The 55,886-nt window shown below is 72.7% G+C and carries 50 protein-coding genes, 1 tRNA gene and 5 pseudogenes (1 of these 56 running past the window's edge); 32 read left to right on the top strand and 24 right to left on the bottom strand.

The window, feature by feature from the left end:
* The 4 genes and pseudogenes from ACY34K_RS29505 to ACY34K_RS29490 form a co-directional block, all read left to right on the top strand.
* Window positions 1-364 carry the end of a glutaminase gene (locus ACY34K_RS29505; RefSeq protein WP_462752523.1) on the top strand. Its footprint begins 560 nt before the window's first position, so only the last 364 of its 924 coding nucleotides appear in the window; its start codon lies off the left edge, out of view; it ends in the stop codon at window positions 362-364.
* Window positions 365-502: 138 nt separating this feature from the next.
* A pseudogene (locus tag ACY34K_RS29500) lies at window positions 503-550 on the top strand (hypothetical protein); the annotation flags it as partial.
* A gap of 37 nt (window positions 551-587) precedes the next feature.
* A pseudogene (locus tag ACY34K_RS29495) lies at window positions 588-950 on the top strand (FAD-dependent monooxygenase); the annotation flags it as partial.
* Window positions 951-1,092: 142 nt separating this feature from the next.
* The gene (locus tag ACY34K_RS29490) at window positions 1,093-2,631 is read left to right on the top strand and encodes an SDR family oxidoreductase (RefSeq protein WP_462752515.1); all 1,539 of its coding nucleotides are present in this window, start codon (window positions 1,093-1,095) and stop codon (window positions 2,629-2,631) included.
* A gap of 233 nt (window positions 2,632-2,864) precedes the next feature.
* On the opposite strand, the gene ACY34K_RS29485 is transcribed toward ACY34K_RS29490, so the two are convergent.
* Genes ACY34K_RS29485 through ACY34K_RS29465 form a run of 5 tightly spaced genes read right to left on the bottom strand, consistent with a single transcriptional unit; the run spans window position 2,865 to window position 9,417 of the window.
* Window positions 2,865-3,527 (bottom strand): GNAT family N-acetyltransferase, encoded by a 663-nt coding sequence (locus tag ACY34K_RS29485; RefSeq protein ID WP_462752521.1) that lies wholly within the window; start codon window positions 3,525-3,527, stop codon window positions 2,865-2,867.
* Window positions 3,413-5,161: an IucA/IucC family protein gene (locus tag ACY34K_RS29480; protein WP_462752514.1), complete on the bottom strand. Its 1,749-nt coding sequence runs from the start codon at window positions 5,159-5,161 to the stop codon at window positions 3,413-3,415. The genes ACY34K_RS29485 and ACY34K_RS29480 overlap by 115 nt, the downstream gene beginning before the upstream one ends.
* Window positions 5,162-5,219: 58 nt before the next feature.
* Window positions 5,220-6,623 (bottom strand): lysine N(6)-hydroxylase/L-ornithine N(5)-oxygenase family protein, encoded by a 1,404-nt coding sequence (locus ACY34K_RS29475; protein WP_462752512.1) that lies wholly within the window; start codon window positions 6,621-6,623, stop codon window positions 5,220-5,222.
* Window positions 6,620-8,080, bottom strand: coding sequence for a pyridoxal phosphate-dependent decarboxylase family protein (locus ACY34K_RS29470; protein ID WP_462752510.1), 1,461 nt, complete (start codon window positions 8,078-8,080; stop codon window positions 6,620-6,622). Before ACY34K_RS29470 ends, ACY34K_RS29475 begins: the two co-directional genes overlap by 4 nt.
* Window positions 8,077-9,417, bottom strand: a complete 1,341-nt coding sequence (locus ACY34K_RS29465; RefSeq protein WP_462752508.1) for a diaminobutyrate--2-oxoglutarate transaminase family protein — start codon at window positions 9,415-9,417, stop codon at window positions 8,077-8,079. Before ACY34K_RS29465 ends, ACY34K_RS29470 begins: the two co-directional genes overlap by 4 nt.
* 415 nt (window positions 9,418-9,832) lie before the next feature.
* On the opposite strand from ACY34K_RS29465, the gene ctaD reads away from it, so the two are divergent.
* Window positions 9,833-11,563: an aa3-type cytochrome oxidase subunit I gene (ctaD, locus tag ACY34K_RS29460; RefSeq protein WP_462752506.1), complete on the top strand. Its 1,731-nt coding sequence runs from the start codon at window positions 9,833-9,835 to the stop codon at window positions 11,561-11,563.
* 235 nt (window positions 11,564-11,798) lie between these two features.
* Window positions 11,799-12,521: a helix-turn-helix domain-containing protein gene (locus ACY34K_RS29455; RefSeq protein ID WP_462752504.1), complete on the top strand. Its 723-nt coding sequence runs from the start codon at window positions 11,799-11,801 to the stop codon at window positions 12,519-12,521.
* Between the two features lie 883 nt (window positions 12,522-13,404).
* Here the strand turns inward: ACY34K_RS29455 and ACY34K_RS29450 are convergent.
* Window positions 13,405-14,148, bottom strand: a complete 744-nt coding sequence (locus tag ACY34K_RS29450; RefSeq protein ID WP_462752502.1) for an HAD family hydrolase — start codon at window positions 14,146-14,148, stop codon at window positions 13,405-13,407.
* Window positions 14,149-14,339: 191 nt separating this feature from the next.
* Here ACY34K_RS29450 and ACY34K_RS29445 point away from each other — a divergent pair, with 191 nt between their 5' ends.
* The 8 genes from ACY34K_RS29445 to ACY34K_RS29410 all read left to right on the top strand — a co-directional run bounded on the left by ACY34K_RS29445 (window position 14,340) and on the right by ACY34K_RS29410 (window position 21,652).
* Window positions 14,340-15,398, top strand: coding sequence for a tetratricopeptide repeat protein (locus ACY34K_RS29445; protein WP_462752501.1), 1,059 nt, complete (start codon window positions 14,340-14,342; stop codon window positions 15,396-15,398).
* On the top strand, window positions 15,398-16,519 hold the full coding sequence (locus tag ACY34K_RS29440; RefSeq protein WP_462752499.1) for a polyprenyl synthetase family protein: 1,122 nt from the start codon (window positions 15,398-15,400) through the stop codon (window positions 16,517-16,519). The genes ACY34K_RS29445 and ACY34K_RS29440 overlap by 1 nt, the downstream gene beginning before the upstream one ends.
* A gap of 229 nt (window positions 16,520-16,748) precedes the next feature.
* Window positions 16,749-18,236, top strand: a complete 1,488-nt coding sequence (locus tag ACY34K_RS29435) for a sensor histidine kinase (protein WP_462752519.1) — start codon at window positions 16,749-16,751, stop codon at window positions 18,234-18,236.
* Window positions 18,233-18,652, top strand: a complete 420-nt coding sequence (locus tag ACY34K_RS29430) for a roadblock/LC7 domain-containing protein (RefSeq protein ID WP_462752497.1) — start codon at window positions 18,233-18,235, stop codon at window positions 18,650-18,652. Before ACY34K_RS29435 ends, ACY34K_RS29430 begins: the two co-directional genes overlap by 4 nt.
* Window positions 18,649-19,011, top strand: coding sequence for a DUF742 domain-containing protein (locus ACY34K_RS29425; RefSeq protein WP_462752495.1), 363 nt, complete (start codon window positions 18,649-18,651; stop codon window positions 19,009-19,011). Before ACY34K_RS29430 ends, ACY34K_RS29425 begins: the two co-directional genes overlap by 4 nt.
* Complete coding sequence (locus tag ACY34K_RS29420; RefSeq protein ID WP_462752494.1) at window positions 18,992-19,624, top strand: GTP-binding protein; 633 nt, start codon at window positions 18,992-18,994, stop codon at window positions 19,622-19,624. The genes ACY34K_RS29425 and ACY34K_RS29420 overlap by 20 nt, the downstream gene beginning before the upstream one ends.
* A 402-nt stretch (window positions 19,625-20,026) precedes the next feature.
* A complete protein-coding gene (locus ACY34K_RS29415; protein WP_462752492.1) occupies window positions 20,027-21,130 on the top strand; it encodes a selina-4(15),7(11)-diene synthase in 1,104 nt (367 codons plus the stop codon).
* 57 nt (window positions 21,131-21,187) lie between these two features.
* Window positions 21,188-21,652 (top strand): TetR/AcrR family transcriptional regulator, encoded by a 465-nt coding sequence (locus tag ACY34K_RS29410; RefSeq protein WP_462752490.1) that lies wholly within the window; start codon window positions 21,188-21,190, stop codon window positions 21,650-21,652.
* A gap of 9 nt (window positions 21,653-21,661) precedes the next feature.
* On the opposite strand, the gene ACY34K_RS29405 is transcribed toward ACY34K_RS29410, so the two are convergent.
* The 3 genes from ACY34K_RS29405 to ppk2 form a co-directional block, all read right to left on the bottom strand.
* Window positions 21,662-22,315 (bottom strand): phosphoribosyltransferase, encoded by a 654-nt coding sequence (locus ACY34K_RS29405; protein WP_462752488.1) that lies wholly within the window; start codon window positions 22,313-22,315, stop codon window positions 21,662-21,664.
* Between the two features lie 10 nt (window positions 22,316-22,325).
* On the bottom strand, window positions 22,326-22,982 hold the full coding sequence (locus tag ACY34K_RS29400) for a dienelactone hydrolase family protein (protein ID WP_462752486.1): 657 nt from the start codon (window positions 22,980-22,982) through the stop codon (window positions 22,326-22,328).
* A gap of 81 nt (window positions 22,983-23,063) precedes the next feature.
* Window positions 23,064-24,053: a polyphosphate kinase 2 gene (ppk2, locus tag ACY34K_RS29395; RefSeq protein WP_462752484.1), complete on the bottom strand. Its 990-nt coding sequence runs from the start codon at window positions 24,051-24,053 to the stop codon at window positions 23,064-23,066.
* A 206-nt stretch (window positions 24,054-24,259) separates the two neighbouring features.
* Here ppk2 and ACY34K_RS29390 point away from each other — a divergent pair, with 206 nt between their 5' ends.
* The 3 genes from ACY34K_RS29390 to ACY34K_RS29380 all read left to right on the top strand — a co-directional run bounded on the left by ACY34K_RS29390 (window position 24,260) and on the right by ACY34K_RS29380 (window position 29,076).
* Entirely contained in the window at window positions 24,260-25,540 is a 1,281-nt protein-coding gene (locus ACY34K_RS29390; RefSeq protein ID WP_462752482.1) for an ATP-binding protein, read from the top strand.
* Window positions 25,541-25,869: 329 nt separating this feature from the next.
* The gene (locus ACY34K_RS29385; protein WP_462752480.1) at window positions 25,870-27,696 is read left to right on the top strand and encodes a glycoside hydrolase family 15 protein; all 1,827 of its coding nucleotides are present in this window, start codon (window positions 25,870-25,872) and stop codon (window positions 27,694-27,696) included.
* Window positions 27,697-27,714: 18 nt separating this feature from the next.
* Window positions 27,715-29,076 (top strand): PP2C family protein-serine/threonine phosphatase, encoded by a 1,362-nt coding sequence (locus tag ACY34K_RS29380; protein ID WP_462752478.1) that lies wholly within the window; start codon window positions 27,715-27,717, stop codon window positions 29,074-29,076.
* A 16-nt stretch (window positions 29,077-29,092) separates the two neighbouring features.
* Here ACY34K_RS29380 and ACY34K_RS29375 read toward each other — a convergent pair whose 3' ends face one another.
* Window positions 29,093-29,479, bottom strand: coding sequence for a hypothetical protein (locus ACY34K_RS29375; RefSeq protein WP_462752476.1), 387 nt, complete (start codon window positions 29,477-29,479; stop codon window positions 29,093-29,095).
* 122 nt (window positions 29,480-29,601) lie between these two features.
* The gene (locus ACY34K_RS29370; protein ID WP_462752474.1) at window positions 29,602-30,123 is read right to left on the bottom strand and encodes a hypothetical protein; all 522 of its coding nucleotides are present in this window, start codon (window positions 30,121-30,123) and stop codon (window positions 29,602-29,604) included.
* Between the two features lie 176 nt (window positions 30,124-30,299).
* Here ACY34K_RS29370 and ACY34K_RS29365 point away from each other — a divergent pair, with 176 nt between their 5' ends.
* The gene (locus tag ACY34K_RS29365) at window positions 30,300-30,725 is read left to right on the top strand and encodes a VOC family protein (protein ID WP_462752472.1); all 426 of its coding nucleotides are present in this window, start codon (window positions 30,300-30,302) and stop codon (window positions 30,723-30,725) included.
* A 16-nt stretch (window positions 30,726-30,741) separates the two neighbouring features.
* Window positions 30,742-31,497: a hypothetical protein gene (locus tag ACY34K_RS29360; protein ID WP_462752470.1), complete on the top strand. Its 756-nt coding sequence runs from the start codon at window positions 30,742-30,744 to the stop codon at window positions 31,495-31,497.
* An 8-nt stretch (window positions 31,498-31,505) separates the two neighbouring features.
* On the opposite strand, the gene ACY34K_RS29355 is transcribed toward ACY34K_RS29360, so the two are convergent.
* Window positions 31,506-32,417 carry a LysR family transcriptional regulator gene (locus ACY34K_RS29355; RefSeq protein WP_462752468.1) on the bottom strand — a complete coding sequence of 304 codons (912 nt, stop codon included), beginning with the start codon at window positions 32,415-32,417 and terminating at the stop codon, window positions 31,506-31,508.
* A gap of 222 nt (window positions 32,418-32,639) precedes the next feature.
* Between ACY34K_RS29355 and ACY34K_RS29350 the strand changes: the two are divergent.
* Both ACY34K_RS29350 and ACY34K_RS29345 read left to right on the top strand, forming a co-directional pair.
* Window positions 32,640-32,903 (top strand): annotated as a pseudogene (locus tag ACY34K_RS29350) (DUF6817 domain-containing protein); the annotation flags it as partial.
* A 267-nt stretch (window positions 32,904-33,170) separates the two neighbouring features.
* On the top strand, window positions 33,171-34,094 hold the full coding sequence (locus ACY34K_RS29345) for a ketopantoate reductase family protein (RefSeq protein ID WP_462752517.1): 924 nt from the start codon (window positions 33,171-33,173) through the stop codon (window positions 34,092-34,094).
* A gap of 34 nt (window positions 34,095-34,128) precedes the next feature.
* Here the strand turns inward: ACY34K_RS29345 and ACY34K_RS29340 are convergent, their stop codons facing one another.
* The 3 genes from ACY34K_RS29340 to ACY34K_RS29330 form a co-directional block, all read right to left on the bottom strand.
* Window positions 34,129-34,470, bottom strand: coding sequence for a hypothetical protein (locus ACY34K_RS29340; protein WP_462752466.1), 342 nt, complete (start codon window positions 34,468-34,470; stop codon window positions 34,129-34,131).
* Window positions 34,471-34,554: 84 nt separating this feature from the next.
* Window positions 34,555-34,839, bottom strand: a complete 285-nt coding sequence (locus ACY34K_RS29335; RefSeq protein ID WP_462752464.1) for an antibiotic biosynthesis monooxygenase — start codon at window positions 34,837-34,839, stop codon at window positions 34,555-34,557.
* A gap of 123 nt (window positions 34,840-34,962) precedes the next feature.
* Window positions 34,963-35,118 carry a hypothetical protein gene (locus tag ACY34K_RS29330; RefSeq protein ID WP_462752462.1) on the bottom strand — a complete coding sequence of 52 codons (156 nt, stop codon included), beginning with the start codon at window positions 35,116-35,118 and terminating at the stop codon, window positions 34,963-34,965.
* A 1,028-nt stretch (window positions 35,119-36,146) separates the two neighbouring features.
* Here ACY34K_RS29330 and ACY34K_RS29325 point away from each other — a divergent pair.
* The 4 genes from ACY34K_RS29325 (at window position 36,147) to ACY34K_RS29310 (ending at window position 39,986) form a co-directional block, all read left to right on the top strand.
* Window positions 36,147-36,632: a hypothetical protein gene (locus ACY34K_RS29325; protein ID WP_462752460.1), complete on the top strand. Its 486-nt coding sequence runs from the start codon at window positions 36,147-36,149 to the stop codon at window positions 36,630-36,632.
* A gap of 137 nt (window positions 36,633-36,769) precedes the next feature.
* Window positions 36,770-37,429: a DUF5819 family protein gene (locus ACY34K_RS29320; RefSeq protein WP_462752458.1), complete on the top strand. Its 660-nt coding sequence runs from the start codon at window positions 36,770-36,772 to the stop codon at window positions 37,427-37,429.
* Between the two features lie 2 nt (window positions 37,430-37,431).
* On the top strand, window positions 37,432-38,424 hold the full coding sequence (locus ACY34K_RS29315) for an HTTM domain-containing protein (protein WP_462752456.1): 993 nt from the start codon (window positions 37,432-37,434) through the stop codon (window positions 38,422-38,424).
* Window positions 38,425-38,447: 23 nt separating this feature from the next.
* Window positions 38,448-39,986, top strand: coding sequence for a serine hydrolase domain-containing protein (locus ACY34K_RS29310; protein ID WP_462752454.1), 1,539 nt, complete (start codon window positions 38,448-38,450; stop codon window positions 39,984-39,986).
* 175 nt (window positions 39,987-40,161) lie between these two features.
* Here the strand turns inward: ACY34K_RS29310 and ACY34K_RS29305 are convergent.
* The 3 genes and pseudogenes from ACY34K_RS29305 to ACY34K_RS29295 form a co-directional block, all read right to left on the bottom strand.
* Window positions 40,162-40,588, bottom strand: a pseudogene (locus ACY34K_RS29305) (zinc-dependent alcohol dehydrogenase); the annotation flags it as partial.
* A pseudogene (locus ACY34K_RS29300) lies at window positions 40,540-40,698 on the bottom strand (tautomerase family protein); the annotation flags it as partial. The pseudogenes ACY34K_RS29305 and ACY34K_RS29300, both read right to left, overlap by 49 nt.
* Window positions 40,699-40,812: 114 nt before the next feature.
* Window positions 40,813-41,922 carry a magnesium and cobalt transport protein CorA gene (locus ACY34K_RS29295; RefSeq protein ID WP_462752452.1) on the bottom strand — a complete coding sequence of 370 codons (1,110 nt, stop codon included), beginning with the start codon at window positions 41,920-41,922 and terminating at the stop codon, window positions 40,813-40,815.
* 163 nt (window positions 41,923-42,085) lie between these two features.
* On the opposite strand from ACY34K_RS29295, the gene ACY34K_RS29290 reads away from it, so the two are divergent.
* Window positions 42,086-43,207, top strand: a complete 1,122-nt coding sequence (locus ACY34K_RS29290; protein WP_462752450.1) for a winged helix DNA-binding domain-containing protein — start codon at window positions 42,086-42,088, stop codon at window positions 43,205-43,207.
* A gap of 283 nt (window positions 43,208-43,490) precedes the next feature.
* Here ACY34K_RS29290 and ACY34K_RS29285 read toward each other — a convergent pair whose 3' ends face one another.
* Window positions 43,491-44,411: a helix-turn-helix transcriptional regulator gene (locus ACY34K_RS29285; protein ID WP_462752449.1), complete on the bottom strand. Its 921-nt coding sequence runs from the start codon at window positions 44,409-44,411 to the stop codon at window positions 43,491-43,493.
* Between the two features lie 91 nt (window positions 44,412-44,502).
* Here ACY34K_RS29285 and ACY34K_RS29280 point away from each other — a divergent pair, with 91 nt between their 5' ends.
* Complete coding sequence (locus tag ACY34K_RS29280) at window positions 44,503-46,179, top strand: AMP-binding protein (RefSeq protein WP_462752447.1); 1,677 nt, start codon at window positions 44,503-44,505, stop codon at window positions 46,177-46,179.
* A complete protein-coding gene (locus ACY34K_RS29275) occupies window positions 46,176-47,846 on the top strand; it encodes an AMP-binding protein (protein WP_462752445.1) in 1,671 nt (556 codons plus the stop codon). Before ACY34K_RS29280 ends, ACY34K_RS29275 begins: the two co-directional genes overlap by 4 nt.
* Window positions 47,847-47,913: 67 nt before the next feature.
* Here ACY34K_RS29275 and ACY34K_RS29270 read toward each other — a convergent pair whose 3' ends face one another.
* Window positions 47,914-48,540, bottom strand: coding sequence for a TIGR04222 domain-containing membrane protein (locus tag ACY34K_RS29270; RefSeq protein ID WP_462752442.1), 627 nt, complete (start codon window positions 48,538-48,540; stop codon window positions 47,914-47,916).
* Window positions 48,541-48,811: 271 nt separating this feature from the next.
* On the bottom strand, window positions 48,812-49,576 hold the full coding sequence (locus ACY34K_RS29265; protein ID WP_462752441.1) for a hypothetical protein: 765 nt from the start codon (window positions 49,574-49,576) through the stop codon (window positions 48,812-48,814).
* Window positions 49,577-49,806: 230 nt separating this feature from the next.
* Here ACY34K_RS29265 and gcl point away from each other — a divergent pair, with 230 nt between their 5' ends.
* Complete coding sequence (gene gcl, locus ACY34K_RS29260) at window positions 49,807-51,594, top strand: glyoxylate carboligase (protein ID WP_462752439.1); 1,788 nt, start codon at window positions 49,807-49,809, stop codon at window positions 51,592-51,594.
* Window positions 51,595-51,721: 127 nt separating this feature from the next.
* On the opposite strand, the gene ACY34K_RS29255 is transcribed toward gcl, so the two are convergent.
* Window positions 51,722-52,618 carry a peptidoglycan recognition protein family protein gene (locus ACY34K_RS29255; protein WP_462752438.1) on the bottom strand — a complete coding sequence of 299 codons (897 nt, stop codon included), beginning with the start codon at window positions 52,616-52,618 and terminating at the stop codon, window positions 51,722-51,724.
* Window positions 52,619-52,857: 239 nt separating this feature from the next.
* On the opposite strand from ACY34K_RS29255, the gene ACY34K_RS29250 reads away from it, so the two are divergent.
* The 3 genes from ACY34K_RS29250 (at window position 52,858) to ACY34K_RS29240 (ending at window position 54,136) form a co-directional block, all read left to right on the top strand.
* Complete coding sequence (locus ACY34K_RS29250; protein WP_462752436.1) at window positions 52,858-53,361, top strand: FBP domain-containing protein; 504 nt, start codon at window positions 52,858-52,860, stop codon at window positions 53,359-53,361.
* Between the two features lie 85 nt (window positions 53,362-53,446).
* Window positions 53,447-53,521 (top strand) — tRNA-Met (locus ACY34K_RS29245).
* Window positions 53,522-53,587: 66 nt separating this feature from the next.
* The gene (locus ACY34K_RS29240) at window positions 53,588-54,136 is read left to right on the top strand and encodes a flavoprotein (RefSeq protein ID WP_462752434.1); all 549 of its coding nucleotides are present in this window, start codon (window positions 53,588-53,590) and stop codon (window positions 54,134-54,136) included.
* A gap of 147 nt (window positions 54,137-54,283) precedes the next feature.
* On the opposite strand, the gene ACY34K_RS29235 is transcribed toward ACY34K_RS29240, so the two are convergent.
* Window positions 54,284-54,826, bottom strand: coding sequence for a GNAT family N-acetyltransferase (locus ACY34K_RS29235; RefSeq protein ID WP_462752432.1), 543 nt, complete (start codon window positions 54,824-54,826; stop codon window positions 54,284-54,286).
* A gap of 64 nt (window positions 54,827-54,890) precedes the next feature.
* Window positions 54,891-55,265, bottom strand: a complete 375-nt coding sequence (locus ACY34K_RS29230; protein WP_462752430.1) for a VOC family protein — start codon at window positions 55,263-55,265, stop codon at window positions 54,891-54,893.
* Window positions 55,266-55,886 lie beyond the last annotated feature (621 nt).

Below are 55,886 nucleotides of genomic sequence, written 5' to 3'. Positions count from 1 at the left end.
TCTCCTCGACCAGTACTTCCGCCAGTGCTCGGTGGAGGCGTCCTGCGCCGACCTGGCGCGCGCCGCCGGCTTCCTGGCACGGCACGGCATAAGGGCCGACGGCTCCCTGCTGCTCACCCGCAGCGAGGCCAAACAGATCAACGCGGTCATGCTCACCTGCGGCACCTACGACGCCGCGGGCGACTTCGCCTACCGGGTGGGACTGCCCGGCAAGAGCGGCGTGGGCGGCGGCATCATCGCCGTCGTCCCGGGCCGCTGCACGCTCTGCGTCTGGAGCCCTGGACTCGACCAGCGCGGCAACTCGGTGGCGGGCGTGGCCGCCCTGGACCGCTTCACCACGCTGACCGGCCTGTCCGTCTTCTGACACGGGCCGGGCCGTACCGTCCGCGGCGGCGGGCCCGTTGACAGCGCCACGGGCCCGGCGCAGACTCGGGCCGCCCACCCGGTGAAGGTCACTTCACTTCCCGAACAGCCGTCGTGCTGCGGAGAGCGAGGAGACGGCATGCACACCACCGTCGGCATCATCGGCGCCGGGCCCGCCGGGCTGCTGCTGGCCCGGCTGCTGGACCGGTTCGGCATCGACAGTGGTCACCGAACCGCTGCGGCACGGCCGGCTGTTCCTGGCCGGGGACGCCGCCCACATCGTGCCCCCGACCGGCGCGAAGGGGCTCAACCTCGCGGCCGCCGACGCCGTCGTGCTGGCCCGCGCCCTCGCCCACCGGTACGCCACCGGATCACCGGAGCTGCTGGACGCCTACTCCGACACCTGCCTGCGCCGGGTGTGGCGGGCCGAGCACTTCTCCCACGCCATGACCACGACGCTGCACACCGACCCCGGCCACTCGCCGTTCGACACCCGCCTCCAGCTCGCCCAGCTGCACCGGATCGCCGCCTCGCCGCACGCCGCGGCCGAACTTGCGGAGAACTACACCGGTCTCCCCATCGGCTGACCCGGCCGCTCCCCGGCAGCGACGCGCCGCCCGGTGAAATTCGTGCCCCCCGCCCGTGTTGCCGACCCGGAACCCGGGCGGGGAAGGAGACGGTGGAGACCCACGCACCACCGACCTCCACCGACACACGGAACGGAGCTCCATGACCCCGCACGGAGCCGACGGCGAAGCCCCCCTCCTCTGCCTGGTGACCGGTGCCACCGGCTACATCGGCGGCCGCCTGGTGCCCGCACTGCTCGACGCCGGCCACCGGGTCCGCTGCCTGGCCCGTTCGCCCGGCAAACTCCACGGCCACCCCTGGGCGGACCGCGTCGAGGTGACGGCCGGCGACGTCACCGACGAGGAGTCCGTGCGCGAGGCGATGAGCGGAGTCGACGTCGCCTACTACCTCGTCCATGCCCTCGGCACCGGACCGGGTTTCGAGGAGACCGACCGCCGCGCCGCCGAGATCTTCGGTCGCAGCGCCCGGGCCGCCGGGGTCCGCCGGATCGTCTACCTCGGCGGCCTCGCCCCGGCCGGGGTGCCCGCCCACCGGCTCTCCCCCCACCTGCGTTCGCGCGCCGAGGTCGGCCGCATCCTGCTCGACTCCGGGGTTCCCACCGCCGTGCTGCGCGCCGCCGTCATCATCGGTTCCGGCTCCGCCTCCTTCGAGATGCTGCGCTACCTCACCGAGCGGCTCCCCGTCATGATCACCCCCAGCTGGGTGCGGACCCGCATCCAGCCCATCGCCGTCCGCGACGTCCTGCGCTACCTCGTGGGCTGCGCCGGCCTGCCCCCCGACGTCAACCGCACCTTCGACATCGGCGGCCCCGACGTCCTCACCTACCGCGACATGATGCGCCGGTACGCGGCCGTCGCCGGACTGCCCCGGCGGATCATCCTCCCCGTCCCCGTACTGACCCCGAGGCTCTCCAGCCTCTGGGTCGGTCTCGTCACCCCCGTACCGCACGCCATCGCCCGCCCGCTCGCCGAGTCCCTGCGCCACGAAGTGGTCTGCGGCGAACACGACATCGCCCGGTACGTCCCCGATTCTCCGGGCCGGCCGATCGGGTGCGACCAGGCGCTGGCGCTCGCCCTGCGGCGGGTCCGGGAAGCACAGGTGACCACCCGCTGGTCCTCCGCCTCCGTGTCGGGCGCGCCCAGCGACCCGCTGCCCACCGACCCCGACTGGGCGGGCGGCAGCCTCTACACCGACCGGCGCGTCCGGTCCGTCGACGCCTCGGCCGAAGCGCTCTGGCGGGTGATCGAAGGCATCGGCGGCGACAACGGCTGGTACTCCTTCCCCCTCGCCTGGGCCGTACGCGGCTGGCTCGACCGGCTCGTCGGAGGTGTCGGGCTGCGCCGCGGCCGCCGCGACGCCCACCGGCTGCGCGTCGGCGACTCCCTGGACTTCTGGCGGGTCGAGGCCATCGACCCCGGCCGGCTGCTGCGGCTGCGGGCGGAGATGCGGCTGCCGGGCCTCGCGTGGCTGGAGATGTACGCGGAACCCGACGGCGAGGGCCGCAGCCGCTACCGGCAGCGCGCCCTGTTCCATCCGCACGGCCTGCTCGGACACGCCTACTGGTGGAGCGTCTCACCGTTCCACGCCCTCGTCTTCGGCGGCATGGCACGCAACATCACCCGGGCCGCGGCACGGGCGGCCGCCACCCCACCGCGCCGCCCGGCCACCCCCCGGAGCTGAACCACGTCGACCCGCGGTCATACCAATGGCGAGTGCGCGTCATCCCGTAGGAGCGGTACGCCCCCGCCCGGCACTCTGGGAAAGGTACGGGCGGGGTGGCGGACTCGCCCGCATCCAAGGGCCGGGGCACCGGGTGGATTCAGGCCGCCCGGCACCCCGGCCTCAACGGCTCCCGCCGCGAGACCCGTCCCGCCTCCCCCGCGCCATGACACCGGCCGACGGCGGGTTCGCGCTCACTCCCCGCGCTCGCGGACCATGAGCGCCGCGCGTTTGTCCGGCAGATCGATCTGCCCCACCATCCGGAACCCCGCGCGCTCGAAGGCACGGACCGAGCGGACGTTGCGGACGTCGGGCTCGGCGACGACCCGCTGTGCGTACGGATCACGGCGCAGCGACCAGTCGGAGACGGCACCCAGCAGGGCGGCGCCCAGACCACGGCCCCGGTACGCGGACGGCCCGAGCAGCAGATGCAGGCCCGCGTCGCGCGGCCGGGCGTCGTAGTGGTGCGCGAGCGGGTCCAGGTCGGCGCGGTACAGCTCCCAGTAACTCATCGGAGTGCCGTCGAGACAGCCGACGAAAGGCGTCGAGTGGCCGCTGGCGACCTGCCCGCGCAGATAGGCGGCGATACGTTCGGGCGGCTGCGCCAGCTCCCAGTACCGCGCCACGTCGGGGTCGTTCATCCAGCCGTGGACGAGCCGCGCGTCCCCGTGCGGGTCGACGGCCCGCAGGGTGAACGTGCCCTGCGCCAGCTCCGTCTCGGCCACGACGTCTGCGGCGGGTGTCACCGGCGCACCCCAGCGATCGGGTTGGCGATGTCCACGTACACCGACTGGGCCTCCAGCGGGCCGGTCAGCTCGTCCATGCCGTGGACGCGCGTGAGGAGGTTCGCCTTGCAGCGCAGGGTCGGCTCCTCGCGCAACACCGTCGCGAGACGCAGCCGGTCACCGTGCTCGGAGGCGAGGGCGGCGAGCATCCCGTCCGCGTGACGCAGCAGGTCCCGCTCGTCGGCGAGACCCTGGGACCCGAGCGCACCGGCGAGCCCCAGCAGGTTGTTGATACCGACGTAGTAGGCGAGCCGCTCGTCGATGACCGCGTCGTCCACATAAGTGCCGAGATCCCGGCCGACTCCGGGCACCCAGCGGTAGAGGGCCTCGCTGCGTTCCGGCGAGAAGTAATAGCCCTGGTTGTCGCGGTAGCGGCCACCGGCCGGCCAGCCGTCGGCGTCGAGGACGACGAGGGTGTTCTGCTGGTGGGCCTCCAGACCGAGCCCGTGGACGGCGTACAGCCACAGAACGGGTGTGACCACGTGCTCGGTGTACCGGGCGAACCACTCGCGGGCGACGTCGCCGACGGGACGGCCGGTGCGCCCGGCGAGGGAGTGGACGAGGGACGCGAGCCGGGAGCGGCCGTCCGGCAGGTCGGGGCGTTCGGTGACCAGCCCGGCGACGCACACGCCCTGTTCGGCGGCGTGCGGGCCGAACGGGTTGTCGCGCACGACGACGTCGAGCCCGGTGGGGGAGCCGTCCGGCGAGTCCACGGCGAGCCACGCCGGGTCGCCGACGATGCCGAAGCCGGGGTGCGCGGCCCGCAGCGCCCCGCCCAGGCCGGCCGTGAGCAGCCGGTGCACGGCGAGCCCCCGGTGCAGCTCCGCACGCATGTTCTCGCGGCGGGAGTTGGTGATCCGCAGGCCCAGCGAGAACTTCAGCATGACGGGCGCCTCGGCGCGGTAGAGCGTGCGCAGGGACGACGTGGCCGACCAGTCGGGGCCCGCGGGCCCCAGGTCGTGCAGGAGTCCGGCGTCCAGCAGTGCCCGCACGGCGGGCCGGCTCACCACGTCCCGCGCCTGCCACGGATGGGCCGGTACCAGGACGGTTCCGGCCGGCCGGCCCGCAAGTCCGTCCGCGAACCGCGCCAGCAGCTCCTGCGCGGTCGTGTCCAGGGCGGAGTCGGCGCGGACCAGGGACGGGTCGGCGGCGAACCAGTGGAGCGGGAACGCGCCGCGTACCTCGGGGGAGTAGCGGGCCGCCTCCGCCTCGGTGAGCCCCTCGCGGCTCTTGGGCGTGGGATGCAGCGGATGGCCGGTGATCAGGGCCTGTTCCCCCGCGAGGAAGGCGGTGGTGCCCGCGGGGTCGCCGGGCTCGCCGCGGCGGGTGCGGACGAACCCCTCGACGCGGCGTACCGAGTCGGTGACCCGGCCGGTCAGATCGGTGACGGCGGAGGGTGTGCCGTCGGCCGCCTCGGCGCCGAGCAGTGCGGCGACCAGCGAGGCCGGTGCCGGGGTGCCGGTGCCCAGCCGGGCCGGGCCGAACCGGTGCAGTCCGACCGCCGACCAGTACCGTACCGGCGCCTCGACAACGGCTCCGGTCGCGGGCAGCTCCAGGCGCAGGACGCCGTCGGCCGGCCGGGGCACTCCGGTCTCGCGCACCCAGCAGCGCAGCAGGTTGCCGGTGGCCGCGTGATCGGCGACGGCCGTCGGGTCACCGTCGTGGAGGCTGTCCGCAGGGGAGGAGATCGCCGGCGTCGGGCTCATGAGCACTCTTTCTGTCCGGCGGCCGGCCGGCCGCCTCGGGTGGCGCGGGGGAGGGGCCTCAGAGGTGGCGGGAGCCGGCCGGCAGCGGCGGCTCGCGGTCGTCGTCGCCACGGGCGCCGGCCAGGCCGAACGTGGTGAACGCGGTACGCCGCGGCAGCGGGTACACCTCTCGGCCGGCCAGCGCGTTGAGGATCACCGCGGAACGCCATGCGGCCAGCCCCAGGTCGGGCGTGCCCACTCCGTGCGTATGCCGTTCCGCGTTCTGCACGAACACCGAACCGCCGACCCCGTCGTCGAGGACGAGGCGCTGTTCGCCGTCGATCAGGGGGCGGCCGGAGTCGTCACGGGCGATGCGCGGCCGCAGGGGTGCCAGCAGCCCGTCCACGGGACGCTCGGCGTACCCGGTGGCGAGCACCACCGCGTCGGTCGTCAGCCGGGCCCGGGTGCCCTGCTCGCCGTGGGTGACGCGCAGCGCCAGGCGTCCGGCGTCCGCCTCGGCCGCGGTGACGGTGACACCGGGGGTGAGCGTGACGTCCGGCCAGCCGCCGTTGCCCGCGCGGCGGTACAGCTCGTCGTGGATCTCGCCCAGGGTGTCCCCGCTGACGCCCTTGTACAGCTGCCACTGACGGGGCAGCAGTTCGTCGCGGGTCCGCTCCGGCAGACCGTGGAAGTAGCGGGTGTAGTCGGGGGTGAAGTGTTCCAGCCCCAGCTTGCTGTACTCCATGGGCGCGAACGCGGGCGTGCGGGCCAGCCAGGCCAGCGCCTCCCGCCCGGCGGGCCGGGCCCGCAGCAGGTCGAGCAGCACCTCGGCGCCCGACTGCCCGGAACCGACGACGGTGACGTGCCCCGCCGCGAGCAGCCGCTCCCGGTGGGCGAGGTAGTCGGCGGAGTGCAGGACCAGGGCGTCCGGGTCTTCGGCGAGTGCCCGCAGCGGGGCCGGTACGTGCGGTGCCGTACCGACGCCGAGGGCGAGGTGGCGGGCGAGGACGCGGCCCACGCCCTCCGCGTCGCCGTTCTCGTCCAGCCGGGTGAAGCCCACCTCGAACGCCTCGCGCGACGGGTCCCAGCGGACGGAGTCGACCTGGTGGCCGAAGCGGCAGGACGGCAGTTGGCCGCTGACCCAGCGGCAGTACGCGTCGTACTCCGCGCGGTCTATGTGGAACCGCTCCGCGAAGTAGAAGGGGAACAGCCGCTCGCGGTGGCGGATGTGATTGAGGAACGACCACGGACTGGTCGGATCGACCAGACTCACCAGGTCGGCCAGGAACGGCACCTGGAGCGTCGCCCCGTCGATCAGGAGGCCGGGGTGCCAGTGGAACGCGCCGCGCCGTTCCAGGAACAGGGCGTCGAGGCCGGGCACGCCGTCGGCGAGCGCCGCCAGCGACAGGTTGAACGGGCCGATGCCCACACCGAGCAGATCGACGGTGTTCTCCTCGGAACGAGGGGGCGGTGCGGAGGTCATCGGGGTCCTTCCGTGGAGCGTGTGCGGGTGGCGGTGGCGGCGACGAGGGCGAGCAGCCCCTCGAGGTCGTCGGCCGCCGTGCGCGGGTGGAGCAGTGTGGCCTTGAGCCACAGCCGGCGGGCGCCGTCGCCGTCCTCGGCGTGGGCCCGGCCGACGACGGCGAGCCCCCGGGCGAGGAGGTCCCGCCGGATCGCGGCGACAAGCGCGTCGCCCTCGGCGGGCGGCAGCCCGTCGGCCGCGACGGGCCGGAACAGTACGGTGCTGATGCCGAGGTCGCCGGGACGGCGGCGTACCCGCGGATGGGCGTCGACGAGCCGGGCGAACTCCTCCGCGGCGCGGACGCAGTGCTCGACCAGGGCGCCGATCCCGGTGCGGCCCAGTGCCCGCAGGGTGGCGGCGATCTTCAGTACGTCGGGGCGGCGGGAGGTGCGCACGGACCGCCCGAGCAGATCGGGCAGTCCGGCCTCGGTGTCGTCGTCGGCGTTGAGGTAGTCGGCCTGGAAGCCCAGCGGCCGCAGGGCGGCGGCGTCGGCGACCGCGAGCAGCCCGGCCGCGACCGGCTGCCAGCCCAGTTTGTGCAGGTCGAAGGTGACCGAGACGGCGGACTCCAGCCCGTCGAGCCGGGGCGCCAGCCGGTCGCTGAACAGCAGCGGACCGCCGTACGCGGCGTCGACGTGGAGTTCCGCGCCGTGGGCCGCGGCGACCCGGGCGATCTCGGGCAGCGGGTCGATCAGACCCTCGTCGGTGGTGCCCGCGGTGGCCACCACCAGAGCCGGGCCGGCCGGCCCCGCGAGCGCCCGGTCGAGCGCCGAGGGCACCATCCGCCCGGCCCGGCACTCCACCGGCACCGGGGCCGGCAGGCCCAGCAGCCAGGCGGCACGGGCCACACTGTGGTGCGCGTTCGTGCCGCAGAGCACGCGCGGACCCGGCGCGCCGACGGCGCGGGCCCGCTCCCGGGCGAGCAGCAGCGCCACCTGGTTGGACTCGGTGCCGCCGCTGGTGACGATGGCGTCGGGTGCCGCACGGCCCGGGTAGACCAGCGCGGCCAGCGCGGCGGTGACCTCGGCCTCCAGCGCGGCGGCCGCCGGTGCCTGGTCCCAGGAGTCCATCGAGGGGTTCAGCGCGGACGCCGCCAGGTCGGCCGCGGCCGCCACGGCCAGCGGCGGGCAGTGCAGGTGGGCCACGCACGACGGGTCCGACGGGTCGGCGGCACCCTCGGCCACCGCCCGTACGACGGTGCGCAGCGCCTCCTCGGCACCGGTGCCGTGCTCCGGCAGGACCGGAGCGCAGGTGGCCCGCAGCCGCTCGGTGACGGTTTCAGGACCGCCGGCGGGCAGCGGGCCGCCCCGGTCGGCGGCTCCCTCGGCGAGGGCGTCGAGGACGACGGCGGTCAACTTGCCCAGTTCGTCGGGGCCGTTGACCCCGCCCGCCACGGGCACCGCGGGCCGGCCGCTCATGAGACGGCCTCCAGCGCGTCCGCGATGCGCTCCACGGCCGAGTCGGCCTGGTCGTCGGTGAGGACCAGCGGCGGCAGCAGCCGCAGCACCGTGTCGTCCCGGCCACCGAGCTCCAGCATCAGCCCGCGCTCCAGACAGGCCGTGCGCAGGGCGGCCGCGAGGGCCGGATCACCGGGCGGCGCGCCGTCGCGGCCGGGGCCGGCCGTGGGGTCGACCAGCTCGACGCCGATCATCAGGCCGCGGCCGCGCACCTCGCCGAAGACGGGGTGGGCGGCGGCGATCTCGCGCAGCCCCCGGCGCATCCGTTCGCCCAACTTGCCCGCCCGTTCGTCGAGTTTCTCCTCCGCGACGGTCCTCAGGGCGATGAGCCCGGCGACCATGGCGAGGGTGTTGCCGCGGAACGTACCGGTGTGGTGGCCCGGGCGCCAAGTGTCCAGGTCGGGCCGGTAGGCGATGACGGCCAGCGGCAGCCCGCCGCCCACCGCCTTGGACATGACGAGGACGTCCGGGGTCACCCCGGCGCGCTCGCAGGCCCAGAAGTGCCCGGTGCGGCCGATGCCCGTCTGGACCTCGTCGACGACGAGCACGATGCCGTGTTCGGTGGTGATCCGGCGGATGTCGCGCAGCCAGCCGTCCGGGGCCTCGACCACCCCGCCCTCGCCCTGCACCACTTCGAGGATGACCGCGGCCGGCAGTTCGACACCGCTGCTGGGATCGGTGATCAGGCTCTCCAGGAGCCGCGCCGACAGCTGCCCCGACCGCTCCGCGTCGCCGGACCCGAACGGGCAGCGCAGTCCGGACGGGTAGGGCACGCGGATCACCGGGATCCCGTCCGCGCCGATCGCGCCGCTCATCCGCGCCGGCCCCGACACGGCGGACGCGCCGAGCGTCATCCCGTGGTAGGCGCCGGTGAAGGCCACGACGCCGCGCCGCCCCGTGGTGTGCCGGGCCAGTTTCAGCGCGGCCTCGACCGCGTCCGTACCGGCCGGGCTGCAGAAGTGCAGCCGCGCGTCGCCGCGCAGGCCGCCCGGGAGCCGGTCCAGCAACTCGCCGCAGAAGGCGTCCTTCTGAGGTGTGATCATGTCCAGGGTGTGCAGGGGCGCACCGGACGCGAGGACCGCCTGCAGCGCGGCGACGGTCCCGGGATGGTTGTGCCCCAGCGCGAGGGTGCCCGCGCCGGACAGGCAGTCGAGGTAACTGCGGCCGTCCGCGCCGGTGATGACCGCGCCCGAGGCGTGGACGGGTGCGACGGGCAGGGTGCGGGCGTAGGTACGGGCGGAGGATTCGCGTCGCTCCTGGCGCTCCAGAAGCTCGGCGCGCAGCGCACCGTGCGGCATGGCAGATGCCCCTTCGTCGTGTTGCGGAGGTGCGGAGGGATCGCGCGCGGGGCGCACGCACACGAGGCCCGTGGTGAGGAGTACCCACCGCCGCCCCATAGGAAGTTAGGCTAGCCTAACTTTCAACAAGATCAAATGTCCGTCGCGCCCGGCACGCGCCGCGCCCCCTCTACAACTGCACATTGTGCTCGGGGTTTTGGGGTGGCCGTGCCGACATGGTGAAGCCATGACCCGGTGTTGACAGGGGCCGTCCCGCACGCACCCGGTGGCCGGCCCGGGCCCCGGATGCCGGCCGGTACGGGTGACGTCATACGAGTGACGTCTTTGGAGCGCGCGGACTCAAAGCCGTCCCGCACGCCGCCCTGTGCGTAGCGTTCTGGCGTCTCTGCCCGTGCGTGCGCTTCCGAGGATTCGTATGGTGACATCGACCGAGCCCGACGCTCCCGCACCGGCGAAGGAGCGGCGGCTGAGCCGCGTCCTGGTGGCCTGGGCGACCACCACCGACCACAAGACGATCGGCACCCTCTACCTCGTCACCTCGTTCGTGTTCTTCCTGTTCGCCGGCGTGCTCGCGCTCGTGATGCGCGCCGAACTGGCACGGCCCGGCCTGCAGTTGATCTCCAGTGAGCAGTACAACCAGGCGTTCACCATGCACGGCACCGTCATGCTGCTGCTCTTCGCCACGCCCACCTTCGTCGGTTTCACCAACGCCGTCATGCCGCTCCAGATCGGCTCGCCGGACGTCGCGTTCCCGCGACTGAACATGTTCTCGTACTGGCTCTTCCTGTTCGGCGGCATCATGGTCGCCGTCAGCCTGATGCTCCCCGGCGGCGGGGCCGACTTCGGCTGGACGGCCTACGCCCCGCTCAACAGCCAGGCGCGCACCCCCAACATCGGGGCCGACCTGTGGATCATGGGCCTCGCGCTCTCCGGGTTCGGCACCATCCTCGGCGCGGTCAACTTCATCACCACCATCGTCTGCATGCGCGCCCCCGGCATGACGATGTTCCGCATGCCGATCTTCACCTGGAACGTGCTGCTGACCTCCGTCCTGGTGCTGATGGCCTTCCCGGTCCTCGCCGCCGCCCTCCTCGTACTGGAGGCCGACCGCCAGTTCGGCGCGCACGTCTTCGACGCGGCCAACGGGGGCGCGCTGCTCTGGCAGCACCTGTTCTGGTTCTTCGGCCATCCCGAGGTGTACATCATCGCCCTGCCGTTCTTCGGCGTGGTCACCGAGATCCTGCCGGTCTTCTCCCGCAAACCGCTCTTCGGCTACATCGGGCTCGTCGGCGCCACCATCGCCATCACCGGACTGTCCGCGGTGGTGTGGGCCCACCACATGTTCGCCACGGGAGCCGTGCTGCTGCCGTTCTTCTCCTTCATGAGCTTCCTCATCGCCGTGCCGACCGGGGTGAAGTTCTTCAACTGGATCGGCACGACGTGGAAGGGCTCGATCTCCTTCGAAACGCCGATGCTGTGGTCGGTGGGGTTCCTCGTCACCTTCCTCTTCGGCGGCCTGACCGGCGTCATCCTCGCCTCGCCGCCGATGGACTTCCACGTCACCGACAGCTACTTCGTCGTGGGCCACTTCCACTACGTCGTCTTCGGCACCGTGGTCTTCGCGATGTTCGCGGGCTTCCATTTCTGGTGGCCCAAGATGACCGGCAGGATGCTCGACGAACGGCTCGGCAGGATCCACTTCTGGACCCTGTTCACCGGCTTCCACCTCACCTTCCTCGTCCAGCACTGGCTGGGCGCCGAAGGAATGCCCCGCCGGTACGCCGACTACCTGAGCGCCGACGGCTTCACCGCGCTGAACACGCTGTCCACGCTCGGGTCCTTCCTCCTCGGCCTGTCGACCCTGCCGTTCCTCTACAACGTGTGGAAGACGGCCCGGCACGGTACACCCGTGGAGACCGACGACCCCTGGGGGTACGGGCGCTCCCTGGAGTGGGCCACCTCCTGTCCGCCGCCCCGCCACAACTTCACCGCCCTGCCGCGCATCCGCTCCGAGTCACCCGCCTTCGCCCTCCACCACCCGGAGATCACGGCGGTCGACAGGGCACAGCACGCCGGCCGCCGCGACGTCGTCGAACCGGGGAAGGGAGTGGCCCCCATGTCCGGCGACGACGAGGGAGAGCGCTGACGAACACCCGCGGGTGCCCGTGCGGACACGAGCGGTCACCGGCGGTCCGCGGGCCGGGGAGGAGGCGTGCGGACCGCGGGCCGGGTGGCTACCGTGGAGAAAGACCCCGCCTGCCGCAGTGCGGCACCGCACGCCGCAATGCGCCGCAGCGCACCGCCGCCCCGCGGTGCACCGTGACGTCGTCCGGGACGGGCCCGCCGGCAGGCGCCGTCTCGACGGGAAGGACGGTGCCCTCATGTCGGACAAACGGCTCCTCGAAGGCCCCGGCGCCCCCGCGCACGAGGTACTGCGGGGCGACATCGGCCGCCGGGTGGCCGCCCGCCGGGAGCAGCTCGGCCTGACCCGGGAGGAAGTCGCCGTACGGGCCGGCTCGGCCCCGGGATACATCCAGTACCTGGAGGAACAGACCGCCACCCCCGGCATAGGGTTCCTGCTGCGGCTCGCCGACGCCCTGGAGACCAGCGTCATCGAACTCACCGGCGGCACCGCGGACCTGCCCGCGGGGGCCGGCCAGGCCGCGTACCACCCGGAGCTGGCCGACCTCGGCCTCGACGAATGCCGCACCCTGCTCGGCACGCACGGGGTGGGCCGGGTCGCGGTGACCACGCACGACGGACCGGCGATCCTCCCGGTCGACTACCTCCTCGACCACGGCGAGGTCGCGTTCCGCACCTCGGCCGACGCCCTGCCGTCCCGCGGGCCGGGCGGCGAGGTCGCGTTCGAGGTGGACCACATCGACGACGCGCTCTGCCGGGGCTGGAGCGTGCTGGTCGTCGGTACGGCGCGCATCGTCACCGACCCCGACACCGTTCGCGACCTCGACGCACACGCCTACAGCACCGCCTGGTGCGGCGGGGACGGCGACCACGTCTGGGTGATGATCACCCCCACGCGGGTCACCGGCCGCAAGATCACCGCGCGCCAGACCCATCAACCGGCCCCGGGCCACCCCCGCTGACGCGACCCCGCGGCGGCCGCCCCCGTGCCGTGGACCGCCTGCTGCCGTGGACCCGCCCGCCGACGTCGAGCCGCCCCAGTGACCCCGTACCCGCCCGCTGTCCCGGACGGTCTGCCCGTCGGACTCGCCCGCGGACCGGGTCTGCCGCCGACCGGATGCCCGTCGGCCCGGACTCAAGTTCCGACGGCTGCCCCTGCCGCCCCGACGCCTGCCGACCCGGCCCGCCCGCCCATCGGACCCGCCCACCGAGCGGATGCCCGCCGACCCCGTGCCCGCCCGCTGACGGGCCCCGTCCCGCCCGGGACACACCCTGTCCAGCGGAGTCGCCGCTGACCCGACCCACGTCGACGGGACGCCCTGCCGCCCCGGCCCGCCACCTGACGCGGAGGCGCCGCCGCCCGGACGCCCCGGGCGGCTGCCGGCTCGGACCGTCCGCCCAGCCCGCCCGTCGACCGGGCACCCGCTGTCCCGGAGGTGGCTGCGGTCCCGGGGGCGCCCGCCGACGCGGCCAATCCACCGACCGAAGTCGCCGCTCACCTGTCCCACGTCGACGGGGCGCCCTGCAGGCCCGGCCCGCCTGACGCGGAGGCGCCCGCTGACACGGACCGCCTGTGGGCCCGGCCCGCCGGTCGGCCCGGTAGTCGCCCGCTGCCGCGGCTCGGCCGTCGACCGGGCGCCTGCCGACCCGGACCGCCTGCCCAGCGGACGCGCCTGCCGACCGGGCACGCGCTGTCCCGGAGGTGGCTGCGGTCCCGGGGGCGTCCGGTGACCCGGGCCGTCCGCCGACCGAAGTCGCCCGCGGAACCGGCCCGCGTAGACCGGGCGCCCGCCGGCCCGGACCGCCGCCTGACGCGGACCGGCCGACGGTCCGGGGGCGGTGTGTTCAGGAGGGTGCGGCGAGCAGCTCGCCCGGGTCTTGGACGACCAGGTCGGCGCCGTGGTGCAGGAGTGCCTGACGGGTGGGCGGGGTCGCCGCGCGGTCGATTCCCACCACCAGCCCGAAGCCACCGCGACGGCCCGCCTCGACGCCCGGCAGTGCGTCCTCCATGACCGCGCACCGCCCGGCGGGCACCCCCAGCCGGCGGGCCGCCTCCAGGAACAGTGCCGGATCGGGCTTGCCCGGCAGGCCGAGCCGCGCCGCCTCGACGCCGTCCACCAGCACATCGAACAGCTCCAGCACCTCCGCGCGAGCGAGGGTCTCCCCGGCGTGCCGGGAGGCCGAGGCCGCGGCCAGCGGCGTACCCGCGAGGCGCAGCGCCCGCAGCAGCCGCACCGTCCCCGGGAAGGCGTCCACGCCCTCTCCCCGCAGCCGCTCGGTGAACAGCCGCTCCTTGTCCGCGGCGACCCTCTCGACCTCGGCCGGCGACGGCCGGAGGCCCCGCGAGGCGAGGAAAGAGGCGGCACCGTCGAGCCGGGACCTGCCGTCCACGTACCTCCGGTAGTCCTCCCGGACGTCGAACGGCCGCCGCGCCGCCGGGTCGGCGGGCGGACGGGACCGCAGATACGCGTCGAACACCGCCCGCCACGCCGCGGCGTGCACCCGGGCGGAGTCGACGATCACCCCGTCGGTGTCGAACACCACCGCGTCCACCGCCCGCAGCGCGGGCGCGACGCCGGCCGCCGTCATCCGGGCACCTCCCGCCGGGTGATCCTGACGCCGGAACTCCGTCTGCCGAAAAGTGGAACCTGCCCCATCCGATGATCCTCTTCCCTGCCGCAGCGCGCGCAGTCAGCCGATGGAGACGAACGAGAAGGGGGCACCGCGATGAAGGCCCGCACGCCGTACGGACCGCGGCCGCCCCTGGGGGAAAGGCACTTATGTTCAGCAAGGCTCTCGCGCCCGAGTACCAGGGGGCGCTCAGCGCGCTGTCGGTGAACTCCTCGCTCACCGACGTCCTCGCCGCGGCGACCGAGCAGATGGCAGCCGCGGAGCGGGCCGGTGACGCGGGCGAGACGGCACGCGCCGCCCTGGCGCTCGCCGAGGCGCACCGCAGGCTCGGGCACGTTCAGGAGGCCGACCGGGCGTGGAAGTCGAGCTACCGCACGGCCCGGTCGGCCGGGGACATGCCCGCCATGGCCTGGGCGCTGTGGAGCGGAGGCACCCTCGCCCGGCAGCGCGGCTCCCTCGCCCTGGCCTTCCGGCTGCTGCGGTACGCGGCCGACATGGGAAAACGGGGCGGTGACATCGTTGCCCACGGCTACTCCCTGGCCGGGCTCGCCGAGACCGGCCGTATCCAGGGGGACTACCGCGCCGTGGGCGCGCTGCACGACGAACTGCTCGCCGAGGCACGCAAGCGCGGCGAGGCCCGCCACACCGTGTGGGCGCTCGAAGGCATCGCCCAGATGCACCGCAACAGTGGCCGCTACGACACGGCGTACGAGCTGTTCGAGGAGGCCGCGGAGATAGCCGCCGGGGCCGACGACCGCCGCGGCCACGCGTGGGCCCTGCGCGGCCTCGCCGACATCGTCTCGGTGCGCGACGGGGACACCGCCCGCGCCCTCGACCTCCTCGGCCGCGCCGAGGCCGGCTGCCGCGACATGAACCTGTCGAGCGCCCTCGCCTACAACCACAAGATGCGGGCCAACGTGCTCTACCGGGCCGGCCGGTACGCCGAGGCCCTGGAGACGTACGAACAGGCCCTGGCCGAGTTCCGGGAGATGGACGAGCCCCGCGGCACGGCGCTGTCCCGGCTCGGCGCGGTGAAGGCGCGCGCCCACCTCGGTGAGGACCCGGCACGCACCGCCGCCGAACTCGCCGAACTGCGCGGCGTCCTCGACCGCATCGGTCTGCTGCACGCCCGCGCCATGGTCGACAAGGCCCATGCCGAGCTCGGGCTGACGCCCTTGGACGGCGCCCCCGTGCGGGAGGCCGTGTGATGAACCGCCCCACCGCCACCGCCACCGCGTCCCCCGCCCCCGGCGGTACGGCGGCCACCGCCACCGGGACCGCGTCGCCGACCACGACCGCGTCGCCCGCCGACACCCTCGCCCGCTGCCGCGCCCTGGTTCAGCCCGCCCTGCGGGCCAGGATCCGCCGGCTCCACGCCTGGCCCGCCGAAATGGCCGGGTACGCCTTCGGCTGGTGCGAGCCCGGCGGCGAACCGACCCCCGGCGGCGGCTCGGCCGGCAAGGGCGTCCGGCAGGCCCTCGCCGTCCTGTGCGCCGAGGCGGCCGGGGCACCGGGGGAGTGCGCCGTCGACGGAGCGGTCGCCGTCGAGCTGATCCACACCTTCTCCCTGCTCCACGACGACATCATGGACGGGGACGAGACCCGCAGACAGCGCCCGGCCGTGTGGAAGGCCTACGGCACCGGCCCGGCCGTCCTCGCCGGCGACGCGCTCTTCGCGCTCGCCATCGAGGTCCTCGCCGGCTCCCCGGGCCCGCACGGCGGGGCGGCCGTGCGCCGGCTCTCCGCGGACCTGAACGACCTCGTCGACGGCCAGGCCGAGGACCTCCTCTTCGAGGGCCGCCCCTGGACCGGCCCCGGCGCTGTCGGCGTCGGCGACTGGCTGCGGACGGCCGAGCACAAGACGGGTGCCCTGCTGGGCTGCGCCGCGGCCCTCGGGGCGCTGCTCGCCGGCGCGCCGGCCGCGACCGTCGAGGCCCTGTCCACGGCGGGCCGGCAGCTCGGGGTGGCCTTCCAGGCCGTGGACGACGTGCTCGGCCTGTGGGGCGACCCCGCCACCACCGGCAAACCCGTCCTGGCCGACCTGCGGCGGGGCAAGAAGACGCTGCCCGTGGTGGCCGCGCTCGCCGCCCGTACTCGGGCCTCCGGCCGGCTGGCCGGAATGCTCACACCGGGGAGGGGTCTGGACGAGGAGGAGGCAGGACGGGCGGCGGAGCTGATCGAGGAGGCCGGGGGCCGCCGGGTCGCGCTCGACGAGGCCCGGCGCCGGCTGGACCGGGCCCGGGAGTGTCTCCACAGCGTCCCGCTCGCTCCCGAACCGGCCGCTGAGCTGCTGGCTCTGCTGCCCTTCGTGGTCCAGCGCGCCGTCTGACACCTCAGCCGCCCGACACCTCGGGTTGTCCGGCCGGGTTTCCCGGCTGCCCCGGCGAGCACGCGCTCGCGGGGGCAGCCGCCGCGGGGCGGTCGTGTCGGGGGTGTCGCACGAACGTATGGATCCCGCCAATCGCATGACCCGCCGTCAATCCACTTGACCCGTACGGGCTATGCTCCCGGGCGTCATCTTGTGATCTTCACTCGTCCGATGGGTTCTGATGGTGCAGATGGTCCGTGAGGAATCGTCGCCCGTAAGCGGAAGGCCGCGCTCCAAGGTCTCGCCCGGGTGGCTGCTGCCTGCCGTGCTGACGGCCGTCGCCACGGCTGTCGCGGTGCTCCTGGTCTCCGCCTCCGCGCGGGTCCCGGTCGGCGCCATCGGGGCCGTCGCCGCCGTCGCGCTCGCCGCCATGGGCGTCGAGACCGCCCGCCGCGGCCGGGCGATCGAGGAGCTCCGCGCCGCCCTCGCGGCCCGCGACACGGCCCTCGCCCGCCGCCACGCAGAGACCGCCCACCTGGCCGGCACCCTGCTGCCCGACGCGGTCACCCGGCTGCGCAACGGCGAGTTCCAGGAGGACGTACTCGGCTCGCTCACCGCTCCCGAGGAACACCGGGCCGTCGTCCGTGTCGTCGTCGACGCGGTCACCGCCGAGGAGGACCTGCGCGAGTCCGCCCAGCGCGCGTTCGTGAACATCGCCCGTCGGGTTCAGGCCATCGTGCACCAGCAGGCCCAGGAACTGCGCGAGATGGAGGACCGGCACGGCAACACCCCCGCCGTCTTCGGCGACCTGCTCCGCATCGACCACGGCACCGCCCTCATCGGCCGGCTCGCCGACTCCATCGCGGTCCTCGGCGGCGCCCGCCCCGGCCGCCAGTGGAGCCGGTCCGTCCCGCTCTACAGCGTGCTGCGCGGCGCCATGTCCCGCATCATCGACTACCAGCGCGTCGAACTGCACTCGGTCACCGAGGTCGCCGTCACCGGCCCCGCCGTCGAGCCCCTCATCCACGCCCTCGCCGAGCTCCTCGACAACGCCACCCGCTACTCGCCGCCCCAGACCAAGGTCCATCTGACCGCCGTCGACGTGCAGTCCGGCATCGCCGTCGAGATCGAGGACGGCGGCGTCAGCATGAGCGAGGAGGCCCGCAAGCGCGCCGAGCGCATGCTCCGCCAGGCCCAGCAGGGCATCGACCTCAACGACCTCGGCGAGACCCCCCGCCTCGGCCTCGCCGTGGTGGGCCGGCTGGCCCAGGCGTACGGCTTCCAGGTCTCCCTGCGCTCCTCCGCCTACGGCGGTGTCCGCGCCGTCGTCGTCGTCCCCCAGGACCTGATCACCACCGTCGCGGCCGCCACCGGCATCGCCCACGGCATCGGCACCTCCTCCGGACCCCGCACGACCGCACCGGCCGTACCGGCACCGGCCGCCGCTCCCACGCACCCGGTCACGCCCGCCCCGCCCGCCGAGCGTCCCGCCACCGGCCCGGTCGCCGACGACCACGCCCCGGTCGTGACCGAGCGGACCGCGAACGGGCTGCCGCAGCGGCGCCGCAAGCAGCTCGCCGCGCCGGCCGCGCCCGCAGCCCGGACGTCGCCCACGACCACCGCGGATCCCGACCAGGAGTCCGCACCTCAGGTGCAGCCCGGAATGTGGCTGGCCGCCTTCCAGAGCGGCCTGACCGGGGAGCCCAACGACGCGAACAAGGGGAACACTCAGCCATGATCAAGCAGCAGGCCAATATGGACTGGATGCTCAAGGACCTCGCGGAAGGCGTGCCGCAGACCCGGCACGTGGTGGTGCTCTCCGCCGACGGTCTGCGCATGGCCCAGCACGGTACGGACGACGACACCGCCGACCGGCTGGCCGCCGCCTGCGCCGGACTGCAGTCGCTCGCGGGCGCCGTCGCCACCGAACTCCCCAACAGCGGCGGCCGGATGCGCCTCGTCGTCATCGAGATGGACGGCGGCTTCTTCTATCTGATGGCGGCCGGCGCCGGTGCCTACCTCGCCGTGCTCGCCGACGAGGGCGTCGACGCCGGGCTGATGGGCCAGCGCATGCGCGACCTCGTGCTGCGCATCGGAGCGCACCTGAGCAGCCCGCCGCGGCAGGAGACCCCTGGGGGAGGGCAGGCCAGGTGAGCCGCCCGAGCGGCGGGGACTGGGAGGACGGCAGTCCCGAGCGGCTCTACGTCATCACGGGGGGCCGCAGCGGCGTGTCCACGCCCGCCGCTCTCGACCTGGTCACGCTGATCGTGGCCAGGGCCGGGGTGAAACCCGGGATGCAGCCGGAACACGCGGCGATCGTCCAGCTGTGCCAGTCACCGCTGTCGGTCGCCGAGATCTCCGCCTACCTGAGCCTTCCGGTCAGCGTCGTCACCGTCCTGCTCGGTGATCTCATCGCCGACAAGCGGGTCGTCGCCCGAGCGCCCGTGCCACCCGCCCAACTCCCCGACCGCGCTTTGATTGAGGCAGTGATCGATGGACTACAACGGCTCTGAGCAGGCAAGCGCCGTCACACGCGGGCCGCGGAGCGAGGACGTGCTGCCGGAGACGGCCACCGCCGCCGTCAAGGTGGTGATCGTGGGCGGCTTCGGTGTCGGCAAGACCACCCTGGTCGGCTCCGTAAGCGAGATCCGCCCGCTGACCACCGAGGAGACGATGACCCAGGCCGGGGTCGGCGTCGACGACACCTCCCACGTCGGCGGCAAGACGTCGACCACCGTCGCGATGGACTTCGGCCGCATCAGCATCAACGAGGAACTGGTGCTGTACCTCTTCGGCACGCCGGGCCAGGAGCGCTTCTGGTTCCTGTGGCGCGGCCTCTTCGAGGGCGCGCTCGGCGCGGTGGTGCTCGTCGACACCCGCCGCCTGGAGGTCAGCTTCGACGTCATCGGGCGTCTGGAGGAGCGCGGCGTGCCGTTCGTCGTGGCCGTCAACACCTTTCCCGACGCGCCGACGTACCCCGTCGAGGAGCTCCGCGGCGCGCTCGACCTCCCGGAGTCCGTCCCGATCGTGCCCTGCGACGCCCGGCAGCGCGCTTCCAGCCGGGACGTCCTGATGACGCTGATGCGCTATCTCCAGACCCTCGCCACGACGCAGGAGGCGTCGTAGGAGATCGGACCCGTGCGGCCGGCGCCGGCCGCGGGGCGCGGGTCCCTGGCGCCCGTGACGCGGCACGGCGATCGGCCGTCGATCCGCCGGTGAGCCGACGGCGACGCGTGCGAGCGGCTGTTGCGCGGCCGTACGGGGCGGCTCGGCGCCGCGGTCGACGGTCGTCCGGGGCGGCTCGGCGCCGCGGTCGACGGTCGTCCGGTTCGTACCGCTTGGCGGGGGTCGCTCTCCCAGTCTCGGTGCCGACGCTGCCCGGGACGCCGCACAGCTGGGGGATTGTCCTATTGGAACGGCTGATTCTCGTCACTACTATGCGCAATAGTTGATCACTGTGAGGTGCACGTGGCGCATGTGACGTGCCGACAGTGGACATGCCGCACCCGTGACCAGAAGGAGGGCGCAGTGGGCCCCGGGCTCGTCGTTCCGCCGATCTTCTCCCCCATCCCCCCGGCGATCCATCCGCGGCACGCACAGATTGACGTGCAGACGGCCGCATGGGCAGAAACGTTTCGCATCGGGTCCGACGAGCTGCGTGCCCGACTCGTGCGCCAGGACATCGGTACCTTCTCGGCGCGCATCCTCCCCGAGGGACGGGACGAAGTCGTCTCCCTCCTGGCCGATTTCGTGCTCTGGCTCTTCGGCGTCGACGACGGCCACTGCGAGGAGGGCGAACTCGGCCACCGCCCCGGCGATCTGGCGGGCCTGCTGCACCGGCTGCTGCGGGTGGCGCAGAACCCGGACGTCCCCATGCTGCAGAACGACCCACTGGCCGCGGGCGTGCGCGACCTGCGGCTCCGGGTCAGCCGGTACGGCACCTCGGGCCAGACGGCCCGCTGGGTGGACGCACTGCGGGAGTACTTCTTCTCCGTGGTGTGGGAAGCGTCCCACCGCCGCGCCGGCACCGTGCCCGACCTGAACGACTACACCCTGATGCGCCTGTACGACGGGGCCACGTCGGTGGTGCTGCCGCTGCTCGAAATGGGCTACGGCTACGAACTCCAGCCGCACGAGCGGGACCGTACGGCCGTGCGCGCGGCGGCCGAAATGGCGTCGTTCATCATCACCTGGGACAACGACATCTTCTCGTACCACAAGGAGAAGAGCGGGACGGGCTACTACCTCAACGTCCTGCGCGTGCTGGAGGAGCACCACCACCTCGGCCCCGCGCATGCGCTGACGACCGCGATCGCCCAGCGGGACCGGGTGATGTGCCTGTTCATGCGGCTGACCGCGTACCTCTCCGACCAGGGCAGCCCGCAGCTGCGCCAATACCTGGCGAGCCTCGCGCACTTCATCCGCGGCGCCCAGGACTGGGGCGTCAGCTCGATCCGCTACACCACCCCGGACGACCCCGCCCCGATCCCCTCGGTGTTCAGCGACCGGCCCACCGATGACAGCCGGGAGCCACTCGACATCCCCTGCGTCTCGTGGTGGTGGTCGCTCCTGCCCGACGGCACCGGTCCGGCCGGCGGCCGGCGCCACCGGCCGATACAGCGGACCGCCTGAACCGCCGGGCCGAGCCGGTCCGGCGCGGTCCGCTCGGACTGCCCGGCAGGAGGGAGCGTGACGGCCGGGGTGCCGCTCGGGGCGCCGACGTACCACTTCGCCACCAAGGACGACCTCATCCAGGTCGCCCTCCGGCGCTCGGCCGACCGCTACGGCGCCTCCCTGCGCGACTGGGGCGCCCAGCGGCCCCGCCTCACCCCGGACCAGCTCGTCGTCCTCCTCGCCGACGCGCTGATCGCGTGCTTCGGCCCCGCACGTGACCAGCAGGTCATGGAGTTCGAGCTGTACGTGGCCGCCCTGCGCCGCCCCGCGCTGCGGCCCGTCGCCGACCGGTACCTCGAGCTGAGCGTCGAGGCCCTGCCGCCGTACGTCGACGCGCTCACCGCCCGGGCCGCCGCCGTCGCGATGAACGGCCTCACCCTGCGCGGCCTCGCCGGCAGCGAGCCGCCCACCCGTGACGAGGTGGAGTCCGTCCTGCGCCGCCCGCTCACCCCCATCCCCGCGCTCGACGGCGGGGCCTGAGCCGGGCCGTCAGCGCGTGGCGTGCGCCGCGCGCAGGATCCGGATCACCTCGTCGTCGCTCACCTGGTCGAAGTCGTCGTACCAGAGGCCCACCGCCTCGAACGGCATCGGCTGGTACAGACACACGAAGTCGTCCGTTTCCGCGGAGAGCGCCATGGCCGCCTCCACCGAGGAGACCGGCACCGCGAGCACCACGCGGGCCGGCGCCATGCCGCGCAGGGCGCGCAGCGCGGCGCGGGCGGTGACACCGGTCGCCAGGCCGTCGTCGACGAGCACGGCGGTCCGGCCCTCCAGGTCGGGGGGCGGGCGGCCGCCCCGGTAGAGCTCCTCGCGGCGGTGCAGCTCGGCCCGTTCCCGCGCCACCTGGGGACCCAGCCGGTCCGCCGTCAGATCCAGCACGCTCAGCGCCCGTTCGTCGTACAGCGGCGGGCCGTCGCCGGCGATGGCGCCGATGCCCAGCTCGGGGTTGAACGGCGCGCCGATCTTGCGGGCGACCAGCACGTCCAGCGGAGCGTGCAGTGCCTTCGCGATCTCGTTGCCCACCGGAACCCCGCCGCGCGGCAGGGCCAGGACGAGCGGACGGTCGAGCCGCCCGTCGCGCCGCAGGTCGACCAGGAGGGCGGCCAGCTCGCGCCCAGCCTCGACACGGTCACGGAAACGCATGGTGGTCGCCTCAATCCTCCGCGCTCATGTGCAGGAACCAGTCCCGGGCGGCCCGGGCCACCTGCTCCAGCGCGCCGGGCTCCTCGAACAGGTGCGTCGCGCCGGGGACGACGAGCAGCGTGCACCGGCCCGGCAGCCGGCCGGCCGCTTCCTCGTTCAGCCCCATCACCGCCTGGTCGTTCCCGCCGACCACCAGCAGCACCGGCGCCCGTACCCGGTCGAGGGCCTCACCCGCCAGGTCGGGACGGCCACCGCGCGACACCACGGCCCGGACCGGATCGGGCCGCTCGGCGGCCGCCGCCAGCGCGGCCGCCGCACCGGTGCTCGCCCCGAACAGCCCCACCGGAAGGCCCCGGGTCTCCGCCATCAGCCCCAGCTGATCGACGGCTGCCGTCACCCGACGCGCCAGCAGCGGCACGTCGAAGCGGAGCTCGGCGGTGACGGTGTCCAGCCGCTCCTCCTCCTCGGTCAGCAGGTCCATGAGCAGGGTGGCCAGACCGGCCCGCTGCAGGGACCCGGCCACCGCGCGGTTGCGCGGGCTGTGCCGCGAACTGCCACTGCCGTGCGCGAAGCACACCACCCCGCGCGCCGCGGCCGGCACCGTCAGGTCCCCGGTCAGCGTGACGCCGTCGGCCTCGATCCGCACCGTCTGAGCTGTCGCTGTCACGGGCTCACCTCCGCGCCTTTTCCCTCTCGCGCCACTCCCTTCTGCCGCCGCGAGTACCCACGCGGCGGGAACGACACCCGGTCAGCGCGCGGGCGCCGGATGGTCGCCCGGGCCGCCGCCGCGTTGGGTCAGCGGTGTGGGCGAGAGCACCGCCGTGCTCTCCTCGCCCGCCTCCAGCAGGGTGTCGGCCGCGCCCACGATCAGCGGATCCGGCTCTCCGACCGCCTCCGTGTCCTTGCTGGCGTAGTCGAACCGCGACAGCAGGCTGCGCATGGCCTCCAGCCGGCCGCGCCGCTTGTCGTTGCTCTTCACCACGGTCCACGGCGCGACCTCGGTGTCCGTGGCCCGGAACATGTCGACCTTCGCCGTGGTGTAGTCGTCCCAGCGGTCCAGCGACGCGAGGTCCGTCGCCGACAGCTTCCACTGCCGCACGGGATCGACCTGGCGGATGGCGAACCGGGTGCGCTGCTCGGCCCGGGACACCGAGAACCAGAACTTCACCAGCAGGATGCCGTCCTCGACGATCATCCGCTCGAACGCCGGGCACTGGCGCAGGAACAGTTCGTACTCCTCCTGTGTGCAGAAGCCCATGACGCGCTCCACACCGGCCCGGTTGTACCAGGACCGGTCGAAGAAGACGATCTCACCGGCCGCCGGCAGATGCGCCACGTACCGCTGGAAGTACCACTGGCTCGCCTCCCGCTCGGTGGGCTTCTCCAGCGCCACCACCCGCGCGCCACGGGGGTTGAGCCGCTCGGTGAAACGCTGGATCGTGCCGCCCTTGCCGGCCGCGTCCCGGCCCTCGCACACCACGATCAGCCGCTGCCCGGTGTCCTTGACCCAGCGCTGCAGCTTCAGCAGCTCGATCTGGAGCACCCGCTTGTGCCACTCGTACGTGGTGCGCCGCACCTTGCGGTCGTAGGGGTAGTTCTCCCGCCACGTCTGAATCGAGTTGCCCGCCTCGTCCAGGAGCACGGGCTGCTCGGGCCGTCCGCGGTCGACGGTCAGCCCTTCCAGCAGCTCACCGGTCGCCCGATGGGTCGTCTCGTCACCGGCCGTCCGTTCACTCACCGTGTCACCACCGTCCCGGCTGTCCCTCTGGGTTCCAGGCTTTCCTTCTTCCCCGTTCGTTCGTCGACAGTGCGTATGACCAGCGTACGTACATACGACGAAACGTCGTGTCGACCGTCACGGATTGTGCGGGGTGGAACAGGAATCCGGTGCTCCGGCGCCCCTAGCCTCGCCGGAACACGAGGAACGAGGGGCGGTACGCACTGGTGAACTGGCTCATCCACGACTACCGGGAGAGTGATCTCGCGGCGGTCGTCCATCTGATCGACACGACGGCCGAGCTCGGCCAGGAATCGGTGTTCTCGCTCGCCGAGTGCATCGGCGCGCTCACCTCCCGCCAGCCCGCCGTCGTCGCCGTCCACCAGGGCGTCCCCATCGGCGCGGCGCTCGCCTGCGTCGCCGGTGAGCGCGCCTGGGTGATGCGGATCGCCATCTCCCCGGCCTGGCGCGGCCGGGGTCTGGCCAGCGCCCTGCTGGTGGAGCTGGAGCGCCGGCTGGTCGCCGCGCGCGTCGGGCGCATCGCCTATGTGCTGCCCGAGGAGGAACTGCACGGCGAAGGCCTGCTCAACGCCGGCTACACCCGCCGCCCCGCCGTCGCCTACTTCGAGAAGGTCGAGCCGCTGCACGGACCGGCGGCCAATCTGCTGGAGGACCTCGGCGGCCGGTTCCTGCCCTCCGACCTGTGGGCCAAGGTGGCCGGTATGGAGGCCGAGAAGGACCTCATCGAGCGGCGGATCGTCCTGCCGCTCGCCGAGCCGGAGCGCGCCGCCCGGCACGGCGTACGGCCCCCGCGGGCCATCACCCTGTTCGGCCCGCCGGGCACCGGCAAGACGACCTTCGCCCGGGGCATCGCCTCCACCCTCGGCTGGCCCTTCGTCGAACTGCTGCCCTCCCGGCTGGCCGACGAGGGCAATCTGGCGGCGGCGCTGCGCAGCGCCTTCGCCCGCATCTCGGAGCTCGAGCGGGTGCTCGTCTTCATCGACGAGGTCGAGGAGATCGCCCCGGTGCGCGGCGAGCCCGCCCAGCCCGGCGGGATGCACGGCGTCACCAACGAACTGCTCAAGCTGATACCCCGCTTCCGCGAGGGCGACGAGCGGCTCCTGGTGTGCGCCACCAACTCCGTCCGTTCCCTGGACCCGGCGTTCCTGCGCCCCGGCAGGTTCGACTACCTCATCCCGATCGGCACCCCCGACAAGGCGGCGAGAGCCGCCATCTGGTCCCGCTACACCGACGGCCGCGGCGACGTCGACGTCGACGTCCTGGTCGCGGCGAGCGACCTGTTCACCCCCGCCGACATCGAACATGCCGCCCGCATCGCCGCCCAGAGCGCCTTCGAGCGCGACCTGGGACGCGTCGGCGGCGGCGACCGGGCGGCCGGCGCGAGCACCGAGGACTACCTCGCGGCCGTCGCCCAGTGCCGGCCGACCGTCACCCCGGCGATGATCGAGCAGTTCGACGCGGACATCACGGCCCACGCCCGCTTCTAGGGCGGGGCCCACCCCCGCTTCTAGGGCGGGTTTCGTAAGTCCCGCCGGGCGGCGGCGTCTGTCACGCTCGCTCGCGGCGCTGTCGGTCGTCGGCGCAGCCCGCCGCGCTCTCTCCCCCTGCGCCTGGCGGCGCGGGAGGTACCCCCACCCTCCGCCTTGCGCTCGCACGCACCGGACGCCCCCGGCCCCGCCCCTCCGGGCGGACGACGCCACTTCCGCAACACGCCCTGACACCCCTGCGTGCCGGTGTGCCCCCGGTTCCGGTGCGCGCCCCGGGCGCCGGGCTCCGCGACCGGGCGGCGGCCGGTGGATCGGGGGACGATGAAGGGGTGACCGGCACGAGCGACCGTCCGATCTCGGACTACGCCCTGCTCTCCGACTGCCAGACCGCCGCGCTGGTCGGTCCGGACGGCTCCGTCGACTGGCTCTGCTTCCCCCACTACGACGCCCGCGCCGTCTTCGGACGGCTGCTCGGGGCGGAGGCGGGCCACTGGTCGATCCGGCCGGCCGGCGCGTACACGGCGCGGCGGAGCTATCTCGACAGCACCCTCGTCCTGCGCACCGAGTTCCGCACCGGCACCGGCACGGTCACTCTCACCGACGCCCTCGCCACCGGCCTCGACGAGCGGGGCCACGAGCTCGGCCGGCGCGCCCCGCACCTGCTGCTGCGCGTCGCCGAGTGCGTGGCGGGGACGGCGGAGCTGTCCGTCGAGTTCGCCCCCCGGCCCGAGTACGGCCTGATCAGGCCGCTGCTCATCCCCGTCGACGGCGGGCTCCGGTGCCACGGCGGCCCCGACACGCTCGCCCTGTCCACCGCCGTGCCGCTGGAGATCACCGATCTGGCCCGCGGCCGGATCCGGCTGCGGGCCGGCGAGCGAACGGCCTTCGCCCTCCAGCACGCCCCGGCCGGTGGCAGACCGGCACTGCCGGACCGGGAGGTGATCCTCACCCATCTGGAGGACACCCTCCACGGGTGGCGCTCCTGGTCGCGGCTCCACCAAAACTACCGGGGCCCCTGGGCCGAACAGGTCCGCCACAGCGGCCGGGTGCTGCAGGGCCTCACCTTCCAGCCGACCGGCGCCATCGTCGCCGCCCCCACCACCTCCCTCCCCGAGACCGTCGGCGGTGAACGGAACTGGGACTACCGCTACGCCTGGGTGCGTGACGCGTCCTTCACCCTGGACGCGCTGTGGGTGGCGGCCTGTCCCGACGAGGCCGAGGCGTTCTTCGGCTGGATGGCCCAGGCCGCCGCCGGCGACCCCCGGCACGACGCGTCCATGCAGATCATGTTCGGCATCCACGGCGAACGGGACCTCACCGAACGCGTCCTGTCCCACCTGCCCGGATGGCGCGGCAGCCGGCCGGTCCGCGTCGGCAACGACGCCTGGCGCCAGCGCCAGCTCGACGTGTACGGCGAGCTGCTCGACGCCGCGTACCGGCTCCGCGAGCAGCTCGGCGGGCTCGACACCCCCACCCGCCGGTTCCTGGCCGACTGCGCCGACGCGGCCGCCGCGCACTGGCGGGAACGCGACAGCGGGATCTGGGAAGTGCGCGGCGAACCACGGCACTTCGTCTACTCCAAGCTCATGTGCTGGCTCGCCGTCGACCGTGCCCTGGCCCTCGCCGACGACCTCGGCGCCGCCGACCGGGTCCCGCGATGGGCCCAGGCCCGGGACCGGATCCGCGACGCGATCGAGGAGCGGGGCTGGAGCGGCACCGCCGGCGCCTACACCCAGGCGTTCGGCTCCGACACTCTCGACGCGTCGGTGCTGATGATGCCGATCGTGGGGTTCGCCCCCGCCGACGAGCCGCGCATGCGCGCGACGATCGACGCGGTACGCGCCGGGCTCACGGGCCGTGACGGGCTCGTCCACCGCTATCCGGCCGGCAGCGACGACGGTCTGGCCGGCCACGAGGGCAGCTTCCTGCTGTGCACCTTCTGGCTGGCCCACGCCCTCGCCCTCGCGGGCGACACCCGCGCCGCCCGCGAGGTCTTCGAGCGCGCCGCCCGCTGTGCCAACGACGTCGGCCTTCTCGCCGAGGAGGTCGACCCCGAATCCGGCGAACTGCTCGGCAACTTCCCGCAGGCCTTCAGCCACATCGGACTGGTGAACGCCGCCTGGGCGATCCACGAGGCCGAGTCGGCCGACGGCTGACACGGCGCGGTGGCACCGGTGAGCCGGCACAGGGAGCCCGTGCACGGCGGCGACGGCCCCGCCCCAGCGGGCGGAGGCCTGGCGGCGGCGCTGGAGCGCGCCGTGGAGACCATCGGCACCACCCTCGACGAGCGGACCACCTGCGCCGAGCTGGCCGGCTACGCGCTGCGCGAGCTGCGGTGCGACGCGGTGGCGGTCGACCTGCTGCCCGGGGCCACCCGGGCGGGCGGCGCGGAGGTGTCCGGCTCCGGGCCCGGGGACGCGGGCGGCGCGGAGCCGGGCGGCGCGGAGGTGTCCGGGCCCGGGGACGCGGGCGGCGCGGAGCCGGGTGGCGCGGGACGGGTCGGGGCGGGACCTGGCCGTGCGGGACGGGGCGCGGGCGGCGCGGTACGTGGCGGGCCGACGCCCGGACCACCGCCGCAGGTCACCCGGGCCGCCACCGCCGGACGGGGCGACCTGCTCGACATGCCGCCGTCCGGCGGCGGCACCGTGACCGTGCCACTGCTCGCCCACGGCCTGAGGTACGGACAAGTGCGCGCCGTCCGTACGGGCAGCCCCTTCACCGGCCCCGAGGCGGCCGTCCTGCGTCACGCGGCCCGGCTCGCCGCCGTGCACCTCGGCCACGCCGGGGTCCATGACGCCACCCGCCGCACCGCGCTCAACCTGCAGCGGGCGCTGCTCGCCGAACCCGGCCGCCCCCACCCCAACCTGGACCTGGCCACCCGCTATCTGCCCGCCGGCGGCGGCAGCCTGGTGGGAGGCGACTGGTTCGAGACCGTGCGGCTGCACTACGGACGCACCCTGCTCGTCATGGGTGACGTCATGGGACACGGCCTCGACGCCGCCGTCGACATGAACGCCTACCGGTCCATGCTCCGCTACGTGGCCTCCACCGACCTGCCGCCGCACCGGGTGCTGCGCCAGCTCGACGCCGCCGTCGCCGAGGACGGCAACCGCCGCCCGGCCACCTGCCTGCTCGTCCGGGTCGACCCGGCGCGTGGTGTCGCCGCCTTCGCCGCCGCCGGGCACCTGCCTCCCGCCGTCTTCACCGACGACGGCCCGGGCCAACTGCTCGACCTGCCCGTCGGTCCCCCGCTCGGCACCGGTGTGGGCGGCTACGAGCCGATGACCCGCACCCTCGCCCCCGAGGAGACCCTGCTGCTGTTCACCGACGGCCTGGTGGAACGCCGCGACGAGGACATCGACACCTCCCTGGCGCGGCTCGCCGGGCTGCGCCTGACGCCCGGCGCGGGCGTACGGGAGCTGCTCGACGAGGTCCTGGAGCGGCTGGACGCCGAGCGGGCCGAGGACGACGTCGCCGTGCTGGCCGCCCGTATCCGCCACCGGCCCGGGCGGCACCTGGCCGGCCCCGCGGTGTGAGCCCGTCGGGCCGGCCTCAGGTCGGGTGGTGGCGCTCCGTACGGAGCCGGTGCACGGCCCTGCGCAGCCTGCGCAGACGCCTCCGCAGCAGCCGTGACGACGTGCGGTACCGCGGCGGCTCGCCGGTACCCGCCAGCGGCACCTGTGGCATCAGATAGCGGGCGCCCCCCGTCTCCACGGCGCAGAACGGGACCCCGCCCATGTCCTCGACCAGGACGCGGACGGGCCGTGGCGGATCGCCGGGCAGCTCCGCGTCCAGCGCCGTCACCCCCTTGGCGGGCCCGTGCCGGTAGGCGACCACCTTGCCGTCCACCAGGACCTCGATCCCGCTCGCGGGCCGGCCGAGCTGGACGGTGATGGAATGCCCCTCCTGGTCGAGGTGGAAGCGCTGAGCGCGGGCCATGGCGTGCCTCCCGAGCCGGTGCGGGGCGTCTCGCGGTGCCGGGACGCCTCGTTCCCAGCGTACGCAACCGCTCCCGGCCCGTCGCGGACTCCGCCGGTGTGCGGCCCGCACCCGGCGGCCGGTCAGCAGGGGCCTCCCCGGTGGGCGATCTTGGCCAGCAGTTGTTTGTCGAGCACCAGCAGGGCGGTCAGGGCGTGCCGCGACGCGGCCCGCAGGGAGTCGGTGGCGGCCTCGTCCTCGGGGGCCGAGGCCTCCAGTTCGGACAGCGGCCGGCCGAAGCCACTGCACATCAGCGCCGCCGTGCGCAGCGCCTGGACCAGATCGGCGTCGAGTTCCTGGCCGCCGTCCGTGTCGATGAGGGCCGGTATCAGATGGCTGATGCGGAGCAGGCTGTGCAACTGCCGTACCAGCGGCGGCGCGTGGTCGCCGGGCGCGGCCGGGACACGCCAAGCGGCTTGTGCCGCCTGGATGTCCTGGTGCAGTTCCCGGGCGATCCGCACCTCGGCCTGGAGTGGCGGCCGCTCGCTGAGGGCCCAGGAGATGCCGGCGTCGGCGGCCGCGTCGTAGGCGGCCAACCGGCGCTGCACGAACGGGTCGGGCGGTGTACACGAGTCGGTGCCGGTGGGCAACGCGAAGTCGTCCATGGTGCGGACCGTACCGGCCCGCACCTCCCCGCGCACCGGTCCGTGCACAACAAATCAGCCACCCATGGCCGAGAGTCGGACCCCGGTGCGCCGAGGGGCCCGCCCACGACTGCCGCACCGGCGTTGCGGTCCGCCCCAGCTCTGCGAGGATTTACCCGTCACGAAAGGGGCATGTCATGGCTTCTCGTCTCAACCCGTACATCAGCTTCGACGGCAACGCGCGCCAGGCCATGGAGTTCTACCGGAGCGTCTTCGGCGGAAACCTCGACCTCAACACCTACGCCGACATCGGAGGCGGGGAAGGCGGCCCGCCTCCCGGCGCCGGCGACAAGATCATGCACGGCATGCTGGAGACGGACGACGGTTTCACGCTCATGGGTGCCGACACCCCGCCCGGGTCGGACCACAACCCCGGCAACAACATCGCGGTCAGCGTCAGCGGCGACGACGCCGGTGCCCTGCGCGGCTACTGGGAGCGCCTGTGCGACGGCGGCACCGTGACCGTGCCGCTGGAGACCCAGATGTGGGGCGACGAGTTCGGGATGTGCGTGGACAGGTTCGGCATCGCCTGGATGGTCAACATCTCCCAGGCCCGGCCCTGACCCCGGAGGAACCGTGATGCGGACACCCGGACGCCGCGGCGTCCCGCTCGCGGCCGTGGCGCTGCTCCTCGCGGGCACGACCGCCGGCTGTGGTGCCGACCGCGCGTCCGCCGGCCGTGCGGCACCCGCCGCGGCGCCCTCGCCGACGGGCACGGCCGTGAACCCGGCCGACTTCGTCACCCGGATCGACAACCCGTACATGCCGCTCGTCCCCGGCACCAGGTTCCGTTACGAAGGGACCACCGAGGACGGCGAGGAGGGCGTCGTCGTCGAGGTGACCCGCCGCACCAAGGAGATCCTCGGTGTGCGGACGACCGTCGTACGGGACACCGTCACCGAGAACGGCCAGGTCGTCGAGGACACCTACGACTGGTTCGCCCAGGACCGGCAGGGCAACGTCTGGTACTTCGGGGAGGACAGCAGGGAACTCGAGAACGGCAAGGTGGTCAGTACCGAGGGCTCCTGGGAGGCGGGCAAGGACGGAGCCGAGCCCGGAATCGCGATGAAGGCGAACCCCCAGGTGGGCGACACCTACCGGCAGGAGTACGACGAGGGGGTCGCGGAGGACCGGGGCGAGGTGCTGAGCACGACCGAGAAGGTCACCGTGCCCTACGGCTCCTTCACCGGTGTCCTCAAGACCGAGGACGACACCCCGCTCGAACCGGACGTGGCCGAGCACAAGTACTACGCCAAGGGCATCGGCCTCATCCGCGCGGAAACGGTCAAGGGCGGCACGGGCGAACTCGAACTCGTCGGCGTCGACAAGCCCTGACACATCCCTCAGTCTGCCGGCCGTGGCCGCCGCCCCGCGCAGTGCAGGCTGACGGTGTCGGCGAACGTGCGGGCCGGCGGGGTGAGGGCGTCCCAGCGGCGCACCGCCCAGCCCACCGCCAGCGCGGGCAGATCCGGGATGGGCACGAACGCCACGCTCCGGTCAGCAGCGGCGACGTAACCGCCCGGCGGTGACGGCACGACGGCCTGGCCCAGCCCCAGTTCGGCCAGCAGAACGGCGGTGTCCCAGTCGGCGACGCCGGTGTCGGAGTCGACCTGGATCCCCAACGCCGCCCACGCCGCGTCCAGATGGGCCCGCGAGGCGGAGTTCTCCGGCAGCCGGATGTGCCGGATCCCCGCGAGCTCGGCCGCCTCGACACGGTCCCGGCCGGCGAGCGGGTCGTCGGCCCGGACGGCCAGCACCCAGGGCAGTTCGACGACGGGACGCTGCTCGATGCCGCGCACCGGCTCGCCGATGGTGATCCACGCGAGATCGAGGTCGTTGGCGGCGAGCGCGTCGAAACAACTGCGGCTCGAACTCGCCGTCCGGAACTCCAGGCTCACGTCCGGGTAGCGCGTCCGGAAGGCCACGACGGCCTCCGCCATGAAATGCCGCACCGTCGTGCCGCCCGTCGTGACCCGGACCGAACCGGCCTCACCGCGCACCACGTCCTGCAAGCGGCGCAGTGCGAGATCGAGCCCGGCCATGCCGTCCGCGGCGGCCGCGTACAGGATGCGCCCCGCCGACGTGGGTACGACACCGCGCGGGCGGCGCTCCAGCAGCGTCACACCGGTCTCCCGCTCCAGCCGCTTCACATGCTGGCTCACCGCGGACTGGGTGCACGCGAGCTCCCGGGCGACGGCGCTCAGGCTCCCGGCCCTGCAGACCGCCACGAACACACGGAGATCGTCAAGTGTCATGAACCCCAAGGTAGCGCTTGGGTGTTGGCAAGGAAATCTGAGGATTGACTTGAATGCGGGCGTGATCGAAGATCACCCGCAGGGCCCCAGGGCGGCAACCCGCCCGCGTCTTCGCGAGGCGCGGGCGGGTGCCGACCCGCCGTGTGCCGAAAGGGAGACCAGCCCGTGTCCGAAGTGCCCGGCGCCACCGACGCCGAGACCCCCGTGATCACCGAGACCGCCATGCTCCCCGAGCCTGTCATGGCCACCGACTCCGACACCGACACCGACGCCACTGCCCGGGTCGTCGCGCTCCTGCGCGAACTCGGCGCGGAGGAACTCGACCACCCCGGGGGCACCCTGCTCGCGCATCTGCGGCGCGTACAGCAGCAGCTCGCCGCGTGGGGCGCCCGGCCGGCCCTGCGACTCGCCGGACTGAGCCACGCCTTCTACGGCACCGACGGCTTCCCCACCGCCCTGCTGCCCCTCGGCCGCCGCGACGAACTGGCGGCGGCGATCGGCGCCGAGGCCGAGGCCGTCGTCCATCTGTACGCGAGCCTCGACAGGACCACCGCCTACCCCGCGCTCGCCGACCCCGACGCGTCCTTCCGCGACCGGTTCACCGGCCGCGCCCTCACCCCCGGCCTGCGTGCGCGACGGGACATCGCCGAACTGACCGCAGCCAACGAACTCGACATCGCACGCGTCGACCCGGAGTTCAGGCGCACCTGCGGACCAGGCCTCCACGCGCTGTTCACCCGCCTCGGCCCGCTGCTGAGCCCGGCCGCCCGGCAGGACTGCTCCGGCGTCCTCGCCACTCCGCCCCGGACCGTGGCGGTCCTCGGCCCAGGAGGCGTCGGCGGCCTGCTCGCGGCCCTGCTGTCCCGGGCAGGACACCGGGTGATCTGCGTCGCGGGCGACGCGACCGCCCGGGCCCTGCGCCGGGACGGCATCCGCGTGCGCAGTGCCCAGTTCGGTGACTTCACCGCCCGGGTCGAGGCGGACACCGAGCTCCGCGAGCCGGTCGACGTGTGTCTCGTCACCGTGAAGCACACCGCCCTCCCCACGGCGCTGGAGCGCGTGCCACCCGGCGTCCTGGGCGACGCGCTCGTGGTGCCACTGCTCAACGGCATCGAGCACCCCGACGCGCTGCGCGAACGCTATGGCTCCCAGCGGGTCGCACCGGGCGTCATCCGGGTGGAGTCGACCCGCGTCGCGCCGGGAGTCGTCGAGCACGCCGGCCCGTTCACCGAGATCGACCTGGCCGGCCCGCCGGACCGGCTCGCCCCGCTGGTAGCGATGTTCGCCGCGGCCGGTGTGCGGGCCCGGGCCGCCGGGGACGAGACCGCGCTGCTGTGGGCCAAGCTCGTCTTCCTCGCCCCCTTCGCGCTGCTCACCACCCGGTACCGCCTCACCATCGGCGAGGTGCGGGCCGGACGGCGGGACGAACTGCGCGCGCTCGCCGCGGAGACGGCGGCGGTCGCCACGGCCTGCGGCGCCCCCACCGAACCCGCCGGTGTACTCGCGATGTTCGACGCGTTCCCGCCCGCCGCCAAGTCGTCCATGCAGCGCGACGCGGAGGCCGCCCGCCCGCTGGAACTGGACGCGATCGGCGGCGCGCTCCTCCGCGCGGCGGCCCGTCACGACGTCCCGGTACCCGTGGCGACCAGGCTGGTGGGCGAACTGGTCACCGGCTGACGGCGGCCCGAAGTCCACCGGCCCCGGAATGCGTTCAGCGGGGCGGCCACCGGAGCGGCCGGCCGGGGTCGACCGCGAGCGGTCGCACCATCTGATCGGGCACCCGGCGCGCCGCCGCCGGGAGCCGCCCCCCGAAGGCGCTGGCCGGAGGGCCGGCCCTGAACCACACGGCGTCGTGCTCGTCGACGGGCGTCCGTACCAGCGGGGACCACGGCCGCAGCCGCGCGTGCCGCGGCCCCGTGCCGCGCAGCCCGCGCGCCGCCAGGACCTCCTCGATCCATCCGAGGGCGGCCGTCCGCCACGCCTCCGACTCCCAGGGTGTCACGACGCGTTCGTAGCGCCCACGGTCCACGGTCCGCGACTGGTCACGTCGCATCCGCACATCCCAGCGGTCGGCCCTGCTGGCCCTCCGCCGTTTTCCCCGCGCGGCCGGGGCGTGCCGCGAGGCGGGTGGGCCGGGTCAGGCGGCCACGAGCCGGACGATCTCACGGGGACGTGACTCGCGTTCGTCGTAGGCCACGTCGACATCGGCGTCCATCATCGCGGCCAGCGACGCGGCGAGGGCGTCCTCGGATTCCCACTGCACGATCGACACCACCGCTTCGCCGTCGCCGGACAGCCAGCAGTCGGCCGACAGGCACCCCGGTGTGCGCCGGAACTCCTCCGCGACTCGATGGACCCGGGAGATGAACTCCTCGCGGTGGGCGGGGTGCGGATAGTGGCTGGCCATCATGCCGACCTTCATGGTGCTCTCCTTTGCGTCGGGTCGCGGGAGAACGATCTCAATGCGAGCCCCATGCGCACATCGTCCGCCGGGAGGGCGCCGCGCCCGGAGTTCTCCGCCGTGCGGGGGAGGGCGATGTCGTGGTCAGTCGCGCTTCTTCGCCCGCGACCGGTGCTTTGCGGCCGTCACGAGTTCGGCGGTCGTCCCCGCCGCGAAGGCGAGAGCGGTGAGGGCGTAGCCGACCCGGAGCCAGAGCGGCCGGTCCGGGTCCGAGAACGTCAGGAACGTGAACCAGGCCACCCCCACAAGCCCACCGAGCCGCAGGGGAGCACGTGATGACCGGCGCTCTTCGGTACGGACTTCCGCCATGAATCTCTCCGCCTCAAGGTGTTCTCGTATCTGCGCCGCGTCTGTTGCGCGGGGCGACAGCGTCTGGGCCGCGAGGGGGCGACGAGCCCGCGTGGCCGAGTCGGCACAGCTCCGTCAGACGGCGTCCGAGTCGAGACCATACACGTGATCGGTCAGTGCTCCGTCGACCCGGTCTCGCGCCCCCACCTGCGGTGACCGCTCCTCAAGCGGGGTGCGCCGGGACCGACTTGGCGTGGCCGGGTGACGGAGCGCACAGCGGTCAACTGTTGATCACCGCGTGGGTGGCTGGGGTAACGTGCTGCAGGCGTCGCCAGACCAACGACGCTCTGCAAGCCGCAACGGGGAATTGTGCGCGCTGACCACGCGTACTCACGTACAGCCGAACACAAGGCTGCCCCCTGCCTTTGTGACAGGGAACGTTCAGTTGAACCACCAGTACATCCGCGTCGCCACGGCGACCGTTTCCGCCTGCCCGGCCCCGGCCGCGCGAGGCGCTTCCGCCCGTCCCGGGACGTTGGCCCAGTCCATTTGCTCAGTCGTGCCGTGGCGCTCCCCGGGAACGGCCGATCCGGCCGCCGGGGCGAGCGCTCCGAAGGACTCACGGTCGTCCGTGTTCGCCTGAGCCGGGGGCCTTCCGGCCGTCGCCCGGGTTCCGGGGGCCCCGGACCTCGCTGACCGGGTCCGGCACGCCGAACCGCTCCGCCTCGTGCGGCAGCACGAGCCGCCGATGTCATGACCCACACCGGACGCGCGGACCGCGCCACACCGGTGTCGTCGGCCCACGGGTCGCCGGCACCGGCACCGAGGGCCGGCGAGGTCTTCCGCTTTCATTCCGCCCCGGGGCCCGGAAAAGCGTTGTGTTTTCCGCTGCTCGCCGTTGATTTCATGAGCCTCTTCCGCCGTTTTCGCCGCGGGTGAGGTCCTTTCCGCATGCCTGAATACCGGCGGGAGCCGGCGTGATGCGCGTCTCAGAGTGCGGACTGGCGAAATCCCGACCGGCCTGTATCTTTCTATTCATCGCCCAGCAAGATGTGGGTGAAAAACTCTCACTGCGTTCACGGACCGCAGTGTCGAAGCATGGGGAAAATAGAATGAAGCGAACCAAGTCTTTTGTCGCGGCGGGTGTCGTCGCCGCCGTCGCCACCGTGGCCGTGGCCACGAACGCCTCGGCAAAGAATTCCGTCACTCCGGCCGAGGAGACGACTGCCGTCGCTTTCCAGGCCGCTGCGGCGGGCCCGGACCAGAAGGTGGCGGCCGCCCCCCGCGCGGCATGGGGCTCGATCATGAAGAAGGCCGCGGGCTCCTTCATCGGCAGCGCCGCTTACGAGGTTGCGACGGCGCACGCGAAGAAGAACTTCGGCAAGGCGCCGAAGGGCTACTTCATGCGGGGTGGAGCGCCCGTGACGAATGACGTCGAGATCGACCTCGACCGCGCGTTCGACTAATCGCGCAGGGCCGGTGCGGGGGTGCGTGAGCGCCCCCGCACCGGCGGCATTCAAAGACCTGAGGACGAACGGAATTGGAAGAAATGAGTGACCCCCGGCCTTTGCAGGCCTGGCGCGGATCGCGCCGAATACCCGTTGTGCTGGCCGGTGCGGGGATCTCTGCGGTACTGGCATTTCACTTCGTCATGACCGCGCTCTACAACACTCCATTCAATCCCGTCAAAAAAGATCTCGATGAAGTGGTCATCGGCTACATGTCGCCGCACTTCAGCCAGGACTGGCATCTCTTCGCCCCGGACCCGGTCGACACGGACTCGGGAATCCTCGTGCGTTCCAGGATCCGGGCCGAGGGGGGCGTCCGGGTCACCGAATGGGTCGATGTCACGACACCGCACGTCACCAAGGTCCACAGCCAGCGGATGTGGCCGTCCCGGGTCGACCGCCTGCCCACCGGAGTGAAGGCCCAGCTCGAATCGTGGCCCGACCCCCTGCTGCAGAAACTCCGTGACCAGAAGGACGGCGAGCAGCCGGGCGGTCCTGCCAAGGGCAAGCCGGACACGGCGGACCCGCCGCTCAGCTCGGCCGAGAAGAGCGCCTACGAGAACGCCACGCGCTTCGCCCGGGCCCTCGCGACCGCGGAGGCGCGAACCCGCTGGGGCAATGCGGTCGAGGAGATCCAGATACGCGTCGTCTCCAACGAGTACCCGCGCTTCTCGCAGCGGCACGTCCGCGAGGCCAAAGGGAAAGTCACCTACTACGACCTGGCTTGGATGAAGCCGGTGAAGGTCACCAAGTGATCATGAACCAGTTGAAAGCGGATATGTCATCGGCCGTGCAGTGGGCCCGAAATGCCTTCTACACGAGGCTGGACGAGTACTCCAGCACGCGCCGTGCGCTCATCGGAGCGGCCCTCACGCGCATCACGCTCGGATCGGTCGGGCTCTACTTCTATGTGCGGGACTACCTCGACCGCGGGTACCTCTGGGGCCCGGAAGGCGTCTGGCCGTGGCAGAACTTCGTCGACCCCGACCAGGGCGGCTCGTTCTCGCTGTACTCGCTCAGCAGGTCCGAGATCTGGTTCGAACTCGTCTTCCACGTGGGTATGCTCGCGGCCCTGTTGTTCGCCCTGGGCTGGCGTACCCGCGTCATGACGGTCGTCCACTACGTGTTCCTCTGGTCGCTGTACCAGAGGAACCCCATGCTGATGGACGGCGGTGACAACGTCACCTCCATCGTCCTGGTGTTCATGATCTTCGTGGATTCCGGTGCACGGCTCTCCCTGGACGCGAGGAAACGCGCCGAGGGGAAGTCACCCGCCGTGGACACCGAAGCCGTGCGCCACCGGATCGGATCGCTCCTCCACCACGCCGGACTCCTCGCCGTCACCCTCCAGGTCTGCACCGTCTACCTGGTGTCGGGCATGTACAAGGTGCAGGGCCAGCACTGGCAGGACGGGACGGCGCTCTACTACATCCTCCGGGTCAACGAGTTCGGCTGGCCCGGCGTGAACGACATCCTCTACGAGAACGCCTTCCTGGTGGTCCTCATGACCTACGGAACGGTCTTCTTCCAACTGGCTTTCACATTCCTCCTGCTCAACCGCTCCCTGCGGCCCTTCGCGGTCGCCGGCGGCGTGCTGCTGCACCTGGGGATCGCGGTCCACATGGCCGGCCTCATCACCTTCTCACTGACCATGATCGGTATCGAGCTCCTGATCATGGGGGACGACCACTATCGCCGTATCCGGGCGTTCTTCCGGCGGTACCGGAAAGTGCGCTCGGCGACGACCTGAGCCGGCATCAAGGAGAGGCAAGCATGCTCGGCCCCCTCTGGGCCCGCGGCACGAGGTGCCCGGAGCCGAAGCGCAGGGCACGGCGCGTGGCTCTGGCCCTGTGCCTGGTGGCGATGACAGTCACCACCTGGTTCACCTGCCTCCCCCAGCCGCCCCGGCTGGGCAAGGCCACGACGGGGGACCCGGTGCTGGCCGCGCGGGTGCGCGCGGCCGTGGGCGACACCGAGGGATTCCGGGGCCTTTCGGTCGCGTTCGTGGACCACGGCCGCACGACCTATGCCGGTCTGGGCGACTCCGGCAATCGCGAGCACCCGACGGTCGACCGCACCACGGTGTTCGAGGTGGGGTCGATCGGGAAGCCCATGACGGGCATGCTCCTCTCCTCGCTGGCGGACCAGGGCCGGCTGAACATCCGTAAGCCGCTGGGGGAGTTGCTCCCGCGGACGACGTTCTCCGACCCCGCGCTGGCATCCACGACGCTGACGGACCTGCTCACGCACCGTTCCGGTCTCGGCCCGATGCCCGCGGGCCCGGGCACCGGCCTCAGGGATCTGGAACTGCGCCTGCTCGGCCGCGATCCCTACCACGGCTTCACCGAGCGGGACGTCTTCTCCGCCGCGGCCAACGCCTCCCTCGGCACACCGGGCACCTACGTGTACTCCAACCTGGGCGTGGCCCTGGCGGGACAGACCGCCGCGCGGGCGGTCGGAGCACCGTACGAGAAGCTGCTCGAAGAGGAGATCTTCGACGCTCTCGGAATGAAGAACACCGGTATCGTCCACGGAGCCGACGACATCCCCCGCAACAGTGCCGACGGTATGAAGGGCACCGGCCCCGCCATGGATCACTGGACGGCGTCGGGGTTCACGCCCGCGGGCGACGTCTGGTCGACAAGCGCCGACCTCGCTCTCTTCCTCCGCGCCGTCAGCGCCGGAACCGCCCCCGGGGCGGCGCAAGCCACCCGCCCGCTGCACGCCATCGGGCCGACGGACCATGTCGGACTGGGCTGGAACATCAGCCGGGCCGAGGGCCGCGATGTGCTCTGGCACGACGGAGAGACCGGTGGCTTCACTTCGTTCATCGGCCTGGACCGCAGCACGGGCCGGGGAGTGGTCGTCCTGTCGAACACCGACACATCGGTGGACGCCGTCGGAAGGCGTCTCCTGGGGCTCGACGAGCCTGCGGGAGGCCAGCCGTACGGCACCTGGAAAGGCCCGCTGACCGTGGGCTTCAGCCTGTGTGCCGGCCTCCCGGCCCTGTGGTCGGCGACGCGGCGGCGACCCGACCGGCCCTGGCGGACACCCCTGGCCGTCGACGCGCTCTTCGGGATCGGCATGCTCGCACTGACCTGGCGCCTCGGTGCCTGGCTGGCGGTCCCCCCGGAGACATGGGGTCTGGGACTCCTCCTGCTGACCGCCGCGCTGTGGCTGTCCTCGTTCCCCCCGCGCCACCCGGGGAGCGGAACCGGTGCCACGGTGAAGCCGGAACGATTCACCCGGCTCATCCGCTTCGTGGCCGGTCGCGTCGCCGTGCTGGTGGCGGCGGTGGCGACGCTGATGTGAGCGAACAACCCGCTCTGCCACCGCGTCGAAGTCCATGCCGTGGATGGTCCCCGCCGGCGTGGGCGCGAACACGATGGCCGCCCGCACGAGATCCTCTTGAAGTCGTCGCCCTCAACGCGCCGACTTGCACGGATCGCTGGGGGAGGCGGGCGGACCTGTGGGTCTGCTCGCCTCCGGGTTCGAGCGTGTCGGCGGTGCGGGCGCCGAAGCTGTGGGCGGGCGTGCGGTGTTCGGGGTCGTGGTCGACGTAGAGGACGTCGGAGGCGCCGAGGGCGCGGGCGATGTCGCACACGTACAGCCCGACGCTGCCCCGGGCCACGATGAGAACGCGGGCGCCGGGACGGGCCTTGAGGTGGGGTGCGACCAGGCGCCAGGACAGGGACCAGTTCTCGCCCGCGGAAGCCATGGCGACGGGGTCGAGGCCGGCGGGCAGGGGGCACCAGCATGGCGTCGGCGTACGGGACGCGCACCGGGTCCGAGAAGAGGCCGCCCCGACTGCCGCCGATCGGAGCTCCGTACATGGCCATGTGCGGGACCGATCCGCAGTGTGCGGTCAGTCCGGCGCGGCAGTGGTCGCAGGTGCCGCAGCTGATGGACCAGGGCCGCCCGCGCCCCAGGTGCCGTCCGGCTGCTCGTGGACGAGTACCCAGACCCGAAGCGCGTCGTCGGGGGCGAGGCCGGCGGCGGACAGGACCGTCTTCGTCGCCTCCTCCTTCCTGCTGATGCATCGTCATGACCGGCCGGACGGTGAGCGGTGCGCGCCGGCCACGCCTTCGTGCACGGGGATGCGCTGATGCCAGGTCGATCAGGAGTCGGGGGTGATCTGCTACAGCCAGTCCCGCTTCTTGAAGATCACATACAGGCTCGTACACACCACTGCCATCAGCAGGATCGCGAAGGGGTAGCCGCCTGCCCACTTCAGTTCGGGCATGTCCTCGAAGTTCATCCCGTAGATGGTTCCCACCAGTGTCGGCGCGAACAGGATCGCCGCCCACGACGAGATCTTCTTGATCTCCTCGTTCTGCTCGAAACCCGCCTCCGCCAGGGCCCGCATCTCCGCGTTCTGCTGCTGGGTCACCAGCGTCGCGTTGACCGTGAGGATCTCGGCGAGGGCCTGGCGGAACCCGTCCACGCGTTCGCTGATGTGCGTGACGTGGTCCGCGACATCACGGAGGTAGCGCTGGAGTTCCTCGTCCGTGCCGTACTTGGCGAAGCCGGCCATCAGGGAGTGGAGGATGCCCACCAGGGGGCGCGTGGCGCGCTGGAACTCGACCATTTCGCGGGAGAGTTCGTAGATGCGGCGCGAGACCGCCGGGTCGCCGCGGAAGACCTCGGTCTCGATCTCGTCGATGTCGTTCTGCACCCCGGCGACGACGGGGGCGTACCCGTCGACGACCGCGTCCAGGATCGCGTACAGCACCGCCTCCGGTCCGAGAGCGAGGAGTTCGGGGGTCTCTTCCATGCGGCGGCGGACCGCCGAGAGGTCCGGAGCGTCGCCGTGGCGGACCGTGATCAGGAAGTCCGGGCCGATGAAGACGTGGAGTTCGCCGAAGTCGACCTCCTCCTGTGCGTCGAGGTAGCGGGCCGCGCGCAGGACCACGAAGAGCGTGTCGCCGTACCGCTCCAGCTTGGGGCGCTGGTGGGCCTCCATCGCGTCCTCGACGGCCAGTTCGTGGAGGTCGAACTCGGCGGCCAGGCTGAGCAGTTCGGCCCCGGACGGACGGTGGAGGCCGATCCAGGCCATGCCTTCCCGCTCGTCGCGCAGCCGGCGGAACGTCTCCGCGAGCGTGGCGGGGGAGGACACCTTGTGGCCGTCGCGGTAGAGGGACGCCTGGACCACGCTGACATGGTCGCCGGGCAGGGCCGGGGGAGCCTGCGGGGTGTCGTCCGGAGCGGTCTTGCGGCGCCAGTTGTGCCGCTTCGAGGGCAGGCTCATCGGCGTCCACCTCCCGTGCCGCGGCGTCGGTGCCGTCCGCCGGTGCCGCGGTCCGTGCCGTCCGTCCGTGCGGGCAGGATATACGCCCCGGTTTGCCCGGGCATGGCGTGCGCAGCGCCCTTGCGGACAGAAGGTGTCCGCAAGTCGGAGTAGCGTGCCGGACATGGCCTCCAAGACGACCCAACCCGTCCTCTCCACCCGCGCCCTCAACCGTGCCACGCTGGAGCGGCAGCTCCTGCTGCGGCGCACCCCGCTGTCCGCGCGGTACGCGGTCGAACACCTGGTCGGCCTCCAGGCGCAGAACACCAAACCGCCGTACTACGCCCTCGCCGCCCGCCTCGAAGACTTCCGCCCCGAGGAGCTGTCCGGGCTGATGGAGGCCCGCGAAGTGGCCCGGATCGTCACCATGCGCTCCACCATCCACACGCACACCGCGGACGACGTGCTCACCCTGCGTCCCCTCGTCCAGGCCGCCCGCGACCGCGAGGTGAGGCTGTTCCGCAAGGGACTCGTCGGCGTCGACCTGGAGCGGCTGGCCGCCCTCGCCCGGGACCTCGTGGAGGAGCGGCCGCGTACGCCGAAAGAGATCCGGGAGACGCTGCTGAACGAGTGGCCTCAAGCCGACCCGCTCGCCCTGACCGTCGCCGCCCGCTGCCTCCTCCCGCTGGTCCAGGTCACCCCGCGCGGCCTGTGGGGGCGCAGCGGCCAGGTCACCCTCACCACGGCCGAGGCCTGGCTGGGCCGGAGCGCACGGCCGACGGACACCCCCGACGCGACCGTACGGCGCTATCTCGCCGCCTTCGGCCCCGCATCGGTCAAGGACATGCAGACCTGGTCCGGTCTCACGAGGCTGCGCGAGGCGTTCGAGCGACTCCGGCCGGAACTGCTCACCTTCCGGGACGAGAACGGTGCGGAACTCTTCGACCTCCCCGACGCGCCCCGGCCCGACGCGGACACCCCCGCACCACCGCGCTTCCTGCCCGAGTTCGACAACCTGCTGCTCTCGCACGCCGACCGCACACGCGTCGTGCCGAAGGAGTACAAGGACCGCACCTGGAAGGGCAACCAGGCGTACTGCACTTTCCTGGTCGACGGCTTCCTCGCCGGGATCTGGCGGCTCGACGAGACCAGGGAGGGGACGGCCACCCTCACCGTGCAGCCCTTCGACGGTCAGAGGCTGACCCGTCAGGACCGCGCCGCCCTGACGGAGGAGGCCGAGCGGACACTGGTCTCGATGACCAACACGACGGCGTACGACGTGCGGTTCGGCGTCTTCTCCGGGTGAGCACGACGGGGCGAACGGGGCCGGGTCGGCGCACGACGGGGCGAGCGGGGCCGGGTCGGCGCGCGGCGGGATGAGTGCGGCCGGGTGGCGCAGCGGCGGGGAGAGTGCTTCGGATTCCTGTGACAGCAGAGCGTTCGTCGCAGGCTGGGGCCCCAGACCCCGCCCGGACAGCCGCAGCCTGCGGGCCGGGTGGCGCGCGACGAGTGAGCGCGGGCGGGTCTGGCGCGCACCGGGCCCGGCGCGCACTCGCTGCGATCGTGCCGGTGCGGTCGCGCCGGCACGGTCACGGCAGCAGCCCCGCACGCCGCGCGGCGACCACCGCCTCCAGACGGCTGTGCGCCCCCAGCTTGCGCATGGCCGAGCGCAGATAGCCCTTCACCGTCTCCGGCCGCACCCCCATCCGTTCGGCGGCCGCGGCGTTCGTCGCCCCCGCGGAGACCGCGGCCAGTACGTCGAGTTCGCGCGGCGCCAGCGAGACGACGGGGGCCGTTCGTCCAACCTCGCCCGGCACCGGCGCGGACGCCGCCGCGATACGGCCGCACACCGCCAGCAACTCCTCGCGCAGCGCCGGGTCCGGAATCCGAGGTGCCAGCGCCCGCAGCTCGCCGTGCGCCTCCCGAACCGTCTCCCACGCGGCCGGCCCCACGCCGGGCTCCCCGCCGGGCTTCGCGCGCAACGCCCCGCCCGGCCCGGAGCCGACTGCCGGGCCCTGTCCGGTGCCGTGCTCCCGGACCCCCAGGGCGCCCAGCAGCCGCCGCGCCTCGTCCCGCACCACCAGCGCCTGCTCCACGTCCCGCGCCGCGGCCACCGCCGCGTCGAAGACCCGGTCACCGAGGGGCAGCGGCCGGCGCAGCGCCCCGTACAGCACCGCCCGCACCCGGCGCCGTACCACCACGGGCACCGCCAGCACCGATCGCAGCCCCTCCGCCGACACCGGCCCGTCGTACTCGTGGCTGATGTGGCGCGCCGTGCGGTAGTCGGTCACCGCACACGGCCGCGACAGGGCGATGGACTTGCCGCCCAGGCCGCTCCCGGCGCTGATCGCAAGACCGCGCAACACCTCCGAGAGCGTGCCGTCCAGCTCGGCGATGCGCATCTGCCGCGGATCGCCGAGCAGCCCGCCGAACGCCACGTCGAGCCCGGTGGTGCGGCGCAGGCGCACCAGCGCGCTCCTCAACTCCGCCGCTTCACTCCACTCGGGCAACGCATCGCTCCTTCACCCCCGTCCGGGGGTAGTGAGACCTGGGTCACCGATTACACGATGGCGGTGACCGGTCCCGCAATGAGGAGGACACATGTCGGAACGCGGCGCCACGGAGAGGTTCCGGGCCGCCCGGGACTTCCTGCTGCAGCACCGGGAGGACTACGAGACGGCCTACGAGGGCTTCGCCTGGCCCCGGCTCGACCGGTTCAACTGGGCGCTGGACTGGTTCGACGTCATCGCCGAGGGCAACGGGGCGACCGCCCTGCACATCGTGGAGGAGGACGGCTCCGAGACCCGGGTCAGCTTCGCGGACATGCGTACCCGCTCCGACCGGGTGGCCAACTGGCTGCGTGGTCTCGGTGTCCGGCCCGGTGACCGCATCGTCGTCATGCTCGGCAACCAGGTCGAACTGTGGGAGACCGCGCTCGCCGCGATGAAGCTGCGCGCCGTCGTCATCCCCGCGACACCGCTGCTCGGCCCCGCCGACCTCGCCGACCGGATCGAGCGCGGCCGGGCCCGCCATGTGATCGTACGGGCCGAGGACACCTCCAAGTTCGACGCCGTGCCGGGTGACTACACGCCGATCGCCGTCGGTGCCCGCGTGCCGCACTGGATCGCCTACGAGGACGCCCACGGGGCCTGCGAGCCGTTCGTGCCCACCGACGACACCCACGCCGACGACACCCTGATGCTGTACTTCACCTCCGGCACCACAGCCCGCCCCAAGCTCGTCGAGCACACCCATGTCTCCTACCCGGTCGGCCACTTGGCGACGATGTACTGGATCGGGCTGCGCCCCGGCGACGTCCACCTCAACATCTCCTCGCCCGGCTGGGCCAAGCACGCCTGGTCCAACCTCTTCGCCCCCTGGAACGCCGAGGCGACCGTCTTCATCCACAACTACACGCGGTTCGACGCCGCCCGCCTCATGGCCGAGATGGACCGCAACGGCGTCACCAGCTTCTGCGCGCCGCCGACCGTCTGGCGGATGCTGATCCAGGCGGACCTGAGCGCACTGCGCACACCGCCGAGGGAAGCCGTCGCGGCGGGCGAGCCGCTGAACCCCGAGGTCATCGAGACGGTGCGGCGCGCGTGGGGCGTGACCGTCCGGGACGGATTCGGGCAGACCGAGACGGCCGTCCAGGTCTCCAACAGCCCCGGGCAGCTGCTCAAGGCCGGTTCCATGGGCCGGCCGAGCCCCGGCTTCACGGTCGAGCTGCTGGACCCGGTGACGGGAAAGCCCGGCGCGGCCGAGGGGGAGATCGCGCTCGACCTGTCCGCCGAACCGGTGGGCGTGATGACCGGATACCACGGCGACCCGGAGCGCACGGCCGAGGCGATGGCCGACGGCTACTACCGCACGGGCGACATCGGCGCCCGGGACGCGGAGGGCTATCTGACGTACATCGGGCGGAGCGACGACGTCTTCAAGGCGTCCGACTACAAGATCTCCCCGTTCGAGCTGGAGAGCGCGCTGCTGGAGCACGAGGCCGTCGCCGAGGCGGCGGTCGTACCCGCGCCCGACCCGGTGCGGCTCGCGGTCCCGAAGGCGTACATCGTGCTGGCCGACGGCTGGGAGCCCGGGCCGGAGACGGCGAAACTGCTGTTCGCACACTCGCGCGCCGTCCTCGCCCCGTACAAACGCGTGCGGCGGATCGAGTTCGCCGAGCTGCCGAAGACCGTCTCCGGCAAGATCCGCAGAATCGAGCTGCGGGAACACACGGCGGCCGGGTCGGCCGCCGAATACCACGAGGGGGACTTGCGATGATCTCGGAACAGCACGGCGGCCCGGCGACGGCCCACGCGCCCGGGCTCTCCTACACGCACGGCACGGACACCACACCGCTGCTCGGCGACACCATCGGCCGCAACCTGGACCGGGCCGTCGCGGCGCACCCCGACCGCGAGGCGCTGGTCGACCTGGCCGGCGGCGGACGCTGGACGTACGCCGAGTTCGGTGCCGCGGTCGACCAGCTGGCGCGCGGGCTGCTCGGCTCGGGCGTCGCCAAGGGCGACCGCGTCGGCATCTGGGCCGTCAACTGCGCCGAGTGGGTGCTGATCCAGTACGCCACCGCCCGCATCGGGGCCGTCCTGGTCAACATCAACCCCGCCTACCGGGCCCACGAGCTCGCCTACGTCCTGAACCAGGCCGGGGTCAGCGTGCTGGTGGCCTCCCAGACCCACAAGACCAGCGACTACCGGGCCATGGTCGACTCGGTGCGTGCGGACTCCCCGCGGCTGCGGGCCGTCCACTACATCGAGGACGGTTCGTGGGACCCGCTCCTGGACGCAGCGAGGACCGTCGGCGACGACGAACTGGCCGCCCGCGAAGCGCAGTTGTCCTGCGACGACCCGATCAACATCCAGTACACCTCCGGCACCACCGGCTTCCCCAAGGGAGCCACTCTCTCCCACCACAACATCCTCAACAACGGTTACTTCGTGGGGGAGATGCTCGGCTACACCGAGCAGGACCGCATCTGTCTGCCGGTCCCCTTCTACCACTGCTTCGGCATGGTCATGGGAAACCTCGCGGCCACCTCGCACGGCGCCTGCATCGTGATTCCCGCCCCTTCCTTCGAGCCGGCCGCCACCCTGCGCGCCGTCGAGGAGGAGCGCTGCACCTCCCTGTACGGCGTACCGACGATGTTCATCGCCGAGCTGAACCTCCCCGCCTTCGCGTCCTACGATCTCTCCTCCCTCCGCACCGGGATCATGGCCGGATCGCCCTGCCCGGTGGAGGTGATGAAACGCGTCGTCACCGAGATGCACATGGCGGAGGTGTCGATCTGCTACGGCATGACGGAGACCTCCCCGGTCTCCACCCAGACCCGCCGCGACGACGACCTGGAGCGGCGCACGGGCACGGTCGGCCGGGTCATGCCGCACGTCGAGGTGAAGGTGATCGATCCGGCCACCGGTGTCACCCTGCCGCGTGGCGAGGCGGGCGAGCTGTGCACCCGCGGCTACAGCGTGATGCTGGGGTACTGGGACGAGCCCGAGCAGACCGCCGAGGCGATCGACGCCGGCCGCTGGATGCACACCGGTGACCTCGCGCTGATCCGCGAGGACGGGTACGTCCAGATCGTCGGCCGCATCAAGGACATGATCATCCGGGGTGGCGAGAACGTCTATCCGCGGGAGATCGAGGAGTTCCTCCACGGCCACCCCAAGGTCGCCGACGTCCAGGTGGTGGGCGTCCCGGACGAGCGGTACGGCGAGGAGATCCTCGCCTGTGTCATCCCCCGTGACCCGGCCGACCCGCCGACCCTGGAGGAGATCACCGCGTACTGCCGCGAACGGCTCGCGCACTACAAGATCCCGCGCGGGGTGGAGGTCCTGGACGCCTTTCCGATGACCGTCACCGGCAAGGTCCGCAAGGTCGAGCTGCGCGACACCTACGCGGGCACGGAGAGTTCCGCCGGACGTCCCTGACGGTCGCCGACGGGCCTCGGCCGGGCGCCGTCGCCGCCGGGTCGACGACGCGTGCGGCGGGCACCGGTCAGGGGCCGCTCCAGTCGCCGTCGAGTTCCCGCGCCGCCGTGTCCGCCACCCGGCCGGGACCGCCTCCACCGCCCGCCAGCAGGCCGCCGTTCCGGGCGAAGTGCGGGACCAGCAGCTTCAGCGCCTCGTCGCCGTGCAGTGCCACCAGCATGAGGACCTGCTCGGGTCGGCAGACCCGGCGCGAGGCCGGCAGCGGGTGCCGGGCGCGCAGCGAGGCCAGCAGGCGGCGTGCGGCGCGGGTCCGCCGCGGTGCCCCCGGTACGGCGGACCGCAGCACCCGCGCCGGCCCCCACCGCCCGGCCGGTCGCACCATCCCGATCAGCGTCAGGTCCTCCTGTACGGAGTCGGCCGCCCGCCGGACCGCCGGCCGGGCCGCCAGCGCCCGCACTCCCAGCGGGCGGTGCAGCGACCGGTGGGTGGCCAGCTGGAGCGGATCGAGGGTGTCGCGGACCGGCCCGTCCCGCCGTACGGTCCCCGCCCGGCCCGCGTCCACGGCCCCCACCAGGTGCAGCGCGACCAGCGCCACCGTGACGGCCGCGCGCCGGCCGCCACGCAGGAATGCCACCTCCTGCGGCGTCAGCTCCGGTGCCCCGTACGGGCCGGTCCACCCGATGTCAGCCGGCATCCCACCCACCTCCCCCTTCGGATGTTCCCGGCGAAGGTGGTCGTTCAAGCCGTAACTGTCTCATTCAGAGCTTGATTTGAGGTTGTCGGTGTGGATTGCCCGGCGTGGGCGGCGCCCGGCGCGCCCGGTGCCGCGCGCCGCGCCGGGAGGGGCCCGGGCACCGCACGCCGAGGCGCCGGGCGGCGCGCCGAAAGGAGTCCGGCACCGCACGCCGAGGGGCCGGGCGCGGAGGCGTCAGGCGCGGCGGGGGCGGGCGCCGGGTGCGGAGGGGTCAGGCGCCGCGCGCGACGAGTTCGTCGGCCGGGCTGTTCACCGGTTGCGGACTGCCCGTGAGGTCCATGACGAACAGCGGCAGGCCCAGCTGGTCGGCGCGGGCACGCGCCCTCTCCTCGTACCCGGCGAGGGAGAAGAAGACGCTCACGGCGGGTGTCGTCAGACCGTGGAGCCACAGACACTCGACGGCCCGCAGGGACACCGGCCGGGTCGTCGGGTCCACCTGGGCGATCAGGCCGGGACCGCGCAGGTCGATGCCGGACGAGGAGCGCTCCTCGGGCCGTACCAGGTCCCGGAAGCCCAGCCAGCGCAGATAGAGGGCGGCCGCGGTGACCGCGTCACGGGTTGTGCGGATGGTCACCGGGTTGAAGGAGGGGCGTGGCGCGGCGGCGGTCGGCGGCGGCGGGAGGTGAGCCGGTGCGCGGACGGTCGACACACCCGTCGTCGCGGCCGTGGTCCCCGGAGAAGGCCCCGAGCCACCGGCCGGGGGAGCGGAGGCGGTCACCGGCTTGACCGGAATGCGCAGCACCGTCCCGCACGGGCAGCCGAGCTCCGGCTGGGGCCACTGGTCCTGGCGGCCGCACGCCCGGCACAGGACGGTGACCCACTCCTCGTTCCAGGTGCGATGGGTGATCGGTTCGGCCGGGGCGCCCCTGACCAGGGGTGGGGCGACCGGTGCGCCGCACGCGCACGGGAAGACCGGCGGTGTGTAGGCGTGCGCGCGGCGGCAGGCCGGGCAGCGGACCGGCGCGTTCTCTCCCATCGAGGGCCCCCTTCGTTCCGTGACCCATCGTCCACCAAGCGCGAGCACTTGGGGAGGGAGTTCGGCCATCCCTTGACGGCGCCAGCCAGGGACTTTAGATTGTTTCCGTATAGTAGAACAAAACTTCCACATCCCGGAAAGTTCCGGGGTCGCAGTATCCGCAGCACGGATCGAAGCTCTCAGGTGGCGCGACAGAGCCCGGATCCGCCAGGCCGAGCAGGAGCACTCCCATGCCTCGTATGACCGCCGCCGCAGCGGCCGTTGAGATCCTCAAGCGCGAAGGCGTCACCAACGCGTTCGGTGTGCCCGGCGCGGCGATCAACCCCTTCTACCGGGAGCTCAAGAACGTCGGCGGCATCAGCCACACCCTCGCCCGCCACGTCGAGGGCGCCTCGCACATGGCCGAGGGCTACACCCGCGCCAAGGCGGGCAACATCGGTGTCTGCATCGGCACCTCCGGCCCCGCCGGCACCGACATGATCACCGGCCTGTACTCCGCGATCGCCGACTCGATCCCGATCCTCTGCATCACCGGCCAGGCGCCGGTCTCGAAGCTCCACAAGGAGGACTTCCAGGCCGTCGACATCGCCCAGATCGCCAAGCCCGTCACCAAGGCCGCGACGACCGTCCTGGAGGCCGCGCAGGTCCCCGGCGTCTTCCAGCAGGCCTTCCACCTGATGCGTTCCGGCCGCCCCGGCCCGGTCCTCATCGACCTGCCGATCGACGTCCAGCTCACCGAGATCGAGTTCGACCCGGAGACCTACGAGCCGCTGCCGGTCTACAAGCCGTCCGCGACCCGCGCCCAGGCCGAGAAGGCCCTGAACCTCCTCCTGGAGTCCGAGCGTCCGCTGATCGTCGCCGGCGGCGGCATCATCAACGCCGACGCCACCGACCTGCTGGTCGAGTTCGCCGAACTGACCAACGTCCCGGTCATCTCCACCCTCATGGGCTGGGGCACCATCCCGGACGACCACGAGCTCGCCGCCGGCATGGTCGGCGTCCAGACGGCGCACCGCTACGGCAACGCGACGTTCCTCGAGTCGGACTTCGTCCTCGGCATCGGCAACCGCTGGGCCAACCGCCACACGGGCTACAACCTCGACGCGTACACCAAGGGCCGCACCTTCGTCCACGTCGACATCGAGCCCACCCAGCTCGGCAAGATCTTCGCCCCCGACTACGGCATCGCCTCCGACGCCAAGGTCGCGCTGGAACTCTTCGTCCAGATCGCGAAGGAGTGGAAGGCCGCCGGCAAGCTGCCGGACTTCTCCGCCTGGGCCGCCTCCACGCAGGAGCGCAAAGCCACCCTGCAGCGCCGCACGCACTTCGACAACATCCCGATGAAGCCGCAGCGCGTCTACGAGGAGATGAACAAGGCCTTCGGCCCGGAGACCCGTTACGTCACCACCATCGGTCTCTCGCAGATCGCGGCCGCGCAGTTCCTGCACGTCTACAAGCCGCGCCACTGGATCAACTGCGGCCAGGCCGGCCCGCTCGGCTGGACCATCCCGGCCGCCATCGGTGCCGCCACCGCCGACCCGGAGACCCCGGTCGTCGCCCTCTCCGGCGACTACGACTTCCAGTTCATGATCGAGGAGCTGGCGGTCGCCGCCCAGCACAAGGTCCCCTACGTCCACGTCCTGGTGAACAACGCCTACCTGGGCCTGATCCGGCAGGCGCAGGGCGGCCTCGGCATCAACTTCGAGGTCAACCTCGAGTTCGAGAACATCAACACGCCGGAGATCGGCGTCTACGGCGTCGACCACGTCAAGGTCGCCGAGGGCCTCGGTGTCAAGGCGATCCGGGTCGAGGACCCCAACAAGCTCGGCGAGGCGCTCGAAGAGGCCAAGAAGCTGGCCGTCGAGTACCGGGTCCCGGTCGTCGTCGAGGCCATCCTGGAGCGTGTCACCAACATCGCCATGAGCAAGACGGTCGACATGAGCGACGTCACCGAGTTCGAGGAGCTCGCGACCGAGCCCGCCCACGCGCCGACCGCCATCAAGACCCTCAAGGTCTGACGCGGGTCACGGCCGCCGGGTACGGGACACCCGTACCCGGCAGGGCCGGGCACACAGAGGAGGGGCGGTCCACCGGAAGGGTGGGCCGCCCCTCGGCGTGCTCCGCGCCGCCGTGTCGCCGCCCGGATCAGGCGGCCCAGCGCAGTGCCCGCAGCACGCGGTGGTCGACCCGCGCCGCCCGGTCGGCGATGATCTCCACCCGAAGGACCTCCCCGGAGTCCAGGACGCCGTTGCGGGTGACCGCGACGTTCAGCAACCCGTCCGCGCCGATCTGACCACAGTCGATGGGCAGATCCAGGGACCGGTGCTTGGTGCTCAGCCGGTAGTCCTGGAAGCGCATCGTGACGCGCGTACCGGCCTGGCCCTTGACCGTGGCGTACGCGGTGACGGAGTAGCTGCACGGCCCCTGGAGCAGCGCGGCGTCGTTCGCCATCGCCAGCTGTTTGTACTTGCCCGCCTCCAGGGCGGGGCCGCCCGCGCTGGACTCGTTGATCACTGTCGGCATGGGGTCCTCCTGTGACTGACCACTGGCCCGGGCCACGATCCCCGGGAAGACGACGTTCTTGAACTGCCGGACCCGTGCGTCACCGGGACACGCCGTACCGGAGACCGCCCAGGCGGAGTGCAGCCGGTGGTACCCGTAACCGGGGTCCGAAGCCGTCCGGCACACGCGCAGGGGGATGCCGTGCCGCTGGTGCAGCCACACCCCGAGCCGGATCAGCTTTTCCACCTGCTGATCGGTCCACGGGTCGGTGTGCTTGAGATTGGAAGCCGTCTCGATCGACACCGCACCCGTTCCGTCGGGACGCCGGTTCGCCTGGTAGTTGGCGTCGGCACGGGTCTCGGTTCCGATGTACTGGGCGAGATCACCCGCGTACCCGAGTCCGAAATGACTTTCCAGATTGGATGAATCGCGCCAGTATTCGTACATTCTGCGTGCCGTCCACGGAGCGGCGATGCTGTGAAGGATGAACTGTGTGGGACGGATCGCCGGCTGGGCGTCCGACTCTGGCTGTAACTCCATGCGTGTCGCGCCCGGATACCACGCCATGGGTTCCCCTCTCAGGGCTCTTACCGGTGTTACGGGTTGTTGTGATACCCACCGTGTTCAATCATCACCCCTGCGTAGTCGCACTCGCCGGGGTGAACCGCCCCATAAACAGGAGCCCCCAGTCTGGCGAAATTCGATCGGTGCGAGAGGGGCGCACAGAGGCGCGTTAATTGAGGTGCGGGCATTTCCGGCCGGGCATAGGGTCGATGTCCGTGGAACCGCTCAGTGAGAAACAGATCCGCTCATCCTTCGTGAACTGCACCAAAGGAGAGGCGGCGCGGCTCCGGCTGCCGCTCGACTTCGCCGAACTACCCTGGGAAGACCTGGACTTCCTCGGCTGGGTGGACCCGGGAGCGCCGCTGCGAGCCCATCTCGTACTGCCGCGGCCGCAGGGCCCCCTCGGGATCTCCCTGCGGGTGCCCTCCACCGCCCGTACCAGCGCGGTCAAGTCCAGCCTCTGCCAAATCTGCCTGACCGGCCACGCCTCCTCCGGGGTCACCCTGTTCGCCGCGCGCCTGGCCGGCGCCCGCGGCCGCGAGGGCAACACGGTCGGCAGCTACATCTGCGCGGACCTCGCCTGCCCCCTCTACGTACGCGGCAAGCGCCGGCCCAAGCTGCGCTCCGGACGCCACGAGGAAACCCTGACGCTGCACGAGCGCCTGGCCCGCATGTCGGCCAACCTCGACGCGTTCGCGGCCAAGGTCACCGCGGGCTGAGGCGGGGGAGGCGGGCCGAGGCGGAGCGGGCTCGGCCGACTATCCGCGTCGTGGCCCCGCCTCTGGCCTACGATGCCGAACCGGCGAGGTCGTAGCGCAGAGGTCGTCGCGCCCGGGCCCATAACTCGGGAGGACGCCGGTTCGAATCCGGCCGATCTCGCCCACGCCGTCCGAACCGCCCCCCACTCCCGGCCGGGAGGGGGTGACGTCGTGTGATCATGAAGCAATGACGAGGAACCTGTATCTGTTCTGCTCGGCCGCGCCGCCGGTCTTCGACGTCGCCAAGGTGATCGAGGACGCCCAGGCCCGTGGATGGGACGTGTGCCTCGGCCTGACCCCCACCGCGGCCCGATGGCTCCAGCCCTCCCTCGACGGCCTCGCCGTCCTCACCGGCCACCCCGTGCGCTTCGAATACGGCCTGCCCGGCGAGCCGGAGACATGGCCCGCGGCGGACGTGATCCTTTTCGCCCCGGCCACGTTCAACTCCATCAACGAGTGGGCGCTCGGCCTGACGGGCAAGTTTGTCGTGGGCCTGGCCGCCGAAGCCCTCGGACACCGCACCCCCACGGTCGCCGTGCCCTGCCTCACCGCCCCGCTCGCGGCGCACCCGGCCTTCGACCGCTCCCTGGAAACGCTCAGGACGGCGGGCGTGAAGATCCTCCACGGCGTCACCGCCCCGGCCCCGGCCCCGGTCCCGGCCTACGAGACCGGATACGCGTGGTCCCTGGCCCTGGACGCCGCGGATACGGCGGTTCGTGAACGCGCGCAGGTGTAGCCCCCGAGCCGCTTTCACGGACCGACCCGGGGCGGACACCCCGTGCGGCCGAGCTCGGCGTACTCGTCGTGAGCCTGGCACGTCGTCGGCCCAGCCTCGGCCGTCCCTGTCGGCTCCACGCCCCCGCCCTCAGGTGTCGCGCGGCGACTAGCGCTTCGAGTCCGGCTCCCAGTCCTTGACGAGGAGCCCGAGCAGCACCTCGTCGAGGAACTCGCCCAGTACCCAGGCCGAGGAGCGCAGCACGCCCTCGCGGACGAAGCCGTTGCGCTCGGCGGAGCGCAGCATCGCGGTGTTGTCCGCCAGCGTCTCGATCTGCAGCCGCTGCAGGCCGCGCACGACGAATCCGTAGTGGCACAGCACCGCGACCACGTCGGTGCCGTAGCCCTTGCCGCGCGCGGACGGAAGCAACCCCAGCCCGATGTGGGCGGACCTGTTGTGGTTGTCGATGTCCCACAGCGTCGCGGTTCCGAGCAGCGTGCCGCCACCCAGTTCCACCACGGAGAACTGGACGCGCCCCTGCTCCTCCTCGTCGACCACGAGCCTGGGGTCGTTCGAACCGGGCGTGACGGGCCGCCACGGCCCCCCTTCGGCCCGGGACGAGTTGACCACGTCGTCGTAGAGCTCGGCCCGCAGGACCGGTATGTCGTCCTCGTGCCGGGCCCTCAGCCCGACCTTGTCGCCCCTCAGCATGCGGGCTTCCTATCCGACCGGACCTGGCCGCGGCAAACGAAATAGGAGTGGCTGAGGGCGCGACTCAGTGGAGGCAGAGGCAGAAGGGATGGCCGGCCGGGTCCGCGTAGACCCGCCAGTTGGCCTCCGGGCGGAGCTGGTCCGTCCGCTCCAGCACGGTGGCACCGAGGGCGAGCGCCCGCTTCTCCTCCCCGTCGAGGTCGTCCACGTCGAAGTCCAGATGGAGCTGTTGCGGGCGTTCCTGGCCGGGCCATTCGGGCGGCCGGTAGCCGTCCACCCGCTGGCAGGCCAGCGGCGTACCCTCGAACCCGTGCACTTCGACCCAGTCGGCATCGTCCGGGTCCGCGACCACCCGGCCGCCGAGCAGTTCCGCGTAGAACTCGGCGAGCCGTACCGGATCGGCACAGTCCAGTGCGACCGCCTGCAGCTTTCGAATCACTTCCGACACTCCCGTCTCTCGTACGGGAGGGGCGTACCCACCACAACGGCGGACATGCGCGGCGGCACGCCGGACGGCGCCGTACCCGCTGCTGTCCGTGGTCTCGGCGTGCCACCTCTTCACGCCCGGCAGCCGGGTGCTCGCGTACAAAGCGAATCCCAAGGTGAGCAGCTCATGCGGTGCCCGTGTCGCGGTCCGGTGCGCGGTTGCCGCAGGCAGTCAGCGGTGGGGGCGCGCAGGGAGAGCTGCAACGCCCCCACCTGGGGCAGGGCGTTGTGGCACTCGCGGCCTGCCTGGGGGAGGTGATGCCGCAAGTGCCGCTAGGGGGTGTCCCTCGCTCTGGTCACGCCCCCGGGCAAGGACGGGCGGCCCTCCGAACCGGGGGCAGCGTCCGGGGTGGCAGGGGCAGAGCAGAGCGATGACCGGCCCGCTGACCGTGAGCGGCCTCCCGAGGCCGGGCGGGCCGGCCGGGGTCTCATGTGGCGCGGGGGGTGAGTTGTCCCTTGTGTGTGGCTCCGCCGCAGTGCTCGCAGGAGATGACGACGGTGCCTTCGTAGATGAGTGCGACGGTGTGGGTGCTGCGGCATTCTCGGCAGGGGGCACCGCGGAGCTGTCCTTGTG

This window comes from Streptomyces sp. STAM6, from assembly GCF_054963715.1.
Note: the sequence above shows the minus strand (reverse complement) of the source record. Positions and strands in the feature narration are given on the sequence as shown.

Excerpts from the sequence above, each read along its gene's own strand:
- ACY34K_RS29490 (WP_462752515.1), top strand. The coding sequence starts at position 1,093 with ATGACCCCGCACGGAGCCGACGGCGAAGCCCCCCTCCTCTGCCTGGTG.
- ACY34K_RS29480 (WP_462752514.1), bottom strand. The coding sequence starts at position 5,161 with ATGAGCCCGACGCCGGCGATCTCCTCCCCTGCGGACAGCCTCCACGAC.
- ACY34K_RS29475 (WP_462752512.1), bottom strand. The coding sequence starts at position 6,623 with ATGACCTCCGCACCGCCCCCTCGTTCCGAGGAGAACACCGTCGATCTG.
- ACY34K_RS29470 (WP_462752510.1), bottom strand. The coding sequence starts at position 8,080 with ATGAGCGGCCGGCCCGCGGTGCCCGTGGCGGGCGGGGTCAACGGCCCC.
- ACY34K_RS29465 (WP_462752508.1), bottom strand. The coding sequence starts at position 9,417 with ATGCCGCACGGTGCGCTGCGCGCCGAGCTTCTGGAGCGCCAGGAGCGA.
- ctaD (WP_462752506.1), top strand. The coding sequence starts at position 9,833 with ATGGTGACATCGACCGAGCCCGACGCTCCCGCACCGGCGAAGGAGCGG.
- ACY34K_RS29455 (WP_462752504.1), top strand. The coding sequence starts at position 11,799 with ATGTCGGACAAACGGCTCCTCGAAGGCCCCGGCGCCCCCGCGCACGAG.
- ACY34K_RS29450 (WP_462752502.1), bottom strand. The coding sequence starts at position 14,148 with ATGACGGCGGCCGGCGTCGCGCCCGCGCTGCGGGCGGTGGACGCGGTG.
- ACY34K_RS29445 (WP_462752501.1), top strand. The coding sequence starts at position 14,340 with ATGTTCAGCAAGGCTCTCGCGCCCGAGTACCAGGGGGCGCTCAGCGCG.
- ACY34K_RS29440 (WP_462752499.1), top strand. The coding sequence starts at position 15,398 with ATGAACCGCCCCACCGCCACCGCCACCGCGTCCCCCGCCCCCGGCGGT.
- ACY34K_RS29435 (WP_462752519.1), top strand. The coding sequence starts at position 16,749 with ATGGTCCGTGAGGAATCGTCGCCCGTAAGCGGAAGGCCGCGCTCCAAG.
- ACY34K_RS29430 (WP_462752497.1), top strand. The coding sequence starts at position 18,233 with ATGATCAAGCAGCAGGCCAATATGGACTGGATGCTCAAGGACCTCGCG.
- ACY34K_RS29420 (WP_462752494.1), top strand. The coding sequence starts at position 18,992 with ATGGACTACAACGGCTCTGAGCAGGCAAGCGCCGTCACACGCGGGCCG.
- ACY34K_RS29405 (WP_462752488.1), bottom strand. The coding sequence starts at position 22,315 with ATGCGTTTCCGTGACCGTGTCGAGGCTGGGCGCGAGCTGGCCGCCCTC.
- ACY34K_RS29375 (WP_462752476.1), bottom strand. The coding sequence starts at position 29,479 with ATGGCCCGCGCTCAGCGCTTCCACCTCGACCAGGAGGGGCATTCCATC.
- ACY34K_RS29370 (WP_462752474.1), bottom strand. The coding sequence starts at position 30,123 with ATGGACGACTTCGCGTTGCCCACCGGCACCGACTCGTGTACACCGCCC.
- ACY34K_RS29365 (WP_462752472.1), top strand. The coding sequence starts at position 30,300 with ATGGCTTCTCGTCTCAACCCGTACATCAGCTTCGACGGCAACGCGCGC.
- ACY34K_RS29360 (WP_462752470.1), top strand. The coding sequence starts at position 30,742 with ATGCGGACACCCGGACGCCGCGGCGTCCCGCTCGCGGCCGTGGCGCTG.
- ACY34K_RS29355 (WP_462752468.1), bottom strand. The coding sequence starts at position 32,417 with ATGACACTTGACGATCTCCGTGTGTTCGTGGCGGTCTGCAGGGCCGGG.
- ACY34K_RS29340 (WP_462752466.1), bottom strand. The coding sequence starts at position 34,470 with ATGCGACGTGACCAGTCGCGGACCGTGGACCGTGGGCGCTACGAACGC.
- ACY34K_RS29335 (WP_462752464.1), bottom strand. The coding sequence starts at position 34,839 with ATGAAGGTCGGCATGATGGCCAGCCACTATCCGCACCCCGCCCACCGC.
- ACY34K_RS29325 (WP_462752460.1), top strand. The coding sequence starts at position 36,147 with ATGCGCGTCTCAGAGTGCGGACTGGCGAAATCCCGACCGGCCTGTATC.
- ACY34K_RS29315 (WP_462752456.1), top strand. The coding sequence starts at position 37,432 with ATGAACCAGTTGAAAGCGGATATGTCATCGGCCGTGCAGTGGGCCCGA.
- ACY34K_RS29310 (WP_462752454.1), top strand. The coding sequence starts at position 38,448 with ATGCTCGGCCCCCTCTGGGCCCGCGGCACGAGGTGCCCGGAGCCGAAG.
- ACY34K_RS29295 (WP_462752452.1), bottom strand. The coding sequence starts at position 41,922 with ATGAGCCTGCCCTCGAAGCGGCACAACTGGCGCCGCAAGACCGCTCCG.
- ACY34K_RS29290 (WP_462752450.1), top strand. The coding sequence starts at position 42,086 with ATGGCCTCCAAGACGACCCAACCCGTCCTCTCCACCCGCGCCCTCAAC.
- ACY34K_RS29280 (WP_462752447.1), top strand. The coding sequence starts at position 44,503 with ATGTCGGAACGCGGCGCCACGGAGAGGTTCCGGGCCGCCCGGGACTTC.
- ACY34K_RS29275 (WP_462752445.1), top strand. The coding sequence starts at position 46,176 with ATGATCTCGGAACAGCACGGCGGCCCGGCGACGGCCCACGCGCCCGGG.
- ACY34K_RS29270 (WP_462752442.1), bottom strand. The coding sequence starts at position 48,540 with ATGCCGGCTGACATCGGGTGGACCGGCCCGTACGGGGCACCGGAGCTG.
- ACY34K_RS29265 (WP_462752441.1), bottom strand. The coding sequence starts at position 49,576 with ATGGGAGAGAACGCGCCGGTCCGCTGCCCGGCCTGCCGCCGCGCGCAC.
- gcl (WP_462752439.1), top strand. The coding sequence starts at position 49,807 with ATGCCTCGTATGACCGCCGCCGCAGCGGCCGTTGAGATCCTCAAGCGC.
- ACY34K_RS29255 (WP_462752438.1), bottom strand. The coding sequence starts at position 52,618 with ATGGAGTTACAGCCAGAGTCGGACGCCCAGCCGGCGATCCGTCCCACA.
- ACY34K_RS29240 (WP_462752434.1), top strand. The coding sequence starts at position 53,588 with ATGACGAGGAACCTGTATCTGTTCTGCTCGGCCGCGCCGCCGGTCTTC.
- ACY34K_RS29235 (WP_462752432.1), bottom strand. The coding sequence starts at position 54,826 with ATGCTGAGGGGCGACAAGGTCGGGCTGAGGGCCCGGCACGAGGACGAC.